Genomic DNA, 57,671 nt, shown 5'->3' with positions numbered 1-57,671 from the left:
TCTTCTCAAGCACAGCCGCAAGCAGCGCATTGCCAAGGGTTCCGGCACCAATGCTGCCGACATCAACAAGCTTCTCAAGATGCACCGCCAGATGGCCGACATGATGAAAGTCATGGGCAAGGGCAAGGGCGGAATGATGAAGCAGATGATGGGCGGCCTTGCCAACAAGATGGGCCTTGGTGGTCTTGGCGGTATGGGCGGTATGCCTGATCTATCCAAAATGGACCCAAAGCAGCTTGAAGCGCTTGCCAAACAGGCAGAAGCAGCTGGTCTCACCAAGGGTGGTGGTCTGCCGGGTCTTCCCGGTGGTGGCCTTCCAGGTTTAGGTGGACCTAAGCTTCCAGGTCTTGGCGGCGGTCTTCCCGGTTTGCCGAAGAAGAAGTGAGTAAGATGGCTGACGAACAGAACACTGTACCTGCTGAACTTCTCGCACTGCGTGCGTCCATCGATAACATCGATGCAGCACTGATCCACATGCTTGCGGAGCGTTTTCGCTGCACCAAGGCTGTGGGTGTCCTGAAAGCTGAGCGCGGCCTTGCTGCTGCTGACCCGGCGCGTGAGAAGCGTCAGGTCGAGCGCCTTCGTGGCCTCGCAGTTGATGCCCATCTCGATCCAGATTTTGCCGAAAAATTCCTGAACTTCATCGTGAAGGAAGTCATTCGGCACCATGAGCATGCCGCTGCCAATCACAGCGGAAACTGAACACCGTAAAAGCGGTTCAACCGATTGCCCGTCAGGGCAGAACTATTGTCTAAAGGAAAGAAAAAATGGCTCTTAAGATCCGTCTCGCCCGCGCTGGCTCCAAGAAGCGTCCTTACTACCACGTTGTTGTTGCTGACGCTCGCAGCCCACGCGACGGCCGTTTCATCGAAACCGTTGGTGCATGGAACCCAATGCTTGCTAAAGACGCTGAACGCGTAAAGCTCGACGCTGACCGCATCCAGCATTGGATTGCACAGGGCGCACAGCCAACCGATCGCGTTCTTCGCTTCCTCGATCAGGCCGGTCTTGCAAAGCGTGAAGAACGCAGCAACCTGACCAAGGGTCTGCCAGGTAAGAAGGCTCAGGAGCGTCTCGCTCTTGCCAAGCAGGCTGAAGAAGATGCAGCTGCAAAGGCTGCAGCTGAAGCCGAAGCCGCTGCTGCCGCAGCAGCTGCTCCAGCTGAAGAAGCTGCAAGCGAATAATCTTTCGCACATTGCGAATGGAAAAAGCGGCGGAGCAATCCGCCGCTTTTTTTATGTTCTGATTAAAGGTCTGTCTGATTTTATTTCAGATCCATTTCCCAGATCTGTCCGATCAGATCAACACCGAACGAATGGTGCGGTGCTTCGTCGACAAGCTGGAATCCAGCCCGCTCATAGAGACGCCGGGCTGTGGTCAAAACGCTGTTCGTCCATAAGGTGAGTTGATCGTCACCGACTGCGCGGGCGCGTTCAATACAAGCATTTACCAGCTTCGCCCCGACACCTGTTCCGCGTGCTTCCTGCTCGACATATAGCAAACGCAGTTTGCCAAGTTTTGGCCGGTCTCCACGCACCAGAAAGACCGAGCCAATGATGCGACCATCGAGTTCAGCCACCCAGGCTCCATCATGTGTTGGGTCAAAGGATTCAATGTAGTCGGCAAGAATGCGGGCGACGAGTGCTTCATATTCGTGGTTCCAGCCATATTCTTTGCTGTAAAGTACAGCTTGCCGGTGGATGATCCAGCCGAGGTCGCCAGCCTGCAAGTCGCGCAACTTCGCTTCTGGACGGTGATCCTCATCGAATATGCGCATGATGGTGCCTGCGGCAGCCACCAGATTGGTGCGCTGGTCCGGATGCAGTTCGTCGAGTAGCCCACCGACAGCCTTGCAGGTGTTGCTTTCGAGTGCGGAATAGGCTTTTCGCCCTGCGTCGGTCAGTTCAATCGGACGGCTACGACCACCATCGGGGTGCTGCGATGTTTCCAGCAAGCCACGTTCAGCAAATCGTTTCAGCGTTCTGCTGAGCTGACCACGATCAAGCCCGAGAACGCGCATGACGTCTGCGGCAGTCGGCATGGCCCGATGTGCGATCTCGTAGAGAATGCGCGCTTCAGTGAGCGTGAACGGACTTTTGTCGAGATGGGCGTTGAGCAGGCCTAAGCGACGCGTATAGACGCGGTTGAAAGCGCGCAGCTTGCTAATATCGTCCTGATTTTGATTGAGTGTCATACCCGCATCTGCCTTTGCACGTCGCCTGTTATGTTGACTCTATCAATATACTGAATGTTGATAGAGTCAACATGATAGAAGAGCGTCAGTTTGTTTCGTCCAGGACGATGCTCCGATCATCTTGGCAAACGGGCTGGACGATGCGAGAAATTGCTTTATCTTATTGATTTGACGGCTCGCATTTTCGTGAACACGTATATGCGGGCAACCATGATTGTCTCTGGCGCTGCGAAGGCGCCTTTTTCAGGAGAACACTATGTCGGCTGTGACCGCTATCCGTTCTTTCTCATTCCCAGCATCGGTTCGCCGTATTTTTATTGCTCTGGGTCTTGCGATGCTTGTGCCGCTGCTTTCGGCTTGCGGTTTCAACACCATTCCCACCAATGAGGAAAAAGCCAAGGCCGCGTGGAGCGAAGTGCAGAACCAGTATCAGCGCCGTGCCGATCTCGTTCCCAACCTGGTTGAGACTGTGAAGGGCTATGCTGCCCACGAAAAAGAAACTCTGCAGGCTGTCATCGATGCGCGTGCCAAGGCAACGCAGGTGCAGATCACGCCGGAGACGCTCAATAATCCAGAGCTCTTCAAGCAGTTTCAGGACAATCAGGCCAACCTCACCAGTGCACTTTCGCGTTTGATGGTGGTTGTGGAGCGCTATCCGGACCTCAAGGCCAACCAGAACTTCCTCGCACTGCAGTCGCAGCTTGAAGGCACGGAAAACCGCATTGCCGTGGCACGCCGCGATTATATCGAAGCGGTCCGCGTCTATAATACGGCGATCCGCACCATGCCGACGATGATCTGGACATGGATCTGGTATCGTGATGCCGTGCCAATGCAGACATTCACTGCAGATGCTGCAAGCCAGTCTGCGCCTCAGGTCAACTTCAGCAACTGATCGGGCGTTCCGTGGCAGCTTTGCTTCCCTTTCGTGAGGCGGTCGTTCGTGGCCTGAATGGGCCACGACTGCTTGTGGCTTTTCTGCTTTTTCTGTTTGCGAGTTTTGTTGCGGTTGGCGCGAATGCGCAGGATGCAGCACAGCCGGCACAGGTGCTGACGGGACGTGTCGTTGATGCGGCGGGGATCATTGATCCGGCTGAGCGGCAGCAACTCACCCAGAAACTCGCGGATTTCGAAGCAAAGTCATCCGATCAGGTGGTTGTGGTGACTGTTCCAAGCCTCAATGGCGAGGATATTGAAAGCTATTCCAATCGCCTGTTTCGAGCATGGGCATTGGGGCAAAAGCAGGAAAACAACGGCATTCTGCTGGTTGTGGCACCCAATGATCGCAAGGTGCGTATCGAGGTCGGTTACGGGCTTGAAGGCACGATGACGGATGCGCTTTCGAGCGTCATCATCAATGGCACGATCATTCCGGAATTCCGCGCCGGCAATTATTCAAACGGTATCGTGCAGGGTGTCGATGGCATTCTGTCCGTGCTGTCCGGCGATGCTGCCGAACTTGAAGCGCGTGCCAAGCGGAATGTTCAGACGAGTTCTGGTTCCGATGACATCGATTGGGTTTTCGTCGTTTTCATTACCTTCTGGGCCCTGATCTTCTTCGGCGGTTTCGGCATGGCAATCCTGACACCGATTTTTGGCCAAAAGATCGGTCCGGGAAAATATCGCTGGCTTGGCATGGTGATGGATTTTAATTCCCGTGGCGGTTCCGGCGGCGGCGGTGGCTTTTCCGGCGGTGGTGGCGGATGGTCATCGGGCAGCAGTGGTGGCGGCGGGTTTTCCGGCGGCGGTGGTTCGTCGGGTGGCGGCGGCGCTTCGGGTAGCTGGTAAGGGAGAATTCTGTGCGAGGCAAAAACCTTATCAGCGATCAGGATCACAAGCGCATTGCCGAGGCGATCCGTGCTGCTGAAACCAATACGAGCGGTGAAATCTACGCGGTTCTGGCACGCACCAGCGATGATTATTTCTTTGCGGCGGGTTTTGTTGCGACCTGCGGCATCCTTATCGCATCGGTGATTGCAGCGTTTCTTGCGCATTGGTACTGGTTTGATATTCGCCTGCCGATGTTCGGTTTGGCCGTGCTGGCTTCATTCATCACAGCGATGCTGGTTCTGCGGTTTTTGCCGTCAATCCGTCTTCTGCTGGTGCCGCGCCGCATTCGCTACAAGCGCGCGCATCTCAATGCGCTACAGCAGTTTCTGGCGCGCAATGTCCACATCACTGAACACCGCACCGGTATTCTGCTGTTTGTTTCCATGGCTGAACATTATGCGGAGGTGATTGCCGATGCAGGCATTCATGCTCGGGTCGAGCAGGAAGAATGGAACGGCATTGTTGCCACACTGACGCATCATGCTTCGCGTGCGGAAGTGGCCGAAGGTTTCGTGCTGGCAATTGGTCAGGCGGGGGCTTTGTTGGAAAATCATTTCCCCGCGGGCGAGCACAATATCAATGAACTGGACGACCATCTGATCGAGCTTTGATCGGTTGAATTGCGCGGCAGATTCGCCGCTCATTTGTGGCGAAATTTAGCTTTTATGACGCTTACGTAAAGCTCCCATGACCATTTCCGGAAAGCCAAACGGCATATTTCGAAATTTCCCGAAGGGTTTTCGAAGTTTTGTTCCAAATTAAATGGATTAGATGCGAGTTTTCTGGCTTTCACGGAAATATTTGGTTGTTTTCAACGATTTGTCATCGAAACGGGTGCCTAATCTGCTAGTTTGGCGCGCATTGCCATCATGACAGGAGTATCCGACGTGACTGCAAAGCAGGATCGGTCGAGCAAAGTTAAAGGTTCCAAGGCAAGCAAGGAGGAGAAGAAGGGAGGACAGTCGAAGGCGCTCATTGCCTTTTCGCAGCTTCTCTTCGAATGGGCACCGCCCGAAGATCTTGCGGCTTACGATGCTGCAGCGCTCGATAAATCTGCCCAGTACGGCTATGAAGCGCTTGAATCTTATCGCAAGGGCAAGAGCATCATCAGCGTCGATAACAGCATCGAACGCCATGGCCGCCCCGTCAGCGTAATTACCATCGTCAACGACAACATGCCGTTCCTGCTCGACTCCATCATGGGTGAGCTGAACGATCATGTCAGCCAGATTTTCATGGTTGTTCACCCGGTTCTCGATATCGAGCGGGAAAAGGACGGCCTTACAATTCTGGGCGAAGCTTCGCAGCTCGCACCCGCCAAGGGCGTTGAGCGCGTCAGCCTTGTGCAGATCCATCTGCCAGCCCTCGACAAGCAGGCCAAAGCCGATCTGACCGCCGCCATCAAACGCGTGCTTGGACAGGTTCGCGCTGCTGTCAGCGACTGGAAACCGATGCTGAAACGTCTTGATGACGCTATCGCCGATTACAAGCGCGTTCAGGAACTGACGCTTGATCCAGCCATGCCGGAGGCAATCGCTTTCCTCGAATGGCTGCGTGATGATCGCTTCATTTTCCTCGGAATGCGCGAGCTGACCTTCAAGGGCAAGGGCGAAAAGCGTGAGCTGGTTCCGGTCAAGGAAACACTCGGAATCCTCAATGACAGCGAAGTCCGCGTTCTGCGCAAGGACGACGATGACACGGTTACGCCGCGCGAGGTTACAGAATTCCTCGATAGCAGCGAACCGCTGATCGTCACCAAGGCCAATTCGCTTTCACTGGTGCATCGCCGGTCTTACCTCGACTATGTTGGCGTGAAGATTTTTGGGCCGAATGGCGACGCGATTGGCGAGCTGCGTCTCGTCGGTCTGTTCACATCCGTTGCCTATATCAGCTCGGTTGCCGGTATTCCGTTCATCCGTTCCAAGGCTGATACGGTTATCAAGCACCTTGGCTTCAATCGTGAAGACCATTCCGGCAAGGCGCTTGTGAATGTGCTGGAAGAATATCCGCGTGATGAACTTTTCCAGATCGATGCGGAAAGCCTCACAGCCAATGCCGAACTGATCCTGGCTCTTGGCGAGCGCCCACGCGTTCGTGCAATCCCGCGTCTTGACCGCTTTGGCCGTTTTGCCACCGTACTGGTCTATATCCCGCGTGACCGTTACGACTCTGTCGTGCGTGAGAAGATTGGTCGCTACCTCGTCGAAATTTATAGCGGCGACAGCTTCGAATTCCATCCAGTCTTCCTGCAAAATGGTCTGACGCGCGTTCAGTTCGTCATCCGTCGTCATGAACGTTCCACGCCGCATGTGGATCGCGATGCGCTGGAAGAAGAAGTGCGTTCAATCGTTCGCACATGGGAAGACGCCGTGCGTGAAAGCTCGGACAGCGCAGATGCAAAGACCATTGCTCTGGCTTCGAGCTTCCCGCCATCCTATCGCGAAATCTTCACTGCTCCGGAAGCGCTGGTCGATGCTGAGCGCATTGCTGGCCTGAGTGCAGAAGCCCCGCTTTTCGTGGACTTCTATCGTTATCGCACCGATGGTCCGGATGCGGTTTCGCTCAAGCTCTATCATCATGGCGCGCCGGTTGTGCTGTCACAGCGCGTGCCGCTTCTTGAAAACATGGGCTTCCGCGTTGTTAGCGAGCAGACCATCGATCTGCCGCAAGCAGGCAAAGATGGTGCTGCAGTTTACGTGCATGACATGCAGCTCGTGAACGCCTATGGCGCGCCGGTTGATCTGTCCGATGATGGCGAGATGCTGGAAGATGTGTTCCGCAATGTCTGGGACGCTCTTGCTGACAATGACGGTTATAACGCTCTGGTGCAGACCGCACGTCTGAGCGCACGCCAGATCATGATCCTGCGTTCTTATGGCCGCTATCTGCAGCAGGCAGGTATTGCCTATTCGCAAGGTTTCATTGCCGCAGCACTCAACCGCTATCCGGAAATCGCCAGCGATCTTTATTCGCTGTTTGATCTGCGCTTCAACCCATCGGCCAAGCGTCGCGACGCTGCTGAAAAGAAGCTGGTCGACGGTATCGAAACGGCACTTCTCGGTGTGCCAAGCATCGATGATGACCAGATTCTGCGTCGTTTCCGCAACCTGATCGAAGCAACGTTGCGTACCAATGCCTATCAGCCGGATGCTGAAGGCAAGCCACGCGTGACATTCGCGTTCAAGCTTAATCCGCGGCTTGTCGAAGGTCTGCCTGATCCGCGTCCGTATCGCGAGATTTTCGTCTATGGCCCGGAAGTGGAAGGCGTACACCTACGCTTTGGTGCTGTAGCGCGTGGCGGTCTGCGCTGGTCGGATCGCGCACAGGATTATCGCACAGAAGTCCTGGGTCTCGTAAAAGCACAGCAGGTCAAGAATGCGGTGATTGTGCCGGTTGGTGCCAAGGGCGGCTTCTATCCGAAGCGTCTGCCGGTCGGCGGCGATCGCAATGCCGTGTTTGAAGCCGGTCGTGATGCCTATAAGGTCTTCATTTCCACGCTTCTGTCGGTCACTGACAATATTCATGACAATGATGTTGTGCCGCCTGCGGAAGTGGTTCGTCACGACAATGACGATCCGTATTTCGTTGTTGCTGCCGATAAGGGCACAGCAACCTTCTCCGATACGGCAAATGCGATCAGCCAGGCACATGATTTCTGGCTCGATGATGCTTTCGCATCGGGTGGTTCTGCCGGTTACGATCACAAAGGTATGGCGATCACCGCGCGTGGTGCATGGGAGGCCGTGAAGCGGCATTTCCGTGAGTTCGACAAGGATATCCAGACCGAGCCGTTCACCGTTGCAGGTGTTGGCGATATGTCGGGCGACGTGTTCGGTAACGGTATGCTCCTGTCGGAGCAGATCAAGCTGGTTGCAGCCTTCGACCACCGCGATATCTTCATTGATCCAAGCCCTGTTCCAGCTGACGGCTTTGCAGAGCGTAAGCGTCTGTTCGAACTGCCGCGTTCGAGCTGGCAGGATTACGATCGTTCGAAGATCTCGTCAGGCGGTGGCGTTTATAGCCGCAGTCAGAAGACGATTACGCTGTCGGCAGAAGCGGCAAAGGCCATTGGCCTTGGCAAAACCACTGCTTCGCCGCAGGAAATCATGACGGCGATCCTCAAGGCGGAAGTTGATCTTCTGTGGTTCGGCGGTATCGGTACCTATATCCGAGCCGGTTCTGAAACGGATGCGCAGGTTGGTGATCGTGCCAATGATGCAATCCGTATCACGGGCTCGGAAGTTCGGGCGAAGGTTGTCGGCGAGGGGGCAAATCTCGGTGTCACGCAGCGCGGACGCATCGAATATGCACTGACTGGTGGCCGCAGCAATACCGATGCTATCGACAACTCTGCAGGCGTCAACTGCTCCGACGTTGAGGTCAACATCAAGATTGCATTGGCTGCTGCCATGCGTTCGGGCAAGCTCAAGCGTCCTGCACGCGACAAGCTGCTGGTGAGCATGACCGATGATGTGTCGGAACTGGTGCTGCGCAACAATTATCTGCAGCCGCTCGCACTTTCATTGAGCGAACGTCAGGGCCTCACGGAGCTGCCTTATCAGGCTCGCTTCATGGCCGAGCTTGAAGCGCGCAAGCTGCTGGATCGCAAGGTCGAGTATCTGCCATCGGACGCAGTGCTTAATGATCGTCAGAAATCAGGACAGCCGCTGACGCGTCCGGAACTCGCGGTTCTGCTCGCCTATGCCAAGCTGTCACTGTCGGATGATCTGGTGGCAAGCAGGCTTCCAGACGAGCCGTATTTCGAGCAGCTGTTGTTTGGTTACTTCCCGAAGCGTATGGTGAAAACCTATGCTGACGAAATTTCCAATCACCGCCTGAAGCGTGAAATCGTCGCTACTTTGCTGGCTAACGATATCATCAATCGTGGCGGCATCACCTTCATCAGCCGTTTGGCCGATACGACAGGCAAGTCGCCTGCCGATATCGTCCGCGCTTATGTGGCGGTGCGCGATGGCTTTGAGATCAATGCGATCTATGACGCTATCGATGCGCTCGATAACAAGGTGGCGGGCGATGTGCAGAACCAGTTCTATCATCTGGTTGGCGAGATGCTGCTTGCGACGACCGCCTGGGTTCTGCGCAACGACACTACGCGTGCAAATCTGACAGAACTGGTGAACACCATCACCACGGCGCGTTCGGCTCTTGAGCCACGCTTCGATAGTCTGATGCCGGACTACTTGATTGATGCAGTGCAGGCCGATAAGGCGACCTTTGTTGAAAAGGGTGCGCCTGAGAAACTTGCTCAGCGTCTGGCCAATCTGCAGCTTGCAGGCATCATGCCGGATATTGCGCTGATCGCACATCTGGCTTCTGCCGATCTGGTTGCAACCGCCAAGGCTTATTTCGGTGTATCGGAAGCCTTCCGCATTGGTCGTATCGAAGAAGCAGCACGCACCATTCCAGTCACCGACTATTATGACGGTCTGGCACTATCGCGTGCGAGCGATACGATCACGCAGGCAGCGCGTGGCATCACGATTGCTGCACTGAAAAAGCACGGCAAGGACAAGGATCCGGCGGCGGCATGGTTTGCGGAAGACGCAGCGCGCATCGACCAGATCAGAAACCGTATGGTTGCTCTGACCGAAGGCGGGGATCTCACCGTATCGCGTCTGGCTGTTGCCGCAGGGTTGATGTCTGATTTAACCCAGTAAGGGTTCGACAACTCTGATTTAAAGGGGCGACTTAGGTCGCCCTTTTTTGTTTATTGTCGGTGGTGATACCGCAGTATAAGGTCTGGCTTATTTATGACCGAATAGCTTTTTAACACCGGGGGCGAGGAGCAATTTGTTGAGCGATCAACCTTTAAGCGCGGGAGGTTATGCCTCGCGACGCGGCGTATGGGGCTGGATATTCTTCGACTGGGCGGCTCAGCCGTTTTTTACAGTTGTGATCACGTTCATCTTTGGTCCTTACTTCATTTCACGCATGGCCGAGACTGCAGAAGCCGGGCAGATTGCCTGGGGTTACGGTTTTGCTGCCGCAGGCTTCGCTATCGCAATTCTTTCTCCCATTCTCGGTTCGATTGCCGATCAGACAGGGTCTCGCAAGCCGTGGATCGGGTTCTTTGCCGTACTGAAGATCGTCAGTCTGATGACGCTCTGGTTAGCAGTTCCTGGCGCTAACCTGTTCTGGGTTCTGCTTGCCTTCAGCATTGCAATGGTTTCGGCAGAGTTTTCCATCGTCTTCAACGATTCGATGATGCCGCGCCTCGTGCCGCGTGAGGAGATTGGGCGCGTTTCCAATCTGGCCTGGGGCCTCGGCTATCTCGGTGGCATGATCGTTTTGATCTTTGTGGTCTTTTGCCTCGCGGCTTCACCTGAAACCGGCAAAACGATTATCGGTATGAAACCCTTGTTCGGGCTTGATCCTGTGCAAGGGGAAGATGCCCGTATAACCGGGCCGATCTCCGCGCTCTGGTATCTGATATTTATTCTGCCGATGTTTCTTTTTACGCCTGATCAGGCGCGCGGAAAGCCCTTGCGACAGGCGCTGGGCAAAGGTCTGTCTGAGCTCAAGGCAACATTAAGCGAGGTTCGTAAACGCCCCGGGATCGCACGATTTCTCATCGCGCGGATGGTCTATCAGGATGGCGTTAATGCAATCATTGCACTGGGTGCAGGCTATGCCGCCTCCATGTTTCAGTGGTCGATCACTGAGATCGGCCTGTTCGGCATGATCACCAATGTCATGGCGATTTTCAGCTGCCTTGTTGCAAGCCGCATGGATACGCGTTTTGGCTCCAAAGTCATCGTTATGATTTCACTGTGGCTTTTGTTGCTGGCGTCCGTTGGGATTGTATCGACAGGGCGCGATTATCTGATGTTCGGCATCATGCCGCTTGAATATTTGCCGGCTCAAGGTTTGTTCGCGACCCCTGCGGAACATGCCTTCCTGGTTTATGGCGTCATGCTGGGCGCTGCCTTCGGCCCTGTGCAGGCGTCCTCCCGGTCGTGGTTTGCCCGCAGCATCAGGCCTGAAGAATCAGGCCGTTATTTCGGTATCTATGCCTTGGCAGGGCGGGCAACGAGCTTTGTCGGCCCCTTCCTCGTGGCAACAGTGACCGCGATCACGCATTCAGCCGCAATAGGGATGTCGGTGCTGGTGCTCTTCTTTGCGATTGGCATTCTGCTTGCCGCAAGAACACCTTATCCAGCGGATCGATAAGGAAAGTCAGCGCGCATCCCGGCGCGCTGATTTCATCGCTCAATCATTACATCATGCCAGCAGCTTTGGCGCATGTGATCGCGAGAAAGCCGCCGATGATCGGCGCTGCTACGGGCACCCAGGCATAGGACCAGTCCGAGCCGCCTTTTCCCGGAATAGGCAGCAATGCGTGGGCGATGCGTGGTCCGAGATCGCGCGCCGGATTGATCGCATAGCCGGTGGGGCCGCCCAGTGAAACACCGAGCGCCCAGACAAGCAGGCCGACCATCAGTGGTCCAAGGACGCCTGTTGCACCAACAGCCTTTGCACCAATGGCAATGACTACAAAGACCAGAACAAATGTGCCGATTATTTCCGTCAGGCAATTGGCTGGTATGTTGCGGATGGCAGGCCCGGTGCAGAAGACGCCGAGCTTGAGGCCTTTGTCTTCCGTTGGCTTCCAGTGAGGCAGGTAGGCGAGATAGACAAGTACCGCACCTGCGAAAGCACCAAGCATCTGAGCCGCAATGTAGGGCGCTATTTCAACCGCAGGAAAAGTACCGGCCGCATAAAAAGCAAGCGTGACGGCAGGGTTCAGATGACCCGCACTGCTAGCCGCAACGGCAACCATCACACCGCAGAGAACCGCAAAGCCCCAGCCTGCGGTAATGACGATCCAGCCGGAATTCTGGCCTTTGGATTTTGCAAGAAGCACGTTTGCAACCACGCCATCGCCCAACAGGATAAGCACCATCGTGCCGAGAAATTCACCGATAAAACCATTACTCATCATCTACTCCGAGGGAATAATTTAGGTACTAAAAAGCCGCCCGGTGAGCGGATGTGCTCACCGGCTGTCGATAATCATTGATCGTTTTCAAGTTCGGTCTGTTACGAGAGCCTTAGAGCGTGTCGCGGTTAATTGTATCCACAACGCTCGCTCTAACTCATTGTTTTTACGCATGTCGTTATCGGAAAACCGGTTCCCACTTTTCCGCGACATGCTTTAGTTTTAATCAACCCAGTTGAGAGACCGCTGCACGGCTTTCTCCCACGCGTTGAACAGACTGGTGCGTTCCTTTGCCGTCATCTTTGGATGCCAGCGCTGGCCGACCTGCCAGTTCTCAATAATGTCGTTTGTCGACTTCCAATAGCCCACGGCAAGCCCAGCCGCATAAGCTGCACCTAGGGCTGTTGTTTCAATGATCTTCGGACGCACGACTGGAACACTCAGAATGTCGGACTGGAACTGCATGAGCAGTTCGTTGATGGTCATGCCACCATCGGCACGCAGTTCAGTAATCTCTACGCCTGAATCCTTGACCATAGCTTCCAGCACTTCGCGCACCTGATAGGCACTTGCTTCAAGGGCGGCGCGGGCAATGTGACCTTTATTGGCAAAGCGCGTCAGACCAGCAATGACGCCGCGTGCGGAATCTTCCCAATGTGGTGCGTAAAGGCCTGAGAAGGCCGGAACGAAATAGACATCGCCATTGTCTTCGACTGTGCGCGCCAGTGTTTCAATGTCAGCGCTGGTTTTGATAATGCCAAGATTATCACGCAGCCATTGCACCAGTGCGCCGGTGATGGCAATCGAGCCTTCCAGCGCATAGACCGGCTTTTGCTCACCAAGCTGATAGGCAACAGTCGTTAGAAGCCCATAGGTGGATGGAACCAGCTTTTCGCCAGTATTCATCAGCATGAAGCAGCCGGTGCCATAGGTGTTCTTGGCTTCGCCCGGCTCAAGGCAGGCCTGACCGAAAAGGGCTGCTTGCTGATCGCCCAGAATGCCTGCAAGCTTCACACTGACAAGCGCGGGCAGGGTAATCTCGCCATAGACTTCGCTGGAAGAACGAATTTCCGGCAGGCAAGCCGCTGGAATACCGAACAGCTGCAGGATTTCCTCGTCCCATTTGAGCGTAGACAAGTCCATCAACTGCGTGCGTGACGCATTGGTTACATCGGTGATGTGAATGCCGCCTTTTGCGCCGCCGGTGAGATTCCAGACAAGCCAGCTATCCATCGTGCCGAACAGCGCATCGCCTGCTTCTGCCTTTTCGCGCGCACCGGGAACATTATCGAGTATCCAGCGCAGTTTAAGGCCCGAGAAGTAAGTCGAAATCGGCAGTCCCGTCTTATCGCGCAGGCGATCCGCGCCACCATCTTTGACAAAATGATCGACCAGCTCGTCCGTGCGTGTGTCCATCCAGACAATGGCATTGTAAAGCGGTGCGCCGGTCTTCCTGTCCCACAGCAGCGTTGTTTCGCGCTGATTGGTGATGCCGACGGATGCAATATCGGAAGCCGTGAGCTTCGCTTTCTTCAGTGTTTCGCCGATAACATGCTGCGTGTTGCGCCAGATTTCATTGGCATTGTGCTCAACCCAGCCAGCCTTGGGATAGATCTGCTCGTGTTCGCGCTGATCCATGGCGACAATATCGCCGTTCCGGTCAAAAATGATAAAACGTGAACTGGTGGTTCCCTGATCGATGGAACCGACGAACTGTGTCATTTACTATGCTCCTCCCGCTCGAATGGCAGAGATCTTGTCAGGATGCGAATATGTATGTCCGTTGCAACCCATTTTCGCTAATCTCGAATGAATATATGCGTCTCTCCAAAAACCACTTTGCTCTTTTTGAGCAGGTGGCCACTTCAACATAATTCAGGCCCGTATTGCAGCACTCCCAATGCTTTTTCGCTGACATCCTTTATTTCATTTATGCGTTAAATGAACTTAATCGAAATAATATGAATATCAAACGAAAGCAATAGGGGTATTTTAGAGCGATTATCCCGCCTCTTTGATAAGATTTGCAGGCTAATTAATAGGGTGCACTTTCGTTTGCGAAAATCCAACCTATTTATCAAGTTCTCAAAGAAAAAGCCCCGGCAACATAGTGTTGCCGGGGCTTTTGGGTTTAATATCGATTGCTGTATTAGAGCGACCTTTGTGCGTCCGGAAGGGCGCACGGCGCTCTAGTGACGGAAGTGACGCATTCCGGTCATCACCATGGCAATGCCATGTTCGTCAGCTGCAGCGATTACTTCATCGTCACGCATCGAGCCGCCTGGCTGGATAACAGCCGTGGCACCTGCCTGCACAGCAGACAGCAGACCGTCAGCAAACGGGAAGAACGCGTCGGACGCTACAACACAGCCCTTGGTCAGCGGCTCGGCAAGACCGGCAGCTTCTGCTGCATCTTCTGCCTTACGCGCTGCGATACGGGCCGAGTCGACGCGGCTCATCTGGCCTGCGCCGATGCCAACCGTTGCGCCATCCTTGACGTAGACGATTGCGTTCGACTTCACATGCTTACCAACGCGGAAAGCGAACTTCATATCGTTGAGTTCGGCTTCGCTTGGGCTCCGCTTGGTGACAACTTTAAGGTCAAGATCATCGACAACGCCGTTGTCGCGCGACTGGACCAGCAGGCCGCCTGCAACGGTTTTCGCTGCAATGCCCTTGGCGCGCGGATCAGGCAGACCGCCCGTTACCAGCAGACGCAGGTTTTTCTTGGCTGCAACGATGGCCTGTGCGCCTTCAGTGGCGTCGGGCGCGATGATGACTTCGGTGAAGATTTTGACGATTTCTTCAGCGGCGGCTTCATCAAGTGTCTTGTTGAGCGCAACAATACCGCCAAAGGCCGAAACAGGATCGCAGGCCAGTGCCTTGAGATAAGCTTCGGTGATAGTTGCAGCTTCGGCGACACCGCAAGGATTGGCGTGCTTGATGATGGCAACGGCTGCGGTGCGGGCTGGGTCAAACTCAGCTACGAGCTCAAAAGCTGCATCGGTGTCGTTGATGTTGTTATAGGAAAGCTGCTTGCCTTGAAGCTGCGTTGCTGTGGCCACACCCGGACGCTGTTCGCCGGTCAGATAAAAACCAGCCGTCTGATGCGGGTTTTCACCATAGCGCATGACAGAGTGCAGCTTGCCTGCAACCGAGCGATAGGTCGGGGTTTCCTCACCGATTGCTTCGGCAAACCAGTTTGAAATGGCTGCATCATAAGCGGCAGTACGTGAGAACGCCTTGGCTGCGAGCTTTTTGCGGAAAGAAATCGGTAGCGAGCCTTCGTTCTTTTCGAGCTCGGCTACAACGTCTGCATAGTCGGCCGGATCGACAACGGTTGCGACATAGGCATGATTCTTTGCCGAAGCGCGGATCATGGCTGGGCCACCAATGTCGATATTCTCAACAGTGGTGTCGTAGTCGCCGCCCTTGAAGCGGACTTCTTCAAATGGGTAGAGATTGATGACGGCCAGATCGATGCCGCCAATGCCGTGGGCTTCCATTGCAGCAACGTGTTCAGGGTCGTTGCGCACTGCAAGCAGGCCGCCGTGAACCGATGGGTGCAGCGTCTTTACGCGTCCGTCCATGATTTCCGGGAAGCCGGTGACTTCCGAAACGTCCTTTACAGGAATGCCTTCTGCGGCAATCGACTTGGCGGTGCCGCCGGTCGAGAGGATTTCAACGCCATGGGCATGGAGTGCCTTGGCGAAATCGATGAGGCCGGTCTTGTCGGACACGGAAAGGAGGGCGCGGCGCACCCGATGAAGATCGGGAGCGGGAATATGCTTGGAGCTGACAGCCATAGGAAACGGTCTCTTCGTTGCTGAAGCGTTTTGCGTTCAGGAAGGGTGGGACGATGGCGAGTTAGCACAGCTGAGACACGAATCATACCCTAAAAGCCAGCAATCGGGGCATTGTTGATTAGGCGTAACTTCCAATCGCAACGCGGCTGAATTGCCAGTTCACTTCCGGCAGTTCAGAAGCCGGGAACGAAAGGACGATCTGCTTTGATGTCACAGGTCCGCGGAAGCCGGCAAAGAAGATGCTGTCTTCCAGTTGCGGAGCAACTTCAAAACAGGAAAAGGCCCATGTGTCGTCATGCGGGGCACTGAGAATAATCAGGCCGTTTTCATCAAACGAGATATCCACCGATGGGTGGATATGAAAGCGCACCGCGACATTGTCGCGACCATTGGCTTTCAAAGCCTTGGCATCGCCACGATAGAAACGGTCGGCACCCTGAATGACGCTACCATTATGCGAGAGCACAACGCGGCGCTCATGGTAAATACCGAAAAGGCGGGCATAGCCATCATGGCTTGCGACAAAGCCTTGACGTCCAAGGTCTTCCACGCGGTCGCGCTGAACTTTTGTCGGGCCTGCAATAATCGGCGTGCCGATCATGTTGGAGAGGCCCGCATTCAGGCTGAAACGGCAGGATGATGTATCATTGATGGTGGCAGTCGAGTGCGCAGCCGTCGAGCGACCCAACGGACGAAATTCCGGTGGGCCGTAACGGTCGACACCGGAATTGACGATATAGCGCTGACGACCCGAAGACATTTCAAAGGCCAGACAGCCCGCATGGGCATCGCGCGATGCCGTTACAGGCGGTGGAAGGCCGGTATCGGCGATAATGGTCGTCGCACCCATCGACAGGCGTTCATAGCCCGAATAAGGCGCGTGGGTCAGTGGTGAGCCTGCAGTTTCATCGTGACGCAAAACAGAAATGATGCGCTCGGACAGCGTTGGTCCAACCCCATTGAAAAGCGCTAGGCTGCCATCCTGATGCCGGAAGAAACGCAGTGCCGGCAACATGCGCTCGACAGCTTCGATCAATGCCTTTGGCGGGGATTCCGTGCCATTGGCATAGGTCTGACGCAGCGGCAGAAGATCGGCCAGCAGTTCAAGAATGGTAACCGGGTTGCGCGAGATATGCCCGCCATCAGGCAAGATCTGGCGCTTCAGCTCATATTCCAGATTGCGACGGGCGGCACGCGCGGTCGGTGGTGAAACCGGCAAGGCGAGTGCTGCAAAGGCAAGCGCAATGCGCGCACGCAGACGTTCTTCACCGTCATCCATGGCGGAGGCGACGGTCCGCAGGTAACGCACCTGCATGGCAAGCGAACGCATGAATTTGCGGTAGGCAGGCAGTTCTGCGCCAGAGAGAATGAGGTTGGAATGCTGCAGCCAGGCGATTATGCGCTGCGCCGTTACTTCCGGCGACCAGGCAAGACCGCCGATGCGTTTGCCATAAAGGCGCATCCAGTCATCAACGAGCGCACGCGCATTGGCGGTGGCAAGCTCGCTATTGGCGCTTTTTAAGTGACGCAGCCAGCCAAAGCCCTGAAGGGCTGCTTCCCATTCAGGAGTAGGCGGCTCTACTGCAAAGGGCGACATGCCGCCGGTTTCGACGAGGCGACCGGCCAGTGCGAAACGGCCGTGATAGAACTCCTGCGCCAGCTGCGGGTCGGCAACGCGAAGATCAGGTGGTGCGATGAGGATGCGCTCCGGTGTGAAGCCGGTGAAACGCCAGCGAAAAAGCGGACCCATGCGCAGACGGCGGCTGAACCTGCGCCAAGCCTGTGCAACGGCCAGTCCCCAAAGATGCGGGGTTTCGCTCAACGCGACTGCCACCCTCTCGTTCTCCGTATTAAAATTCATTCGCAATGGACCCGATAAAGGCAGGTCCGTCCTTTCATGGCATGATGTATCGAAATGCTGGTTTCCAGATTTCGGAATCATGCATTCTTAGAATCGTCGATAATGGTGAATCGAGTGTTAACCATAATGGGCGCAGAGCACCCATTATGCCAAATTCATCGATTTTAATCAGCAGTTGCTAACTGATTAGGCTTTGCGTCTGAAACGGGCAGCGAAAAAGCCGTCCATGCCTGCCATATTCGGATTGCCATCAAAATTTTCAGCGGGCAGATCTGCAGGGGTCGACCGCAGGAAGCCTTCTTTGGTGATCAAACCTTCAAGACCGGGGCATTCTTCAAGCGTAATCGGATAGGCTTCAATGGCCGGATTTTTGAGCGCATTACGGGCCATGTCCTCGCCCTCCTGCGGATGCAGCGAGCAATTGGAGAACAATACTGTGCCGCCGGGTTTCACAAGCGTGATGGCCTTATCAAGCATTTTGGCCTGAAGGGTCGCAAGCTTCTTAATGTCCTGCGGTGTCTTGGTCCATGGCACATCCGGGTGACGGCGTACGGTGCCGGTGGATGAGCAGGGCGCATCCAGCAGTACCGCATCAAACAACGTATCCGGCTTAAAATCCATCATATTGCTAGCAACCGTGCGGGCTTTAAGACCCAAACGTTCCAGATTGCCGTCAAGGCGCTTGAGGCGGTTTTCGGACATATCAAGCGCTGTCACATCGGCACCCTGAAGCACAAGCTGTGCTGTCTTGCCGCCGGGGGCTGCACAAAGATCGGCTACGCGCTTACCCTTGATGTCGCCCATCAGGCGAGCTGGCAAGCTTGCGGCGGCATCCTGTACCCACCAATCGCCCTCGGCAAAACCGGGCAGGTCGGTGAGGTTGCCCACAACCGTTTCAAGACGGACAGAACCGTTAGGCAAGGCTACACCGCCGAGTTTCTCTGCCCATTCCTTCGGATCACCCTTAACGGTGAAATCGATTGGTGGCTCGTAACCATGCATGGTCAAAATGGCCGTGGTTTTTTTCGGGCCATAGGAATCGGTAAGGCTTCTTGAAAACCATTCCGGCACATTTTTTTCAGGCTGCAATGTGTGCTCGAGTGCACGCTCTTTGTTGCGCGACAGACGGCGCAGAAGAGCGTTCACCAGACCTGCATATTTACGATTACGCGGGTCATAATTCGCTGCTTCAACGGCCAGATCAACCGCTGAATGATCAGGCAGGTTGAGGTAGAAAATCTGCGCGACGGCTACATGCAACAGGTGTTTGAGCGCATGCGCGTTTTCTGGCAATGGGCGGTCGAGACGCTTGTTGATTGCTCGATCAATGCTACCGCGATTGCGTAGCGCCGAGCCCAAAATAGCGCGAACGAGCGAACGGTCGCGTGGCTCAAGTGCCAGATACTGTGGATGGCCATGGCTGTTATCGGTCAGACCGTCGAGCGATGTGTTCTTTTCAATCACTGCACCAAGCAGGCGGGCCGCAGTGAGACGTGCGGCAAGACCGGGCCGTTGCTGTTCGGCACGATCTGCGACGTAGTCATGTGTCTGCTGCTTGTTATTTCCACGCTTTGGCGCAGGCTTCTTATCGTTCACGCTGTTCTACTTTATCTAACGCTTGGGATGCGTTTCTACGACCACGGGCCTCGGTAGCCAGAATTGGAACCGGAACCACCACTGTTATTTTTGTCTGCATTACCACTAGTTTGTCCCCAAGGACCACTGTTTTGTGCAGGGGCTGTGTTGCGCTGCGTCATTCCGGCTGAACGAATGCCCATTTCTGCAGCCATCTGTTCAAGCGCTTGAATACGATTATCCGTGTCTGGATGCGTCGAAAACAGGTTGTCAGCACCACGTCCGCTCAGCGGGTTGATGATAAACATATGGGCGGTTGCCGGGTTGTGCTCGGCTTCCTCATTGACAACAGACTTAGCGCCACGGGCGATCTTGCCAAGGGCGGATGAGAGCCAGAGCGGGTTGCCGCAGATTTCAGCACCGCGACGGTCGGCAGCATATTCGCGGGTACGGCTCACCGCCATCTGCACGATCATCGCCGCAAAAGGAGCCACGATCATTGCAAGAATTGTACCGATAACGCCGATAATCCCATTGCCGTTTTCACGGTTTCCACCAAGGAAAAATGCGAAATTGCCGAGCATGGAAATGGCACCGGCAAGTGTGGCCACGATTGTCATGGTCAGCGTATCGCGGTTCTGAACATGCGCCAGCTCATGTGCCATCACGCCCGCAACTTCTTCCGGTGTCAGGCGATTGAGAAGGCCGGTTGTGGCTGCAACGGCAGCATTTTCCGGATTTCGGCCCGTTGCAAAGGCATTGGGCTGGTCTTCGTGGATAATATAGACCTTTGGCATAGGTAGGCCCGCATTGGCAGCAAGCCCCCTGACCATACGATAATAATTGGAGCCGGAACGCTCATCGACTTCCTGCGCATTGTACATGCGCAGCACCATCTTGTCGGAATTCCAGTAACCAAACAGGTTCATCGCAACAGCGACCACCAGCGCGATCATCATGCCGCCGCCGCCGCCCAGCAAATAGCCGATGCTCATGAACATGACTGTCATGAGAGCAATCAGCATGGCAGTTTTCGTCATATTCATGCGTATAGGTCTCCGGTTCAGCAACAGTTTACTTAATCGGGGTTTTGCTTCCCCGTCAGGTTTAACTATATGATGGGTATGAAATGCCTGATCTTCAATAATGGGCTCTAATAACGGATCGCAAACAGATGACCGATAAGTTCAACGAACCCGCAAACGACGATAATGCCGAACCACGCAAGTTTGAAGATTTGCCACCGGCTGCCCAGCGCGCGCTGAAAGAAGCGGAAGAGCGCCGCGCGAGTGAAAATGCCGAAAAGCTACCGCGTGAAATTGGCGGTCGCGGCGGCAAAGATCCTGCGCGCTTTGGCGACTGGGAGATTAAAGGGCGCACGATAGATTTTTGAGCTGTTCGGGGCGTGCATTGTGAAAATCAAGGCAATTTCCATAGTCGCTCCGAGTGGCAGTAAAATCGCTTCAGGCGAGAAGACGCTTGAAGTGAGAAAGTGGGTTCCTGATCTTACTCCCCATGAAGATATTCTAATCGTAGAGAATAAATTCTTCTTGGGCGATATGATCAGCGTTGACCCAGATGGCTATGCGCTGGCGGTTGTGAAAATTGTGCATGTTCGTCCATTTACGCTAGACGACCTAGCGGCTGCCTGCGCTTCGTCTTTTGAAGATGGGTGGTTTGCATGGGAGCTTTCAGATGTGCGGCCGTTGGCAAATCCAATCTCGGCATTGGCTGCGAGAAAAATCTATGAGCTAGATATCGGCAACCTAGTCTTTGGTTGAAATAAAAAGCCCCGGTTTCCCGGGGCTTTTTATTACTTCTTGTTCTGGCGGTTTTCGATCAGATCGTCCACGACGCCCGGATCGGCAAGTGTCGACGTATCGCCCAGTGAGCCGAACTCGTCTTCAGCGATCTTTCGCAGGATACGGCGCATGATCTTGCCGGAGCGGGTCTTTGGCAGGCCGGGCGAGAACTGGATTTTGTCCGGCGTTGCAATCGGGCCGATTTCCTTACGCACATGACTTACCAACTCTTTGCGCAGAGCGTCTTCGTCCTGCACGGCTTCGCCGGTCATCAGTGTGACATAGCAATAGATGCCCTGTCCCTTGATCGGGTGCGGGTAGCCAACAACAGCGGCTTCCGAAACCGAGTGATGCGAGACGAGTGCCGACTCGATTTCGGCTGTGCCAAGACGATGGCCGGAAATATTGAGCACGTCATCGACGCGGCCTGTGATCCAGTAGTAACCGTCTTCATCACGGCGGCAGCCGTCGCCGGTGAAATACTTGCCCTTATAGGTGGAGAAGTATGCTTCGATGAAGCGCTTGTGATCGCCGTAAAGGGTACGCATCTGGCCCGGCCAGCTATCGATGATGCAGAGATTGCCGTCGGTCGCACCTTCGACAATCGCGCCTTCATTGTCCACCAGCTGCGGCTTCACGCCAAAGAATGGACGCGTCGCAGAGCCTGGCTTGAGGTCAGTTGCGCCTGGTAAAGGCGTGATCAGAATACCGCCGGTTTCCGTCTGCCACCATGTATCAACGATTGGCGAATGCTGATCGCCGACCACGTTGTAATACCATTCCCAAGCTTCCGGGTTGATCGGTTCGCCGACCGAGCCGAGAAGGCGCAGCGTTGAACGCGATGAGCGGGTGACGAATTCGTCGCCAGCGCCCATCAATGCGCGGATCGCCGTTGGTGCGGTGTAGAAGATGTTGACGTGGTGCTTGTCCACCACTTCCCAGAAACGACCCTGATCGGGGAAGTTCGGCACACCTTCAAACATCAGTGTGGTGGCGCCGTTGGCCAGCGGTCCGTAGACGATATAGGAATGGCCTGTGACCCAGCCCACATCCGCGGTACACCAGTAGATGTCGCCATCATGATAGTCGAAGACATATTGATGGGTCATCGAAGCGTAGACGAGATAGCCGCCGGTGGTGTGCAGCACACCCTTTGGCTTGCCGGTTGAGCCGGAAGTGTAGAGGATGAACAGCGGATCTTCCGCGTTCATTGGTTCCGGTTCACAGGTCGGTTCGACGCTTGCGACTTCCTGATGATACCAGAGATCGCGGCCCGGTCCCCAGCTGACCTTGCCGCCAGTACGGCGCACGGTCAAAACCTTGTTGACCATAACATATTGCTTGGCAGCGATGTCGATAGCGGTATCGGTGTTTTCTTTCAGTGGAACCGGCTTGCCGCCGCGCACGCCTTCATCCGCAGTGATGACGAAAGTGGATTCGCAGTCAACGATACGACCAGCCAGCGCTTCCGGCGAGAAGCCAGCGAAGACGACGGAATGCACCGCACCAATACGGGCGCAGGCGAGCATTGCGTAAGCTGCTTCCGGGATCATCGGCAGATAGATGGTGACGCGATCACCTTTCTTTACGCCATGCTTCTTCAACACATTGGCAAGGCGGCAGACATTTTCATGCAGCTCGCGATAGGTGATCTTCTTGTCGATATAGGGATTGTCACCTTCCCAGATGATCGCAACCTTATCGCCACGGCTTTTCAGATGACGGTCGATACAGTTGTAGGAGACGTTAGTGACGCCATCCTCATACCACTTGATCGAAACGTCGCCGTTGAAATCGGTGTTCTTGACTTTGGTGAAGGGTTTGAACCAATCAATCCGTCGGCCGTGCTTGGCCCAGAATCCATCCGGGTCGGTCACGCTCTCATTGTACCATTCGAGATACTTCTCGTTGTCTATGAGCGTGTTCTTCTTTGCCCCCGGCAGAACAGGGTAAAGCTTTTCCGACATGTCATCCTCCTTGCTGTACGGCGATCCTCCCGCCGTAATCGATAGCTCGCATCGGGGCGAAGCTATCGCCAGACTCATCTACATTCCGTCTGGCTAAACGTAAATTAGACATTGGGATCGACTATGGTCCAGAGTGACGCAGCACAAAAATATGATCAACGTGGCAGCACTCATCTTGATATGGTGCTAACATATTGTTTTTACTATTTAAAAACTATTTTTGACGAGTATAATTATTGTCGGAGCCTCTCAATGTTCACAATAGGCTCCCTATAAAAAGGGGAAATCGCTATGACGACATCCGCTTTTAATTCAAAGCCAGCCCTCGGTGCGAAGTCGGCATTTGAGCTCCAGCTTGCCGGTTACGGTCTGACAACGGCAAAGCTTTTCTACCACATGCCCGATCATCCGCATCTGTTGCAGCTCTTTGTCTGGCAGGATTATGATATTGCGCCAGATTTTCCCGTGCTGCACCACTTCATCGAGTTCTGGAAGGAGAAGATCGACGGTCCGCTGCATTCAGTGGTCTATGTTCACTGCAAGCTGCTTGGTCCGTCTGACTGGAAACATTTGCAGGGAGAGATGCTTTTGCATTGAACGAAGCTCCTCTATGATCGGCATCATGGTCGGATTTCAGCGAGGATTAAGGCTCATCAAATGGCGTTTGTGCATCTTTCTCACCCGGAAAAAGCGCTGCTCTACGCCTCCAAGACATTGCTTGGCTGTCTGATCTGCTGGTTTGGATTGCAATGGGCGGGGATTGAGCACCCGATATGGGCGGTGATTACCGTTCTCATCATTTCCGATCCCGATGTCCGCACCACGCTTGCGCTTTCGCAAGCACGCGCCATCAATACGGCAGTGGGATGCATGATCGGTATGATCACGATCTGGCTCGTGGGATATTCGCCGGTTGCCAGTCTGTTTGGAGCAGCATTAACCGTCTTCGTGATCCTGATGATCGACCGTTATCCGGTCAATTGGCGTCTGGCGCCCGCAACCGTGGTGATTGTGATGGATGCGGGACGCTTTGCTCAAACGCGCAATGAAGAGCTTCTGCTCGCACTATCGCGGCTCATCGAGATAGCGCTCGGGTGCGTGGTCGCAATCATTCTGGCCTGGATTTACACCAAGCTTATTGAGAAGGTGCGCGCGCACCGTCAGCCTTCACGGCCTCAAGCAGAAGGCGAATAGCTTCTGCTGCCGAAAATCGCCGATCCCACGCGCACTGAAGTTGCGCCGAAACCGATAGCGGTTTCATAATCACCCGACATGCCCATGGAGAGCTTTTCAACGCCTGCGGCGCGGGCAAGCTTTTCAAGCAGTGCAAAATGCGGCCCCGGATTTTCATCTGCAGGCGGGATGCACATCAGGCCTTCGATGGAGAGGCCATGTTCGGTGCGGCAGCGTTCGACAAAGCTGACTGCTTCTTTTGGCGGGATGCCAGCCTTTTGTTCTTCAAGGCCGGTATTGACCTGCACATAGAGCTTCGGGCTTTTGCCCTGCTTTTTGATCTCGGCGGCTAAGGCGGCGGCGATCTTTTCGCGGTCGACGGTTTCGATGACGTCGAAGAGGGCCACGGCGTCTGCTGCCTTGTTGGATTGCAACGGTCCGATCAGATGCAGCTCGATGCCCGAATAGGCTTCGCGTAAGCCGGGCCACTTGGCTTGAGCTTCCTGAACGCGGTTTTCACCAAAGACCCGCTGGCCGAGATCAAGTGCCGGGCGAATTTCATCGGCTTCGAAGGTTTTTGAAACCGCCACCAGTGTTACGGAGCCCTTTTTGCGCAGCGCTTCTTTTTCTGCATTGGCAATCGCGGTCTTGACCGTGTTCAGGTTCGCACCAATATCTGACCCAATATCTGACATGGAATTCTCGCTTTCAGGCTTTTAAGTCCGCAAAAGGTTGACGCTCTCGCCAATACGTGGTGAAGGTCGCCATTAAATATCGACTCTCCTTATTGCATCACCTTCGTACGAGTAAATACGCTCATGGCATCCGAACGTTATAATCCGCGTGTGGCGGAAGCTCATTGGCAGAAAATCTGGGAAGAAAACCAGACTTTCGAAACCGACAACAGCGATCCCCGCGAGAAGTACTACGTCCTAGAAATGTTCCCTTATCCATCAGGGCGCATTCACATGGGTCATGTGCGCAACTATGCGATGGGTGACGTTGTTGCCCGCTACAAGCGCGCCAAGGGTTTCAACGTGCTTCATCCGATGGGCTGGGATGCGTTCGGTATGCCTGCGGAAAACGCGGCGATGCAGAACAAGGTGCATCCGAAGGAATGGACTTACCAGAACATCGACACGATGAAGCGTCAGCTGAAATCCATGGGCCTGTCACTCGACTGGTCGCGTGAATTTGCGACCTGCGATGTCGAGTATTACCATCGTCAGCAGATGCTGTTCATCGATCTGTTTGAAAAAGGTCTGGTGACGCGTAAGACGTCCAAGGTCAACTGGGACCCGGTCGACAACACGGTGCTTGCCAATGAGCAGGTGGTGGATGGTCGCGGCTGGCGCTCTGGTGCGCTGGTCGAACAGCGCGAGCTGACACAGTGGTTCTTCAAAATCACCGATTTCAGCGAAGATCTGCTGGCTGGTCTCGACACGCTTGACCAGTGGCCGGAAAAAGTCCGCGTCATGCAGAAGAACTGGATCGGCAAGTCGGAAGGCTTGCAGGTTCGTTTTGCGCTGAATGCGTCGACCGCACCTGCTGGCTTCTCAGAAGTTGAAGTTTACACGACCCGTCCGGACACACTGTTCGGCGCGGCTTTCGTGGCCATCTCTGCCGATCACCCACTGGCGAAGAAGCTTGCAGAAAACAATGCCTCGCTCACCGGCTTCATCGATGAGTGCCATCAGCATGGCACGTCGCTCGCAGCGCTTGAAACCGCTGAAAAGAAGGGCTTCGATACCGGCATCAAGGTCAAGCACCCGTTCGATGAGAATTGGGAACTGCCGCTCTATGTCGCCAATTTCGTGTTGATGGAATATGGCACAGGCGCTGTCTTCGGCTGTCCTGCACATGATCAGCGCGATCTGGATTTTGCCAATAAATATTCGCTGAAAGTTACGCCGGTTGTTCTGCCGAAGGGCGAGGACGCTGCAAGCTTCAGTGTGGGCGAAACGGCCTTTACCGACGATGGCGTGATGATCAATTCGCGCTTCCTCGACGGCATGACGCCTGAAGCAGCTTTTGCCGAAGTGGCGGAGCGTCTGGAAAAGACCGAGCTTGATGGCCGCCCGCAGGCTGAACGCAAAGTTCAGTTCCGTCTGCGTGACTGGGGTATTTCGCGTCAGCGTTACTGGGGTTGTCCGATCCCGATGATCCATTGCGAAAGCTGTGGCGTCAATCCGGTGCCGCGTGCCGATCTTCCAGTCAAGCTGCCGGATGATGTCGAGTTTGACCGCCCGGGCAATCCGCTCGACCGTCATGCGACTTGGCGTCATGTGAAGTGCCCGAAATGCGGTGGCGAAGCTCGTCGCGAAACGGACACGATGGATACGTTCGTCGATTCGTCCTGGTATTACACGCGCTTCACCGCGCCGTGGGAAAACGAGCCGACAGATCGTGCGATTGCTGATCGCTGGTTGCCTGTCGATCAGTATATCGGTGGTGTTGAGCACGCGATCCTGCATCTGCTCTATTCGCGCTTCTTCACCCGCGCCATGAAAGTGGCAGGCCATGTCGGTATCGATGAACCATTCAAGGGCCTGTTTACGCAGGGCATGGTGGTGCATGAAACCTATAAGGCCGATGGTCAGTGGGTTGCACCTGCCGATATCCGCATCGAAGACGTTGACGGCAAGCGCGTCGCAACGCTCATCGAAGGCGGCGCACCGGTCGAAATCGGTTCGATTGAAAAAATGTCGAAGTCGAAGAAGAATGTGGTCGATCCTGACGACATTATCTCGTCTTACGGCGCAGATACTGCGCGCTGGTTCATGCTGTCAGACAGCCCGCCGGAACGCGACGTCATCTGGACGGAAGCCGGTGCCGAAGGCGCGCATCGTTTCGTACAGCGCGTCTGGCGCCTGGTTTCGGAAGCTGCTGCTGGCTTGAAGGATGTAGCGCCGAAGGCTGGCACACAGGGCGATGCGCTCACCGTATCAAAGGCTGCGCATAAAACTGTACAGGCTGTTGGTGACGACATCGAAAAGCTCGCCTTCAACCGTGCCGTTGCCCGCCTTTACGAGCTGGTCAACACGCTTGCAGCGCCACTGCAGCAGGTTGCAGCCGATAAGGCTGACGACGAGCTGAAAGCTGCATTGCGTGAAGCGACCGAAATGCTGGTTATGATGCTTGCACCAATGATGCCGCATCTGGCTGAACAGTGTGCAATTGAACTGGGTGGCAAGATTGCCGGTCAGGAAACACTGGTCGCCCGCGCAGAATGGCCGAAGTTCGATGCGGCTCTGATCGTGGAAAACGAGATCGTTCTGCCGGTTCAGATCAACGGTAAGAAGCGTGGGGATTTGACAATCGCGCGCGACGCTGATCAAGCTACAATCCAGCAGGCGGTGCTCGAACTTGACTTCGTCAAGGCCGCGCTCGAAGGGGGCTCGCCGAAGAAGATCATCGTGGTTCCGCAAAGGATCGTCAATGTCGTTGCCTGATCGCTTTATTTCAGCATTTAAGGCCTTTCGTGTCGCAATCGCTGCTCTTGGAGCAGCGGTTCTGATTGCAGGCTGTACAGTGCATCCGCTTTATTCGTCAGGTGGTGCTGGTGGCACGATCGGTGGCAGTGCTGCACCCGATATGCGCAGCAAGCTTGCGTCGATTGCCATCGACCCGGCAGGCAATGTGTTCCAGCAACAGGTTCGTAATCGCCTGATCTTCCTTTTGGGAGGTGGTGCTGGCGAACCTGCTACTCCGAGCTATCGTCTCAGCCTTGGTCTCAGCGCAAATACCCTGAATGCCGTGAGTGTCGATATCGGCGATCAGACCGACCGTACCGGCCGTCCATCCGCTGGTATCGTGAAGGCTACGTCGAGCTACGTATTGCGTGACAAGGATGGCAAGCCTCTTGTTTCCGGCACACGTACCGCTGGTGCATCTTTCGACCGTCCGCGTCAGGAATTCGCCAACCTGCGCGCGCAGCGTGATGCGACCAAGCGTGCAGCTGAAGAACTGGCCGAGCAGATCTATCTCGCACTTGCAATACAGATGTCGAAGCTCTGAGCGCGTCAGCTTGATTGAGTTTGAAAAGGCGGCGCATCTTGTGCCGCCTTTCGTTTATCTAGGCTGAGGAAATCATGCGGCTCGTTTCATTTTCGGCAAAAGGCTATCGCTCGCTTCGGTCTGTCCGGTTTGATCTGGGGCAGGTCACGGTCTTTGTCGGTGAAAACGGCGCTGGAAAATCCAATCTCTATCGCGCCCTGCAGCTCGTGAAAGCTGCTGCAGAAGGCACATTCTCAACCGAGATCGTGCGCGAAGGCGGTATGCAATCTGCCATGTGGAGCGGCACTCGGCGCAAACATGAACCGCCGCGAATCATCCTTGAGGCTGAGTTTGAAGATGAACGCCTCGCTTCGCGCCTGTCTTATCGTGTCGAAGCAGGACTCCCGCCGCCGGTATCGGGCGCTTTTCCGTTTGAGCCGCAGATCAAGGAAGAGCAGCTCAATCTTGACACCGGGCGACGTCCGGTTGACCTGATGGATCGCAAAGGGCCAGCAGTTTTTGCGCGTGACGGGGAGGGGCGGCGAACTGAGCACCCGAGCCGCCTTTTAACATCGGAGAGCGGTCTCTCCGTCTTGGGACAGTCAGGGCATTATCCGGAGATCGGTGATCTCGCAGCGCAAATGCGCGGCTGGCGCTTCTATCATGGCTTCAGAAGCGACCGCGATGCACCGGTGCGTCAGCCATCAATTGCCGCAACCGCTGCGATGCTTGATGAAGACGGCAGCAATCTGGCTTCGGTCTTTGCGACGCTTGCCCATATCCGTCAGGATACGGTCGATCTTGATCATCTGATTGCCGATGCGCTGGAAGGTGCCAAGCTGGTCATTCCGTATCCGGAAGAAACCGCAACATTTGGCCTCAATTTTCCGGCCTTTCCGCCACGCGTATTTCGGCCGGGTGAGCTATCTGACGGGCAGATACGGCTGCTCGCGCTTGCAGGCGCGCTTCTGTCCTATCGGCTGCCGCCTTTGATTGCTCTGAACGAGCCGGAGGCCAGCCTGCATCCTGACATGATTCCATCGCTTGCGAAGATGATCGCGCGAGCTTCCGAGCGCAGTCAGATATGGGTGGTCACGCATTCGGCCCGGCTCGCGGAAGCCATTACGGAATATTGCGGCAGCAGGCCGATCCGTGTTGCCAAGCAAGATGGCGAAACTGAACTTGGATAAACAAAAACGGCGGACCAATGATCCGCCGTTTTACATTCTAATCAGTAGACTGATTAAGCAATTTTCTGGCCGGTCTTCGCCCAGTCGGCGAGGAAGGTTTCGAGGCCCTTGTCGGTCAGCGGATGCTTGACGAGTGCCTTGAGTGTTGCCGGAGGTGCGGTAACGACGTCGGCGCCGATGAGAGCTGCTTCCTTGACGTGGTTTACGGTACGAACCGAAGCGGCGAGGATTTCAGTGCGGAAATCGTAGTTGTCGAAAATGGTACGGATTTCAGCAATCAGTTCCATGCCGTTGACGCCCATGTCATCGATGCGGCCGATGAATGGCGATACGAAGGTCGCGCCTGCTTTTGCTGCGAGCAGAGCCTGATTGGCCGAGAAGCAGAGCGTCACGTTGGTCTTGTGACCATCGGAGGTCAGTGCCTTACAAGCCTTGAGGCCATCGAGCGTCAGTGGCAGCTTGATGCAGATATTGTCTGCGATCTTGGCAATGACGGCAGCTTCCTTCATGATCTGCTCATATTCTGTTCCAGCAACTTCAGCCGAAACCGGGCCCTTGACGAAGGAGCAGATTTCTTTTGTTACTTCGAGAATATCGCGGCCAGACTTGAGGATCAGCGACGGGTTGGTGGTCACGCCATCGACCAGTCCGAGGTCGTTGAGTTCGCGGATTTCCTTGACGTCCGCAGTGTCCACGAAAAACTTCATAACAGCGTTCCTCCATAATGAGCGCGGGGTGTTGTGGGAAACTAAATCCATTTAATTCCCGGAAGGTGGCTTTTCTTTAGCGCAAAGCCACGCCAAGGTCACGCAATCATGTCGAAAGATTCGCACGATATTTTGAGCCTTTTCGCGGAACCCACTCCGAGTGTGGTGCCGGTGCTTGTACCCATGCCCGCGGAGCGACCTTATTCTTATATGGTGCCGGAGGGAATGCATGTCCAGCCCGGTTCAATCGTGCGCGTGCCGTTGGGGCCGCGCGAGGTTGCGGGAATCGTTTGTGATGGCGCGACCGATGCTGTTGACGCCAAGAAGTTGCGTGCAATTTCTGAAGTTTTCGATTGCCCGCCTGTGGATGCTCAGATGCTGCGTTTCATGCGCTGGGCCGCCGATTATACGCTTTCGCCGCCCGGAATGGTGGCGCGCATGGTGCTTCGCGCGCCCGCAGCCTTTGATCCTGAGCCGAAAGTACCGGGGCTTCGTTACAATGGTCACGAGCCGGAGCGCATGACGGATGCCCGCGCCCGGGTGATGGAACTGGCACGCGACGGTTTGGCGTGGACCCGCTCTGGGTTGGCCCATGCCGCTGGTGTCTCGCTGACCGTTGTGGATGGTCTGAAAACGCAGGGCGTGTTTGAGGAAGTGATGCTTCCGCCGCCTGCTGTCGTTGCCACGCCGGATACGGATTATTCGCGGGCCACACTGTCGGAGGATCAGCAGGCTGCTGCCGAAATGCTGGCCGAATCGGTTGAGGAAGACTCTTTCTCAGTTTCACTGCTTGATGGTGTGACCGGCTCCGGCAAAACCGAAGTCTATTTTGAGGCCGTCGCCAAGGCGCTCGAGATGGGCAAGCAGGTGCTGATTCTTTTGCCGGAAATTGCGCTGACACAACAGTTTCTCGACCGCTTCCATGATCGCTTCGGGGCAAAGCCTGCCGAGTGGCACTCCGATCTTGCGCCGCGCACACGCGAGCGCGTCTGGCGGCAGATTGCGGAGGGAACCGTGCGTGTGGTCGCCGGTGCTCGTTCGGCATTGTTTTTGCCGTTCAAGGAGCTTGGCCTGATCGTGGTCGATGAAGAACATGATCCGGCTTACAAACAGGAAGACCGCGTTTTCTATAATGCGCGCGATATGGCGGTCGTGCGTGGCCATATTGGCGGTTTTCCAGTGATATTGGCATCGGCAACGCCTTCTATCGAAAGTCAGGTGAATGCCGATCAGGGGCGCTACAAGCGAATCAAGCTCTATGGTCGCTACGCGGAAGCGGCACTTCCGACACTGAAGACTATTGATATGCGGCGCTCTCCGCCTCCGCCGGGACGGTTTTTGTCGCCAGCCTTGACCGAAGCTGTGGGTAAGACTGTTGAGCGCGGCGAACAGGCGCTGCTGTTTCTCAACAGGCGGGGCTACGCGCCGCTCACGCTTTGCCGCGTCTGTGGTCATCGTTTTCAGTGTCTGCAATGTTCAAGCTGGCTGGTTGAGCATCGTTTTCGTGGGCAGTTGATGTGCCATCAGTGCGGCTATCATGAGCCGGTGCCGGAAGCTTGCCCGGAATGCGGTACGCTTGACCATCTGGTTGCTTGTGGACCGGGTGTTGAACGCATTGCCGAGGAAGTGGCTGCAACCTTCCCGGACGCGCGAATCATTGTTCTTTCGTCGGATATGGCGGGTGGCGTTAAGCGTCTTCGGCTTGAACTGGATGCTATTGCCAAGGGTGAGGCGGATATTGTCATAGGCACGCAGCTCGTGGCCAAGGGGCATAACTTCCCAAACATGACGCTTGTGGGCGTTGTGGATGCCGATCTCGGGCTTGCCAATGGTGATCCGCGTGCAGCCGAACGCACTTTCCAGCTGCTCAATCAGGTGACAGGCCGCGCAGGCCGAACAGGCCGCAAGAGCCTTGGTTTGCTTCAGACCTATCAGCCTGACCATCCGGTGATGCGAGCTATCGTCAGCGGTGATTCGGAAGCGTTTTATGCGCGGGAAATCGAAGAGCGCGAACGAAGTGCCCTGCCGCCATTCGGACGACTTGCCGCGCTGATTATATCCGCTGACAACCGGCCTGATGCTGAAAATCATGCGCGCGCGTTAAGGCGTGCAGCACCTCATTCTTCCGAGGTTTCGGTGCTTGGTCCAGCTGAAGCGCCGCTTGCACTGGTGCGTGGCAGACATCGGTTCCGCATCCTCGTTCACGGAACGAAAAGAGCGGATATTCAAGGGTTTATCCGTGCGCTTCTTGCAGCTGCACCCAAAGAGCGTGGCTCTATCCGGGTGCAGGTGGATATTGATCCGCAGAGCTTCCTGTAGCGTCCAAAGCTATGGAAACGCGTCGGGTTTTTCGCTATAGCGCTTGAAACCAAGAGGTGAAACGCAATGGAATTTTATCTCCCCATGACCACCGGCGAGTGGCTTGCCTGGAGTGCTGCGGTCGTAACGGCGCTAGCGGGACTGATCATGCTTTTTGCGCCGGGCATCACCATGAAGCTGCTGCGTTTTCAGCCAATCAACGCGCGTCCGGAAGCTTATAGCTCCATCCGCGCTGTTCTGGCCGGTCCTTATCTTGGGGTCGGGCTCGGTTGTCTCATCTTCGCACAACCTTTTCTCTGGGTTGTGCTGGGTGCCGTATGGGGATTTGCGCTCTTCGGCCGCTTCATTTCAATGATGTCGGATAAAAGCGCAACTTTTTACAACATCGTTGCTGCCATCATCGAATTTTTGCTTGCCGCCGGACCTTTGCTTTACGCTTTTGGTTTCGTCAGCTGAGAAGCCAGGTAAGGGCAGGGCGGAGGCGAGAGTCGAGGCCAAGTTGCCGTGCTAAAAAGCATCCTGCTTCATTAGTGGGCTTGGTTAGTAGTTTTCTAACCTAAAATTGCGGCAAAACTTACACAAAAGTGCGGGATTCGCGTGTTGCGAGTCCGGTTCGTCTATGCTAGACGGCAATCACATTTCGGTGTTGTCGCGCTCGCGCGTCAGGGGTTCCCCGGAAACATTCAATAAAATCATCTGCTTGGGCCTTTTGGTCCTGCTGAACTCCCAAAAAGATGGTTTCAACGTAGAGAGCAGGTTGTTCGTGGCAGAAACGTCTTCGCTCATTTCAGGTGTCGCACAGCGTTACGCCGGATCGTTGTTTGAGCTCGCGCTCGATGCAAAATCCGTTGCTGCTGTGGAAAAAGATCTTGGCCGTTTCGAGGCGCTTCTGAGCGGAAGCGAAGACCTGAAGCGTCTGATTTCCAGCCCGGTCTTCAATGCTGAAGACCAGCTTCACGCCATTGGCGCGATTGCTGACAAAGCTGGCATCAAAGGTCTGGTCGGCAATTTCCTGCGCGTCGTGGCGTCTAATCGTCGCCTGTTTGCGCTGCCGGGCATCATCGCCGCTTTCCGTGAGATTGCAGCTGAACATCGCGGCGAAGTTTCCGCAGATGTTATTTCTGCGCATGAGCTGACGAGCGCTCAGCAGAACGAATTGAAGGCAACGCTGAAGAGCGTGGCCGGCAAGGACGTGACGATCAATGTCACCGTAGATCCTTCGATCCTCGGCGGGCTTGTCGTCAAAATGGGTTCGCGTCAGATCGACACGTCCCTTCGCACTAAACTTTCTTCTCTCAAGCTTGCACTGAAAGAGGTCGGCTGATGGACATCCGCGCCGCGGAAATTTCCGCTATCCTGAAAGAGCAAATCAAGAACTTCGGCAAGGAGGCTGAGGTCTCCGAAGTCGGTCAGGTTCTGTCCGTCGGCGACGGTATCGCCCGCGTTTACGGTCTGGACAATGTTCAGGCTGGCGAAATGGTCGAATTCCCTGGTGGTATTCGCGGCATGGCGCTTAACCTTGAAACCGACAATGTCGGTGTGGTTATTTTCGGTGCCGACCGTGACATCAAGGAAGGCGACGTCGTCAAGCGTACCGGCGCGATCGTTGACGTTCCAGTCGGTCCAGGCCTGCTCGGCCGCGTTGTCGATGCTCTCGGCAATCCAATCGACGGCAAGGGCCCAATCGTTGCTACTGAGCGTCGCCGCGTCGACGTCAAGGCACCGGGCATCATTCCGCGTAAGTCGGTTCATGAGCCAATGTCGACCGGCCTCAAGGCTGTTGACGCTCTGATCCCTGTTGGTCGTGGTCAGCGCGAGCTGGTCATCGGTGACCGTCAGACCGGCAAGACCGCTATCATTCTCGATACCTTCCTTAACCAGAAGCCAATCCACGACAACGGCCCAGACAGCGAAAAGCTTTATTGCGTTTACGTTGCTATCGGCCAGAAGCGTTCGACTGTTGCTCAGTTCGTTAAGGTTCTCGAAGAACGCGGCGCTCTCGAATATTCCGTCGTGATCGCGGCTACCGCTTCCGATCCGGCTCCGATGCAGTACCTTGCACCATTTGCAGGCTGCGCTATCGGCGAATATTTCCGTGACAATGGCCAGCACGCTCTGATCGGCTATGACGATCTTTCCAAGCAGGCTGTTGCTTATCGTCAGATGTCGCTTCTGCTTCGTCGTCCTCCGGGCCGTGAAGCTTACCCAGGCGACGTATTCTATCTGCACTCACGTCTTCTTGAGCGCGCTGCAAAGCTTAACGACGAAAACGGCGCTGGTTCGCTGACGGCTCTGCCAGTCATCGAAACGCAGGGCAACGACGTTTCCGCGTTTATTCCGACCAACGTGATCTCGATCACCGACGGCCAGATCTTCCTCGAAACCAACCTGTTCTATCAGGGTATCCGTCCGGCTGTTAACGTCGGTCTGTCGGTTTCCCGCGTTGGTTCGTCCGCTCAGATCAAGGCCATGAAGCAGGTTGCCGGTTCGATTAAGGGTGAACTCGCCCAGTATCGTGAAATGGCAGCATTTGCTCAGTTCGGTTCGGATCTTGATGCTTCGACTCAGCGTCTGCTTAACCGCGGTGCACGTCTGACCGAACTTCTCAAGCAGCCACAGTTCTCGCCGCTTAAGACGGAAGAACAGGTTGCCGTGATTTACGCTGGCGTGAATGGCTATCTCGATAAGATCGCCGTCAACCAGGTTGGCAAGTTCGAAGCAGGTCTTCTTTCTTCGCTGCGCACCGAGCACAAGGATGTTCTCGACGCGATCCGCGACGAAAAGGCACTCACCGACAACATCAAAGCAAAGCTCAAGGCAGCGGTCGACGCGTTCGCCAAGTCTTTTGCTTGAACTTTGTGACGGGATGAACGGATGCCTTCACTAAAGGATCTGAGAAACCGTATCGCCTCGGTCAAGGCGACGCAGAAAATCACCAAGGCGATGCAGATGGTCGCCGCGGCGAAGCTGCGCCGTGCCCAGGAAGCTGCGGAGGCTGCACGGCCTTATTCGCAGCGCATGGGCGCCGTTCTCGCTAACATCGCGCAGAACGTGAGCGGTGAAGATGCACCGGCTTTGATGGCTGGTACAGGTAAGGACGACGTGCATCTGCTCGTCGTCGCTACTGCAGAACGTGGCCTTTGCGGCGGTTTCAACTCGCAGATTGCGCGTTATGCGCGTGATCATGCCCGCAAGCTCCTCGCTGAAGGCAAGACAGTCAAGATTCTGACGATCGGTAAAAAAGGTGCAGACATTCTGCGTCGTGAATTTGCTTCGTTGATCATTGACCATGTCAATCTGCGTGAAGTCAAACAGCTTGCTTTTGTGCATGCCGACCAGATCGGCCACAAGATCATTGAACTGTTTGAACAGGGCGCATTTGATGTCTGCACGCTGTTCTATTCCGAGTTCAAGTCGGTGATCGCACAGATTCCGACCGCACAGCAGATCATTCCGGCTTCGGCTGGAAATGCTGAGCAGGCGGATACTGCAGGCGATGCGATTTATGAGTACGAACCTGATCCTGCGGCGATCCTGAGCACGCTGATCCCGCGCAATATTTCGGTCCAGATTTTCCGCGCTCTGCTGGAAAATGTGGCGGGCGAAATGGGCGCGAAGATGAGCGCAATGGACAATGCGACGCGTAACGCCGGTGACATGATCAACAAGTTGTCGATCACGTATAACCGTCAGCGTCAGGCTCAGATCACCAAGGAACTGATCGAAATCATTTCGGGCGCGGAAGCGCTCTAATCGGAAGGTAAAAGGATCGATGGCAAAAGCAGCGACCCCGAAAACTACCGCCGCGGCCGAAGCGAAGCCAGCTGCGGCCAAGGCTCCAGCCAAGAAGGCTCCAGCCAAGACTGCTCCAGCTAAGGCGGCCGCCGCTAAGGCTGACGCAGCTCCTAAGGCAGCAACGACCGGTGCAGTAGGCAAGATCACTCAGGTCATCGGCGCTGTTGTCGACGTACAGTTCGAAGACGGTCAGCTCCCGCTGATCCTCAACGCTCTGGAAACCGACAACCTCGGCAACCGTCTGGTTCTTGAAGTTGCACAGCACCTGGGCGAAAACACCGTTCGCACGATTGCTATGGACTCGACCGAAGGTCTCGTCCGTGGTCACGAAGTACGCGACACAGGCAACCCGATCATGGTTCCGGTTGGCGAAGAAACGCTTGGCCGTATCATGAACGTTATTGGTGAGCCAGTTGACGAAGCAGGTCCGATCAAGACCACTGCACGTCGCGCGATTCACCAGGAAGCTCCTGAGTACATCGAACAGTCGACCGAAGCTGAAATCCTCGTAACGGGCATCAAGGTTGTTGACCTTCTCGCTCCTTACGCAAAGGGTGGTAAGATTGGTCTGTTCGGCGGTGCAGGCGTTGGCAAGACCGTTCTCATCATGGAACTGATCAACAACGTTGCTAAGGCGCACGGTGGTTACTCCGTATTCGCAGGCGTTGGTGAACGTACCCGTGAAGGTAACGACCTTTACCACGAAATGATCGAATCGGGCGTTAATAAGCTCGGTGGCGGTGAAGGCTCGAAGGCCGCACTTGTTTACGGTCAGATGAACGAGCCTCCGGGTGCGCGCGCTCGCGTTGCTCTGTCGGGTCTGACGGTTGCTGAAAACTTCCGTGACAAGGGCCAGGACGTTCTGTTCTTCGTGGACAACATCTTCCGCTTCACGCAGGCTGGTTCGGAACTTTCGGCACTTCTGGGCCGTATTCCTTCCGCTGTGGGTTATCAGCCAACGCTGGCAACCGACATGGGCGCGATGCAGGAACGCATCACCACGACGACCAAGGGTTCGATTACTTCGGTTCAGGCAATTTACGTTCCTGCCGACGATTTGACCGACCCTGCACCGGCAACGTCGTTCGCTCACTTGGATGCGACCACCACGCTGAACCGTTCGATCGCTGAAAAGGGTATTTACCCTGCTGTGGATCCTCTGGAATCCACTTCGCGTATGCTCGATCCAATGATCGTCGGTGAAGAACACTACAATGTTGCCCGTCAGGTTCAGTCGATCCTGCAGCGCTACAAGTCGCTTCAGGACATCATCGCCATCCTCGGCATGGACGAACTGTCGGAAGAAGATAAGCTGACCGTTGCGCGCGCTCGTAAGATCGAACGCTTCCTGTCGCAGCCGTTCTTCGTTGCTGAAGTGTTCACCGGTTCGCCAGGCAAGCTGGTTGACCTCGCCGACACCATCAAGGGCTTCAAGGGCCTTTGCGCAGGTGAATACGATCATCTTCCAGAACCAGCCTTCTACATGGTTGGATCGATTGAAGAAGCGATCGAAAAGGCGAAGAAGCTGGCTGCTGAAGCCGCTTAATGAATTGAGTTTTCGGCGGGCTCTCATGCCCGCCGAAAATGCCTGTTCATTTGTTTGAGTATGATCTTTTCCGGAAGCCGGTTTGCATTCGGGATCAAGCTCTAGAAATTTAAGTGAGAACCATGGCTCAAGCTTTCCAATTCGAACTCGTGTCGCCAGAACGCCTCCTGCTTTCCGCACAGGTGACGGAAGTCGTCATTCCGGGCAGTGAAGGCTACCTGACGGCTCTCGCAGGTCATTCGCCGCTGATGACGACGATCATGCCGGGTGTCGTTTCGGTGAAGCTGGGCGACGGCAAGTCTGACGCCTATGTGGTTTTTGGCGGCTTTGCCGACATTACCCCGCAGGGCTGCACCATTCTCGCGGAATCCGCCACGCATGTTGATGACGTCGATCCCGCTGATATTCAGAAGCGCATCGAAATTGCTCGCAAGCATCTTGAAGATGCTTCGACGAACGAACATCGCACGAAGGCAGAGATTTTCCTGCACCAGCTGATGACGCTGCAGGGTACGGTCCTTCCGGCCTGAAAAGGTTAGGCTTCGGCTACCCCAAGCGAATGTATAAGAAAGCGGGCTTCGGCCCGCTTTTCTTTTTTGAACTCTACTGTGAGCGGGAAATTATCGGTCAACTGGGCGACTGACCGTGCTTATACCATCACGCTTGCGTGAGTTTGGTATGATCGCTTGAAAACCGTGTGTTGGCCATTTATCTCATTAGTTAATTGTTAGGTCACTAATATAAGGCTTTCATTATGAGCAGAGCAGATCTCAGCGCGGAAATGATCGATGCCATGGCGAAGGTCAATCGTAGACTGCGGACACTATTTGATGCTCGGGTTAAAGAACGCGGCCTGACGCTGGCGCGTGCGCGCACCCTTCTCACATTGATTGAGCAGGAAGGCCTCTATCAGAAAGAACTAGCGGAAGTGCTCGAGATCGAGAACGCGACCATGGTTCGCCTGATCGACGGTCTGGAACGCCAGTCTTTTGTCGAACGTCAGGCGGTCGAAGGCGATCGTCGTGCCAAGCGTATTGTGATGACAGAAGAAGGCAAGTCTCTGGCAGAGCAGGTGGTGAAGCTTGCTGGCGATGTGCGTGCTGATCTGCTTGAAGGTGTTAGCGACGAAGAGCTAACTGTGGCTCTAAAAGTTATGCGCAAAATGTCCGACTCGATGAACAAAGCGCATTAACGCAGTTGTCGCTCTCAGTTTTGTGAATTGCCGTCACCTCTAAAGCTGAACTTTGCCATCATTCGAACATCAGCTAGCGCTTAATTTCATCCGTCAAATTTCAAGGCGGAGCGTTGGAGATGCGTTATTCGTCGCAGGCAGTTTTGGGCCTTTTGGCCATTCTTTCTATCGCTTCAGTTCAGACACTCGATATGAGTCACGGCTCCCGGCATTTTTATGCGAGAGCCGTAAATGATATCGGTACGGATGATGGTCTTATTTTCGATACAAGATCAACCACAACAGTGGACATGGACGCAGTGGCCCATGCGCGAAACGCCTTGGGCGCTGCCTGAGAACTATAGGCTTATGGTGCCAGCGTTCGCAGATAGGACATTAGCTCGCTAGCCGTGTCGCTCGCCCGGTCTGGTTCGCGGGAAATGATTGCTTCGATCAGCGTAGCATGGGCATTGGCAGAACCGGTGATGCCGGTTGATGGGCGTAGTCTGAACCAGAATCGACGGCTGTGGGTTTGCAGCGGTGCCGCAAGACGTGTGGCATAGGGATTACTGGCAGCTGAGCCGAGCACGATGTCGAAGGCCTTATCCGCATCTAAAAACAGCGAAACATCTTCTGACGGAATAGCCTCGCGCATTGCGTCGGCTGCCGCTTGTAAGCGTTCGTAGTCGCGCGGAGTGCCAAAGCGTGCGGCATCACGCGCCAAAACACGCTCGACACCTTCCCGGGCATCGAGCACTTTTGAGAAATCCTTGGGATCGATCTGCGTGATGGCGATGCCGGAACGCGGGCGGACTTCGACAAGCCCTTCCCAGGCGAGCCGTTGTATGGCTTCGCGGATCGGCGTGCGGCCCATTCCTGTCAGTTCAATCAATGTGCGCTCATTGACGACTGAGCCAGGTTCCAGTTCAAGCGTTACGATCGAGCGCTCCAGCAAACGATAAGCTTGCTCGGCAAGGCTTTCACTGCCCCAGCTATCTGTCAGCGCTGCGCTGCCTTTTGCAACTTTCTCGTGGACCCTTGCATGTTCCATGCAGATTGAAGCCTCATACTATGCGATTGACATCTTTTGACCCTACAGATATATCTCTGATATATCAATGATGGGCGGTGCGCCGTTAAAAAATAATAACAATGCAGGCGTTGTGCGAATATCATCGATAACGGGCTTTTTGCATGGTGTCATTCCAAAAAATGGATGGACAAAACCAGTGCAGCTGGCGTGAACTTACGTCAGCCTTATAAGCTAAGGCGAATATACAAGACCGGTCGGGAGCCGCGCATAAATGAAATTTGATCCCAGTAGGCAGCGCGACATCGTCATTATTGGTGGCGGCATTGTCGGCGTGGCTACGGCAGCACTTCTTGCCGAATCAGGGCGCGAAGTTCTTGTGATTGATCGAAGCGGGATTTGCGAAGAAACGAGTTCAGGGAATGCGGCGGCACTCGCCTTCTCCGACATACTGCCAATGGCTTCCAAAGGTGTTATGGGCAAGGTTCCGGGCTGGCTTATGGACCCGCTCGGACCTTTCACGATCCGCCCCTCTTACTTTCCAAAGATGATTCCTTGGCTTTATCGCTTCTGGCGCGCAAGCAGCGCGGAAGCTCTCGAGAAGACCACGGTTGCCCAGGGCAATATGATGCAGCTTGCGCAACGCGAGATGCTGGGACTGATCGATAGAGCGGGCTTACGCGACCGTTTGCAGGAAGATGGCAATCTGGAGCTTTATGAAAGTGAAGCCGAACTTGCTGCGTCGCAACCCGGTTGGGATGCAAAGGCAAAGGCCGGTATCGCTTATGAGCATGTGCGTGGAAGCCGCTTGAAGGAACTGCAGCCCGGGCTTGACCCTCGCTTTGTGGCTGGCACGTTTGTTCCGGGCTGGAAGAATGTCAGTGATCCGAAGCTCTTCGGTCAGGCTATCTGGGCATATGCTGAAAGCAAAGGTGCGCGTTTCCTTCATGCGAAAGTGAAACATGCCGCCAGCCAACATGGCGGTGCGACGGTTCATCTGGAGGACGGCACCGAGATAAGGGCTGCGCATCTGGTGCTGATGGCTGGAGCCTGGTCAAAGAATCTTGCGCAAGGATTTGGCGATGCAGTGCCGCTCGATACGGAGCGTGGCTATAACACGACGCTTCCGGTTGGCAGTTTTGATGTTAAGCGCCAGCTGACTTTCCCAGGCCATGGTTTTGTAATCACGCCGATGGCGACTGGCTTGCGTGTAGGTGGTGCGGTGGAGTTTGGTGGCCTTCAGTTGCCGCCCAATTATGCCCGTTCAGCTGCAATGCTGAAAAAGGCCTCCATGTTCCTGCCGGGATTGAAGATTGAGGGTGGGCGGCAATGGATGGGGTATCGACCGTCTATGCCAGACTCTATGCCCGTTATCGGTCGTGCCTCTGCAGGCGGAAATATCTATTACGGCTTCGGCCATGGCCATCTTGGCCTCACACAATCAGCGGCGACAGGCAGGATTATCTGTGACCTGATCACGGGTTCTGCGCCGGCTGTCGATATCGAACCTTTCAAGCCACAACGTTTTCGGAACTGACCATCATGGCAAGACATTCATTTTTCTGCGTCGACGGACATACCTGCGGCAATCCAGTGCGTCTGGTTGCTGGCGGTGGCCCGAACCTTGAAGGTTCGAACATGATGGAAAAGCGCGCACATTTCTTGCGTGAGTATGACTGGATCCGCACGGGTCTGATGTTCGAACCGCGTGGTCATGACATGATGTCCGGCTCCATTCTTTATCCACCGACACGTCCGGATTGCGATGTAGCTGTGTTGTTTATTGAAACATCCGGCTGTCTGCCAATGTGCGGTCATGGCACAATCGGCACTGTGACAATGGCTATCGAGCAAGGGCTTGTAACGCCAAAGACACCCGGAAAGCTCAACCTCGATACGCCTGCCGGTCTGGTGGCAATCGAATATGAGCAGAATGGTCAATATGTCGACCGCGTGCGGCTGACCAACGTTCCAGCCTTCCTTTATGCCGAAGGATTGGAAGTGGAATGCCCTGATCTCGGACCAATTAAAGTCGATGTTGCATATGGCGGAAACTTCTACGCAATCGTAGAGCCGCAAGAAAATTACAGCGACATGAAAGATTATTCCGCGCTGCAGCTAATTGCCTGGAGTCCGGTGCTTCGTCAACGCCTGAATGAGAAATATAAATTCCAGCATCCAGACCTTCCAGACATTAATCGTCTGACGCATATTCTCTGGACCGGCGAGCCGACACATCCTGAAGCTCATGCGCGCAATGCCGTTTTCTATGGCGACAAGGCAATCGACCGTTCGCCTTGTGGAACCGGCACTTCTGCCCGTATGGCGCAGCTTGCGGCCAAAGGAAAGCTGAAACCGGGTGATGATTTCGTGCATGAATCCATCATTGGTTCGCTGTTTCATGGCCGTGTTGAACGCGCCGTGGAGGTCGCTGGCGGCACCGGAATTATCCCTTCAATTGCCGGTTGGGCACGCATGACGGGCTACAATACGATCTTCATTGATGACCGTGATCCGTTTGCACACGGATTCACTGTTGCGTAAAACGGGTACGGTAGGCAAAAATAGGGAGACGCTCCCTATTTTTTGTCTGTGACGCGTTGGGGAAATTATGGAATAACGGGCCCGAATTAGGAGAAAAGTATATATACAGGGCCCTTTTTAGGGGACATAACTAGTTTGTGGAGGAATGAAGTCATTAGTCTTTTGTCTGAGACAAAAGGGGCTTGCATTCCTTTATACAGCCGTTAGGTGTAATTATCCGGGAATAAACAGAAGTCGCACGAAATAATGATGCGGCAATAATACCGGGTAGAGTTAAATGGGTGGCTTCTCGATGGAATATTTCTTCCAGCAGGTGATCAACGGGCTCGCGCTCGGATCGATCTATGGCCTGATCGCCATCGGCTATACGATGGTCTACGGCATTATCGGCATGATCAACTTTGCACATGGCGATGTCTTTATGCTCGGCGCCTTTATGGCGCTGATTGTTTTTCTAATCATCACAACATTCATCGGAGCGCTGCCAATTGCGCTCATGCTTCTGCTGATGATGGTTGTTGCAATGCTTCTGACGGGGCTCTGGAGCTGGACGATTGAGCGGGCTGCTTATCGGCCGCTGCGTGGATCGTTCCGTCTCGCGCCGCTGATCACAGCGATCGGTATGTCGATTGCATTGTCGAACTTCGTTCAGGTTACGCAGGGTCCGCGCAACAAGCCGGTGCCTCAGCTCCTGACTGGCTCCTACAATATCTTCGGAACCAACGTGACGATCTCGCTCAAGCAGATCGTGGTCATCGTGGTGACGGCGGTGCTGCTGACGATATTCTGGTATATCGTCAATCGAACATCGCTTGGTCGTGCGCAGCGTGCCTGCGAGCAGGACCGCAAGATGGCCGCGCTTCTTGGCATCAATGTCGACCGCGTTATTTCGCTGACCTTCGTGATGGGTGCCATGTTGGCGGCCGTTGCCGGTACGCTTTACCTCTCCTTCTACGGCGTTATTTCCTTTGCTGACGGGTTCATCCCTGGCGTCAAGGCGTTTACGGCGGCCGTTCTGGGTGGGATTGGCTCGCTGCCGGGTGCAGTGGTTGGTGGCTTGCTCATCGGTCTCATTGAAGCATTGTGGTCGGCTTATTTCTCGATCGATTACAAGGATGTTGCCGCGTTCTCGATCCTTGCCATCGTACTCATCTTCATGCCGTCCGGCATTCTTGGCCGTCCTGAAGTCGAAAAGGTGTAATCATGGCCGTACAAACAGGTTCACGCCCGGATTCCCTTTTTGCCCGGGCTATTCGTGAAGGGTTCATTGCCGGTCTTCTGGCTTTGGGACTTTTCATTCTGATCGTCGGTTTCAAGACCGATCAGAACATCAATAACGAGCTGGTGTTGCAGCAGCGCTGGGGGGCGCTGGCAATCCTGGTGGCTTTGGCGGCTTTTGGTCGCTTTGCCTTTATCGCGTTCCTGCAGCCCACGCTTGAGGCCCGCAAATTCGCAAAAGCAAGCCGCCCTGTGGTGGCTGCTGAAGCGCCGTCTTTCTTCCGCGCTCATTTCTCAAAAATTGGTGTGGTGTTTCTTTTCGTCTACCCGGTTCTGATCGTTACCATGCTTGGTTGGCAGGGATCGTTGAAGTGGGTCGACAATTTCGGCGTCCAGATCCTCATCTATGTGATGCTGGCCTGGGGCCTTAATATCGTGGTTGGCCTCGCTGGCCTTCTCGATCTCGGCTATGTCGCTTTCTACGCTGTGGGTGCATATTCCTACGCGCTTCTTTCGGCTTATTTCGGTTTGTCCTTCTGGATGCTGCTGCCGATTGCAGGCATTCTGGCTGCGACCTGGGGTGTTATTCTCGGCTTCCCGGTCTTGCGTCTGCGTGGTGACTATCTCGCCATCGTGACGCTGGCTTTTGGTGAAATTATCCGACTTGTCCTTATCAACTGGACGGATCTCACTAAGGGTACGTTCGGTATTTCCGGTATCGCCAAGGCAACCTTCTTCGGTCTGCCTTTCAATGCCAGCAAAGACGGCTTTGCCGCCTATTTCGGCCTGACATTCTCGGCTGCTCACTACAAGTTCTTCCTCTATTATGTGATCCTCATACTCGCGCTGATTACGGCTCTCGTTACGATCCGTTTGCGCCGTATGCCTGTGGGTCGCGCATGGGAAGCGCTGCGCGAAGATGAAATCGCCTGCCGTTCACTCGGCATCAATACCACCACAACCAAGCTCACCGCTTTTGCGACGGGTGCGATGTTCGGTGGTTTTGCGGGTTCCTTCTTCGCTGCCCGTCAAGGTTTCGTCAGCCCGGAATCCTTCGTGTTCCTTGAATCCGCAGTCATTCTCGCCATCGTCGTTCTTGGCGGTATGGGGTCGCTCGTCGGTATTGCGATTGCTGCAATCGTTATGATCGGCGGCACGGAAATCCTGCGTGAAATGGGCTTCCTGAAAGCTATTTTCGGCGCCAACTTCACACCTGAACTCTACCGTATGCTGATCTTCGGTCTTGCCATGGTGGTCGTCATGGTCTGGAAACCGCGCGGATTTGTCGGAAGCCGAGAACCGAGCGCGTTCCTCAATCAGAAGAAGTTGGTGTCGGGTGCCTTTACCAAGGAAGGGCACGGCTGATGGCGGAGACAAAAATTATGGCTGGCAATGGTTCGAAAGACACCATTCTTACAGTTGAGCATCTGTCGATGCGCTTTGGTGGTCTCGTCGCGATCAATGATCTGAGCTTCGATGTGAAGCGCGGCGACATCACAGCCATCATCGGTCCTAACGGTGCGGGCAAGACGACGGTCTTTAACTGCATCACCGGCTTCTACAAGCCAACAGGCGGTATGCTGACCATGAACCGGAATACGGGCGAAAAGTTCCTTTTGGAACGCCTGCCCGATTTCAAGATTACGCAGGATGCCCGCGTTGCACGTACGTTCCAGAACATTCGTCTGTTCTCGGGGCTGACCGTGCTGGAAAACCTGCTTGTCGCACAGCACAACGTGCTGATGCGTTCGTCAGGTTACACGATCCTCGGTCTTCTGGGTCTGCCGGGCTATAAGAAAGCCGCCAAGGCAGCGGTCGAAAAAGCGCGCCACTGGCTTGAGAAGATCAATCTCATTGATCGTGCGGACGACCCGGCTGGCGATCTGCCTTATGGCGATCAACGCCGTCTGGAAATTGCGCGCGCCATGTGCACTGAGCCAGAAATTCTCTGCCTCGATGAGCCGGCCGCGGGTCTTAACCCTCGTGAATCGGCAGAGCTCAACAAGCTGCTGCTCGATATTCGCAAGGAAACCGGCACGTCGATCCTGTTGATCGAACACGATATGTCAGTGGTTATGGAAATTTCCGACCATGTGATCGTGCTTGAATACGGCACAAAGATCTCTGACGGCTCACCGGAAGCAGTGCGCAACGATCCGCGCGTTATCGCCGCCTATCTCGGCGTTGATGACGATGAGATCGCAGAATTGATCGAGGAAGCGGACAAGCCGGGCACTGGCGATCCTGCAGACTTTATCGCAACTCAGCTTGCTGTAGAGGCAATCGAGGAAGAAAAGGCTGAAGAGGCCGTTCGTTTTGCAGGCGGATTGGCTGCAGCGCGTGATGGCAAGCCTGATAATCTGACGCTCATCAAGGGCATCGGTGAAGTCAACGAGAAGAAGCTCAACGAGCACGGCATCTATCATTTTGATCAGATTGCCGCCTGGACTGAAGCTGACATCGTTCAGGCTGAAACCTATCTGGAATTCGACGGTCGCATTGCCCGCGAAGACTGGGTGGGGCAGGCAGTACAACTTGCTTCTGGTCAGGCAACCGAGTTTTCAACCCGTGTTGAAGCCGGTGATGTCCCTACGAGCCATAAGACTGCTCCCGCAAAGGCAGCCAGAGCCCCTAAAGGCACGAAGAGCGCCAAAGCTCCGGCAAAGCCCAAGAAGGGAGCTGAATAATGACGGCTGACACTATGCAACCAAAGCAACCGCTTCTGGCCGTCGAAAAGGTCGAGACCTATTACGGCAACATCCGCGCACTCAAGGGCATCGACCTGACAGTCAACGAGGGTGAAATCGTAGCGCTGATCGGCGCCAACGGTGCTGGCAAGTCCACACTCATGATGACCATCTTCGGTTCGCCGCGCGCTCGTACAGGCCGCATTCTTTTCGGCGGCAAGGACATTACGTCAATGCCGCCGCATGAGATTGCGAAGCTACGAATTGCACAATCGCCGGAAGGTCGCCGCATTTTCCCGCGCATGACAGTGCTTGAAAACCTGCAGATGGGTGCGAGCCTCGATCATCAGCAATATTTCGAGGAAGATGTTGCTCTGATGTTCGAACTCTTCCCGCGTCTGAAGGAGCGTATCAATCAGCGTGGCGGCACACTTTCGGGTGGTGAACAGCAGATGCTGGCGATTGCGCGCGCGCTGATGGCCCGTCCGAAGCTCCTGCTTCTTGACGAGCCGTCACTGGGTCTTGCTCCTCTGATCGTCAAGCAGATCTTCGAGGCTATCAAGGAACTCAACCGCACGCAGGGTCTCACAGTGTTTCTCGTCGAGCAGAATGCTTTCGGTGCGCTGAAGCTTGCTGATCGCGGCTATGTTATGGTCAATGGATCAATCACAATGAGCGGCGCTGGCCGCGAACTGCTGGCTGACCCGGAAGTGCGTGCCGCCTATCTCGAAGGCGGAAGGCATTAAGGAGAAAAATCATGCAGGGAATTCTCTACGAAGAACCGTCATTCTGGCTGTTTTTTCTCATCACCTGCCTTCTGGGTGGCTGGGCTGCCTGGATGACAGGCCGTGCCTGCGCACAGACATGGCGGACCTATCCGCAGCTTTTGCTCTATCTGATCCCTTTGGGCGCAGCCGTGCGGTTTATCCACTATGCGCTGTTTGAGGGCACGCTGCTTTCGCTGCACTACTATCTGGTTGATGTGATCGTGCTGATGGTCATCGGTACGATCGGCTATCGTTATACGCGCACCAAACAAATGGTGCGCCAGTATAACTGGCTCTATGAAAAAGCTTCACCACTTAGCTGGAAGGCAAAATAATTCGAAGCTTCGCCGTGAGAGCATGTCCCCCAGAAGTGGAAACCGGTTTTGGGGGACGGCTTAAAAACAATAATTCAGAGCATTTTCTCTGATAAAATAGAAAACTCAAAATGCTCTGGCGGCGGAGCTTTTTTAAAAAGATCACGCTGAAAAACAGGTTCAGCGTAGATATTGCTGGCAAATCAGCAAGATAATAAAGCGATGCAAAAACATCGTTCGGGGTAACTATAATCGGGAGTTCAAGTAATGAAGAAATCGCTTTTCTCAGGCGTTGCTCTTGCAGCGGTGATGGCTTTCAGTGGCTCGGCTTGGGCAGATGTACTTTTGGGCATCGGCGCACCGCTGACTGGTCCAAACGCTGTGTATGGCGCGCAGATCCAGAAGGGTGCGGAAGCAGCCATCAAGGAAATCAATGATGCTGGTGGCATCAACGGCGAAAAGATCTCGATTACGCTCGGTGACGACGTGTCGGATCCAAAGCAGGGTATTTCGGTTGCAAACAAGTTTGCCGCTGATGGCGTGAAATACGTGATCGGCCACTTCAACTCCGGTGTTTCGATCCCGGCGTCTGAAGTCTATGCCGAAAACGGTATTCTCGAAATTTCGCCAGCAGCGACCAACCCGGTCTATACCGAGCGCGACCTGTGGAACACGTTCCGTACCTGCGGCCGTGACGATCAGCAGGGCATCGTTGCCGGTCAGTATATCTTCGACAACTTCAAGGACGCGAAGATTGCTGTGATCCACGATAAGACCCCTTATGGTCAGGGTCTTGCAGATGAAACCAAGAAGAAGCTCAACGAGCTCGGCGCCAAGGAAGCCCTTTATGAAGGCGTGAACGTCGGTGAGAAGGACTTCTCTGCACTCATCGCCAAGATGAAGCAGGCAGGCGTCACCGTCGTTTATTGGGGTGGTCTGCATCCGGAAGCGGGTCTCATCATTCGTCAGATGGCTGATCAGGGTCTGAAGGCTCAGTTCATTTCGGGTGACGGTATCGTTTCCAACGAGCTGGCTTCGATTGCAGGTCCAGCTGTTGAAGGCACGTTGAACACATTTGGCCCAGATCCACGCAACAACCCAGCCAATGCTGATCTCGTCAAGAAGTTCCGCGACGCAGGCTTTGAACCAGAAGCCTACACGCTCTACTCCTATGCGGCTGTTCAGTCTCTGGCAGGTGCTGCAAAGGCAGCTGGCAGCAACGACCCACAGGAAATTGCTAAGGCGTTGAAGGAAAAAGGTCCGTTCCCAACTGTGCTTGGTGATCTTTCCTATGATGCCAAGGGCGACCCGAAACTCCCAGGTTACGTAATGTATAAGTGGGAAAAGGGTGCAGACGGGAAATATAATTACATTCAGCAGTAAGTCTCTGTCTGTATTATTACGTCTCTAAGAAAAGTGCCCGGCTATATGCCGGGCATTTTTATTTTACGAAAACTTTAAATTCATGACATCATGCGGAAAAAGCATCAAATTTAGATATTAATGAGGATGGACAATACTGATCAAAGCCATTTTACCTAATGCAACGACATTGTTTGGCGTAAAGCACGGTTGGCAATTCGTTCCCTGGAGGAGGGGCGAGGGTGTCGGGAAGCGTTGGGTGCGTGGATTGTCAATTCATAGCATCAGGCCTGTCTCTCGCACGGGGTAAGAAAAACTCTCTTCCAGTGGAATTGGCGGCTCCGGAATTCAGTCCGGAGATCGTGGTTCAATGGGAGAATTGAAATGAAAAAGTCCTTATTCTGTGGTGTGTGCCTTTCCGCTCTGGTTGCGATGGGCGGCGTGTCGTTTGCTGATGTGCTACTTGGCGTTGGTGCACCATTGACCGGTGGTCAGGCGGCTTATGGCGACCAGATCAAGCGCGGCGTTGAAGCGGCTGTGGCAGAAGCCAATGCCAAGGGCGGCATGAACGGCGAGCAGATCACGATCGTTTATGGCGATGATGCTGCCGATCCACGTCAGGGGATTTCGGTTGCCAATAAGTTCGTCGGTGACGGCGTGCAATTCGTGATCGGCCATTTCAATTCGGGCGTCAGCATTCCAACCTCCGATATTTACGCTGAAAACGGCGTGTTGATGATTGCGCCGGGCACGACCAACCCAACCTTCACTGAACGCGAATTGTGGAACACCTTCCGTACCTGCCGTCGTGATGATCAGCAGGGCATCGTTGCGGGCAAATACATTGCCGATACCTACAAGGACGGCAAAGTCGCGATCCTGCATGACAAGACCCCTTACGGTCAGGGTCTTGCAGATGAAACCAAGAAGTCGCTCAATGCCAATGGCAAGGAAGAGACGCTGTATGAAGGCGTTAATCAGGGCGATAAGGATTTCTCAGCGCTGATTTCCAAGATGAAAGCTGCAGGCATTACTGCCGTCTATTGGGGCGGGATGCATCCGGAAGCAGGCCTTATCATTCGTCAGATGGCCGATCAGGGTCTGAAGGCACAGTTCATCTCCGGTGACGGCATTGTTTCCAACGAGCTGGCTTCGATTGCTGGCGATGCGGTTGCGGGTGTTCTGAATACGTTCGGCCCGGATCCGCGTGACGATGCAGCCAATGCTGATCTGATCAAGGCGTTCCGCGACAAGGGTTTTGAGCCGGAAGCCTATACCTTCTACGCCTATGCAGGTGTGCAGTCGCTGGTTGATGCAGCCAATGCTGCCGGAAACAACGATCCGCAGTCGGTTGCCGAAGCCATGAAGGCCAAGGGTCCGTTCAAGACGGTGCTCGGTGACGTCTCTTATGATGCAAAGGGTGATCCAAGCCTTTCACCTTATGTCATGTTCGAATGGCGCAAGGGCGACGATGGAAAATATAACTACTTCCAGAAGAAATAAGACTGAAAGAGGCAGACTCACTTTTCAAAGTGAGTTCTGAACAATGTTCAATTGGCTGAATGTACTATTTAGCCAGTAATACTGTGCAGATTGCCTCATATATTAGCAAAATTTGCTTCAAATTTTGGCAGGATGCCCGACTTTTGGTCGGGCATTTTGTTTTTGTATCGCAGTTGCACAGTTTGTTTGCGCTTGCTTAGATTGCAGGCTAATCAAAGCCATACCGATCATTGCAGTGTGGGAGTTCTGCCTTGTCCATCCGTAAAATTCTGGTCGCCAACCGTTCCGAAATCGCTATCCGCGTGTTCCGTGCAGCCAATGAGCTTGGCATAAAAACGGTGGCCATATGGGCAGAGGAAGATAAACTCTCACTGCATCGCTTTAAAGCAGATGAAAGCTATCAGGTCGGTCGTGGACCGCATCTCGCGCGTGATCTCGGACCGATTGAAAGCTATCTGTCGATTGATGAAGTCATCCGCGTTGCCAAGCTTTCAGGTGCTGATGCCATTCATCCGGGCTATGGCCTTTTGTCGGAAAGCCCCGAATTTGCCGATGCTTGTGCTGAGAACGGCATCATTTTCATCGGCCCAAAGCCAGAAACCATGCGCCGTCTCGGTAACAAGGTAGCTGCGCGTAATCTCGCAATTGAGATTGGCGTTCCGGTTGTGCCTGCGACCGATCCGCTGCCGGACGATATAGCGGAAGTGAAGAAGCTCGCGGCCAAAATCGGCTATCCGTTGATGCTGAAAGCATCATGGGGTGGCGGTGGTCGCGGTATGCGCGCCATTCGTGCCGAGGAAGATCTTGATCGTGAAGTGACGGAAGCCAAGCGCGAAGCCAAAGCAGCTTTCGGCAAGGATGAAGTCTATCTCGAAAAGCTCGTCGAGCGTGCGCGTCACGTTGAAGTGCAGATTCTGGGCGATACGCATGGCAATGCGGTTCATCTTTATGAGCGCGATTGCTCGATCCAGCGCCGTAACCAGAAGGTTGTGGAGCGTGCGCCAGCACCTTACCTGAATGATGCGCAGCGTCAGGAACTGGCAGGCTATGGCCTGAAGATCGCCCATGCCACCGATTATATTGGTGCGGGTACGGTCGAGTTCCTTATGGATGCCGATACCGGTGCGTTTTACTTCATCGAAGTTAATCCGCGCATTCAGGTGGAGCATACTGTCACGGAAGAAGTGACGGGTATCGATATCGTCAAGGCGCAGATTCATATTCTGGAAGGCTATGCTATCGGAACGCCGGAATCAGGGGTGCCGGAGCAGAAGGATATTCGCCTGAACGGTCATGCGCTGCAGTGCCGTATCACCACCGAAGACCCTGAGCAGAATTTCGTCCCGGATTATGGACGCATTCAGGCCTATCGCTCGGCTTCGGGCTTTGGCATTCGTCTCGACGGTGGCACTGCCTATTCGGGCGCGGTCATCACACGCTATTATGATCCACTGTTGGTGAAGGTCACGGCGTCCGGTTCGACGCCGATTGAAGCCATCCGTCGTATGGACCGCGCATTGCGCGAGTTCCGTATTCGCGGTGTCGCGACGAACCTGACCTTCGTTGAAGCGATCATCAATCATCCGCGTTTTCAGTCGAATGACTATACGACGCGCTTCATCGATACGACGCCTGAGCTTTTCACGCATATGAAGCGTCAGGATCGTGCGACCAAGCTTCTGACCTATGTGGCTGATGTTACCGTCAATGGTCATCCGGAAACCAAGGGCCGTGCTGAGCCATCGCAGGATGCGGCGAAGCCAATTGTGCCGTGGTTTGGTGATCGTCCGGTGGTCGATGGCACCAAACAGTTGCTGGACAAGCTTGGACCGCAGAAGTTTGCCGAATGGATGCGCAATGAGAAGCGCGTTCTGTTGACCGATACGACCATGCGTGATGGCCACCAGTCATTGCTGGCAACCCGCGTGCGTACCTATGATATTGCGCGTGTGGCCAATGCCTATGCGCAGGCGCTGCCGAACCTCTTCTCGCTTGAATGCTGGGGCGGTGCGACCTTTGATGTGTCGATGCGCTTTTTGACGGAAGATCCGTGGGAACGTCTGGCAATGGTGCGCGAAGGCGCGCCAAACATCCTGCTGCAAATGCTGCTGCGCGGTGCGAATGGCGTTGGCTACAAGTCCTACCCGGACAATGTGGTGAAGTATTTCGTGCGTGAAGCAGCGCGCGGCGGCATGGACCTGTTCCGCGTGTTCGACAGCCTCAACTGGGTTGAGAACATGCGCGTATCGATGGATGCGGTGCTGGAAGAGAACAAGCTTTGTGAAGCGGCCATTTGCTATACGGGCGATATTCTCAATCCGGAACGCGCCAAATACGACCTTAAATATTATGTCGATCTGGCCAAGCAGGTTGAAAAGGCTGGTGCGCATATCATCGCTCTCAAGGATATGGCGGGTCTGTTGAAGCCTGCGGCGGCACGCGTGCTATTTAAGGCACTACGCGAAGAAACCGATCTGCCGATCCACTTCCACACCCATGATACGTCGGGCATTTCGGCAGCAACGGTGCTTGCAGCGGTTGATGCCGGTGTCGATGCGGTTGATGCGGCAATGGATGCCTTCTCCGGCAATACATCGCAGCCATGCCTTGGTTCGATTGTCGAGGCGCTGCATGGTTCGGAACGTGATCCGGGTCTGGACACGGAAACGATCCGCCGCATTTCCTTCTATTGGGAAGCAGTGCGCAATCAGTATGCGGCCTTTGAAAGCGATCTTAAGGGACCGGCTTCGGAAGTGTACTTGCATGAAATGCCGGGCGGTCAGTTCACGAACCTGAAAGAGCAGGCCCGTTCGCTGGGTCTTGAAACCCGCTGGCATGAAGTGGCACAGGCCTATGCCGATGTGAACCGCATGTTTGGCGATATCGTCAAGGTCACGCCGTCCTCTAAGGTGGTGGGTGACATGGCGCTAATGATGGTCTCTCAGGACCTGACCGTTGCCGATGTTGAAAACCCGGACAAGGACATTGCCTTCCCGGATTCGGTTGTGTCGATGATGCGCGGCGATCTCGGTCAGCCGCCATCGGGCTGGCCTGCATCGTTGCAGAAGAAAGTGCTGAAAGACGAAAAGCCTTTCACGGTACGTCCCGGTTCGCTGCTTCCAGCCGCTGACCTTGAAGCCGAGCGCAAGTCGATTGAGGAAACGCTTGGTCGCGAGATCACGGATCAGGAATTTGCTTCCTACCTGATGTATCCAAAGGTCTTCACCGACTATGCGGCGGCACAGGAAAACTATGGTCCGACCAGTGTTCTGCCAACTCCGGTTTACTTCTATGGCTTGAAGCCGGAAGAAGAAGTTTTCGTTGACCTCGAACGCGGCAAGACGCTTGTGATCGTCAATCAGGCGATGTCAGAGACCGACGAGAAGGGTATGGTCACTGTGTTCTTCGAGCTCAATGGTCAGCCGCGCCGCGTGAAGGTGCCAAACCGTGCCAAGGGCGCGTCGGGTGGCGTAAAGCGCAAAGCGGAACTGGGCAATGACAAGCATGTCGGCGCGCCGATGCCGGGTGTTGTGTCCACGGTTGCTGTCGCACAAGGCCAGAACGTGAAGGCAGGTGATGTGCTGCTTTCCATTGAAGCCATGAAAATGGAAACGGCTCTGCGTGCAGAACGCGATGGCTCGATTGCCGAAGTGCTTGTGCGCCCCGGCGAACAGATCGACGCAAAGGATTTGCTTGTCGTTTACGCCGACTGATCCAGCTTTCACATCATAGAATGATTGACGCCGTCCCCTGTAAAGGGTGCGGCGTTTTCTTTTGCTTGCATGGTCATAAAAATCTGCTATGCACGTTTCTACCGATTCATGCATGTTTGTGCATGGTAACAGGAACGATCGATGACAGAGCTATTACTGGACGAAAGACAGGCGCGCATTCGAGCACTGCTTGAGCAGTCCGGACGCGTATTGGCGAGCGAGCTTGCGGGGTCATTCGGAGTTTCGGAAGACACGATCCGCCGTGACCTCCGCGAGATGGCGGCGGCGGGGCTTTGCAAGCGCGTCTATGGCGGTGCTTTGAAGGCAGCTCCTTCTTACGCGCCGCTCGCAGAGCGCGATACGGAAAGACCGGAGGCCAAGACGACTCTTGCCGCCGCGCTGGCTGCTCTCATTGAGCCGAACATGACGGTGTTTCTGGATTCCTCCTCAACCAATCTGGCGCTTGCGCGTCTTTTGGCTGATCGGGGTGATGTGATCACCGTTGTCACCAACACGCCCTCCATTGCTGCTATTGTTCTGCAGTCAGACAAGATCGACGTCGTGATGATCGGTGGCCCTATTGATCGTCGCGTGAGTGCGGCGGTTGGTGCGCGCGCTTTGCGCGATGCGGAACTGGTGCGGCCTGATCTTTGTATGCTTGGTGTCTGCGGCTTTTCAGCGGAAACGGGCATCACAGCGCTTCATCTGGAAGATGCAGAATTCAAGCGGGTTATTGCCGGGCGCAGCCGCAAGGTGGTTCTGGCAATCACCAGTGACAAGCTCGGCACAGTTGCTGCGCACGATGTCATACCCATTGAGGCGGTCAATGTTATGGCTGTCGAGCAGGATGCGAATGAAGATGTGCTTGCGCCCTATCGGGCATCGGGCATGACGATTATACACGCCGTAGAAGGGCGTGACTGAGGACATGATGGAACAGACGGCCGGACGAAACGATGCGCTGAATGACCGTGCGCCAATTGTAACCAGAGAGCGTATCGCTGTGGCGCTGCTCTTTCTGATGAATGGTTATATCTTTGGCGGCTGGGCGCCGAAAATTCCCGAATTTGCAGGGCGTCTCGGGCTCGATACCAGTGGCATGGGATTGATGATCCTCGTCTTCGGTGTCGGCTCTCTGTCGATGATGCCGGTGGCCGGTGCATTGTCCGCACATCGCGGTTCGGGCGCCGTCGTCAAGCTGTTTGCAATCGGACTTATCCCCGCTTTGCTGATTATTGCGCTTGTGCCGAATATCGTCACAGCTGTGATTGTCATGTTCTATTTTGGCGGCATGATAGGTGCGATGGATGTCGCAATGAACGCCAATGCGGTCGCCGTTGAGAAGAACATGCGCCGGGCTATCATGTCGTCCTGTCATGCTTTCTGGAGCCTTGGCGGACTGATTGGTGCCGCGACCGGTGGCTTTCTCATCGCGCATGTCGGCTCGACTATTCATGCGCTGATTGCGACCGTTGTGGCAGCAGGATTGCTGATTTTTGCATGGCCTTCGATTGTCGCGGACAAGTTTCATCATCCAAGCGGCGAGAAGCAGAAGCTGGTGCTGCCGCGCAATGCGCTGCCATGGCTTGTCGGCATTATCGCATTGTTCTCGATGATCCCGGAGGGCGCGATACTTGATTGGGGCGCATATTATCTGCGCGATGAAATGGGTGCGTCAGTTACGGTCGCTGGTTTTGGCTTCGCAGCTTTCTCCATGACCATGGCGATCATGCGCTTTGCAGGCGATATTGTCCGCGACCGTTTCGGCGCGATCAACACGCTGCGCTTCTGCACATCGATTGCTATTATCGGCATGGTGATTGTCGGCCTGTCGAGCCACCCTTACGCGGTGATCTTTGGCTTTGCCATTTGCGGTATCGGCATTTCCAACATGGTGCCGATAGCCTTCTCGATTGGCGGCAATCTGCCAGGCATCAATCCAAGTGTTGGCCTGTCGATTGCCACCACCATGGGCTATTCCGGAATGCTGGTTGCGCCTTCGCTGATCGGCTTTGTCGCCAAGCATAGCGGCTTCAGCGTCGTGTTCCTGTCATTGCCTGTGCTGTTGTTAGTCGTGCTCGCTTTCTCAGGACTGGCAAAATATGCGGATAGTTCGCATTAAAGCATTTCCAGCAAAAGTGCGTAGCGGTTTTGCGTAGGATAATGCGTGGAAAAAATACATCGAGCGATTATTGCTCGATGTTTATTCAGCGGTCCAGCCGCCCTCGACCGGGAGGGCGGCACCATTGATCTGCGCTGCGGCATCCGTTGCAAGGAAGGCCGCAAGCGCACCGATCTGAGCAGTGGTCACGAATTCCTTCGTCGGCTGTTTATCGAGCATGACTTCGCGGATTACTGTTTCGCGATCCATGTTATGAGCTTTCATCTGATCGGGTATCTGCGCTTCGACAAGCGGGGTCAGCACATAGCCGGGGCAGATGGAATTGGCCGTGATCCTGGCAAGGGCAAGTTCAAGTGCCAGCGTTTTTGTGAAGCCGACAATGCCGTGCTTTGCTGCCACATAGGCCGACTTGAATGGCGAAGCGACAAGTCCATGCGCTGATGCGATGTTAATGATCCGGCCCCAGCCAGCTTTTTTCATATGTGGTATTGCAGCCGCTGACGTGTGGAACGCCGAGGTCAGGTTGATTGCAATGATCCGATCCCATTGCTCGGTCGGAAACTTTTCGACCGGTGCCACATGCTGGATGCCGGCATTGTTGACGAGGATATCGGCACTGCCCAAGGCTTCCACGCTCTTTTCAATCAGCGCGCGGCAGTCATCAGCTTTGGACATATCGGCGCTGACATAGATCACGCTTACGCCATGTTCTGCGGCGATTGTTTTTGCCAAATCGTGGTCTTCGCTACGGTCCGTGAAGGAGTTGATCACAACATTGTGCCCAGAACCCGCAAGCGCGTGGGCAATGCCAAGTCCGATGCCTGAATTGGAACCGGTGATAATCGCGGTTTTGCGGGCATTCGCATTTGGCATTTTTTATCTCCTCCTCTGGAATCATCCCATAATGAGGAGGCGACAAGGCGTCGGCAAGTGATTATATAACAACAAAGCGAGGCGGTCAGGCGTTGACAATTGCGCCTTGCTACGCCACCTGAAAGCAGGCCCGTACCAAGAGCAGTTCCCGATGCGTGAAATATGGTTTCCATCGGCAATTGCGGCAGGACAAAAGAACAGAGCACAATGTCTTCCGAGACCGTCAGCTATTTTTCGCATCCATTTCCCCGTCGCCAATCCGTTGGCGTGAGCGTTGGCGGAGTTATCGTTGGCGGCAGTGAACCTGTTGTTGTCCAGTCGATGACCAATACCGATACGGCTGATATCGATGGCACTGTAGCGCAGGTTGCAGCTTTGCATCGCGCGGGTTCCGAGATTGTGCGCATCACGGTGGATCGTGATGAATCCGCTGCTGCCGTTCCAAAAATTCGTGAGCGTCTTGAACGCCTCGGCATGAATGTGCCGCTGGTCGGAGACTTCCATTATATCGGCCACAAGCTGCTCGCTGATCATCCGGCCTGTGCGGAAGCGCTCGCAAAATATCGCATCAATCCAGGCAATGTCGGCTTCAAGGACAAGAAAGACAAGCAGTTCGCCGATATCGTTGAAATGGCGATCCGTTATG

Annotated in this window: 49 protein-coding genes (1 of these 49 running past the window's edge); 37 read left to right on the top strand and 12 right to left on the bottom strand. The window is 54.7% G+C overall.

Features of this window, described 5'->3' with window-relative positions; all coding sequences use genetic code 11:
• The 3 genes from ffh to rpsP form a co-directional block, all read left to right on the top strand.
• On the top strand, window positions 1-385 hold the final stretch of the coding sequence (gene ffh, locus RT142_RS19500; protein WP_007876890.1) for a signal recognition particle protein. 1,175 nt of this gene lie to the left of the window's left edge; only the last 385 of its 1,560 coding nucleotides appear in the window; its start codon lies off the left edge, out of view; the stop codon is at window positions 383-385.
• 5 nt (window positions 386-390) lie between these two features.
• Window positions 391-702, top strand: coding sequence for a chorismate mutase (locus RT142_RS19495; RefSeq protein WP_007876888.1), 312 nt, complete (start codon window positions 391-393; stop codon window positions 700-702).
• A 65-nt stretch (window positions 703-767) separates the two neighbouring features.
• Complete coding sequence (gene rpsP, locus RT142_RS19490; RefSeq protein WP_064321108.1) at window positions 768-1,184, top strand: 30S ribosomal protein S16; 417 nt, start codon at window positions 768-770, stop codon at window positions 1,182-1,184.
• A gap of 80 nt (window positions 1,185-1,264) precedes the next feature.
• Here the strand turns inward: rpsP and RT142_RS19485 are convergent, their stop codons facing one another.
• Window positions 1,265-2,194 carry a helix-turn-helix domain-containing GNAT family N-acetyltransferase gene (locus RT142_RS19485; RefSeq protein ID WP_313030841.1) on the bottom strand — a complete coding sequence of 310 codons (930 nt, stop codon included), beginning with the start codon at window positions 2,192-2,194 and terminating at the stop codon, window positions 1,265-1,267.
• 256 nt (window positions 2,195-2,450) lie between these two features.
• On the opposite strand from RT142_RS19485, the gene RT142_RS19480 reads away from it, so the two are divergent.
• The 5 genes from RT142_RS19480 to RT142_RS19460 all read left to right on the top strand — a co-directional run bounded on the left by RT142_RS19480 (window position 2,451) and on the right by RT142_RS19460 (window position 11,215).
• A complete protein-coding gene (locus RT142_RS19480; RefSeq protein WP_313030839.1) occupies window positions 2,451-3,089 on the top strand; it encodes a LemA family protein in 639 nt (212 codons plus the stop codon).
• An 83-nt stretch (window positions 3,090-3,172) separates the two neighbouring features.
• Entirely contained in the window at window positions 3,173-3,982 is an 810-nt protein-coding gene (locus RT142_RS19475; protein WP_313030885.1) for a YgcG family protein, read from the top strand.
• 11 nt (window positions 3,983-3,993) lie between these two features.
• Entirely contained in the window at window positions 3,994-4,635 is a 642-nt protein-coding gene (locus RT142_RS19470; RefSeq protein WP_079212324.1) for a TPM domain-containing protein, read from the top strand.
• A gap of 276 nt (window positions 4,636-4,911) precedes the next feature.
• Window positions 4,912-9,702 carry an NAD-glutamate dehydrogenase gene (locus RT142_RS19465; RefSeq protein WP_313030882.1) on the top strand — a complete coding sequence of 1,597 codons (4,791 nt, stop codon included), beginning with the start codon at window positions 4,912-4,914 and terminating at the stop codon, window positions 9,700-9,702.
• Between the two features lie 136 nt (window positions 9,703-9,838).
• Entirely contained in the window at window positions 9,839-11,215 is a 1,377-nt protein-coding gene (locus RT142_RS19460; RefSeq protein WP_007876863.1) for an MFS transporter, read from the top strand.
• Between the two features lie 46 nt (window positions 11,216-11,261).
• Here RT142_RS19460 and RT142_RS19455 read toward each other — a convergent pair whose 3' ends face one another.
• The 6 genes from RT142_RS19455 to htpX form a co-directional block, all read right to left on the bottom strand.
• Window positions 11,262-11,984, bottom strand: coding sequence for an MIP/aquaporin family protein (locus tag RT142_RS19455; RefSeq protein ID WP_409558593.1), 723 nt, complete (start codon window positions 11,982-11,984; stop codon window positions 11,262-11,264).
• Window positions 11,985-12,206: 222 nt separating this feature from the next.
• A complete protein-coding gene (gene glpK / locus RT142_RS19450) occupies window positions 12,207-13,706 on the bottom strand; it encodes a glycerol kinase GlpK (RefSeq protein ID WP_231195322.1) in 1,500 nt (499 codons plus the stop codon).
• Between the two features lie 467 nt (window positions 13,707-14,173).
• Window positions 14,174-15,790: a bifunctional phosphoribosylaminoimidazolecarboxamide formyltransferase/IMP cyclohydrolase gene (gene purH, locus RT142_RS19445; RefSeq protein ID WP_112808214.1), complete on the bottom strand. Its 1,617-nt coding sequence runs from the start codon at window positions 15,788-15,790 to the stop codon at window positions 14,174-14,176.
• Between the two features lie 118 nt (window positions 15,791-15,908).
• The gene (locus RT142_RS19440; RefSeq protein WP_167377099.1) at window positions 15,909-17,624 is read right to left on the bottom strand and encodes a heparinase II/III family protein; all 1,716 of its coding nucleotides are present in this window, start codon (window positions 17,622-17,624) and stop codon (window positions 15,909-15,911) included.
• Window positions 17,625-17,837: 213 nt separating this feature from the next.
• Window positions 17,838-19,247, bottom strand: coding sequence for an RsmB/NOP family class I SAM-dependent RNA methyltransferase (locus tag RT142_RS19435; RefSeq protein WP_313030829.1), 1,410 nt, complete (start codon window positions 19,245-19,247; stop codon window positions 17,838-17,840).
• A 35-nt stretch (window positions 19,248-19,282) separates the two neighbouring features.
• Complete coding sequence (gene htpX, locus RT142_RS19430) at window positions 19,283-20,272, bottom strand: zinc metalloprotease HtpX (protein ID WP_313030826.1); 990 nt, start codon at window positions 20,270-20,272, stop codon at window positions 19,283-19,285.
• Between the two features lie 128 nt (window positions 20,273-20,400).
• On the opposite strand from htpX, the gene RT142_RS19425 reads away from it, so the two are divergent.
• Both RT142_RS19425 and RT142_RS19420 read left to right on the top strand, forming a co-directional pair.
• A complete protein-coding gene (locus RT142_RS19425; RefSeq protein ID WP_007876846.1) occupies window positions 20,401-20,619 on the top strand; it encodes a DUF1674 domain-containing protein in 219 nt (72 codons plus the stop codon).
• 19 nt (window positions 20,620-20,638) lie between these two features.
• Window positions 20,639-21,007: an ASCH domain-containing protein gene (locus tag RT142_RS19420; RefSeq protein WP_064321096.1), complete on the top strand. Its 369-nt coding sequence runs from the start codon at window positions 20,639-20,641 to the stop codon at window positions 21,005-21,007.
• Between the two features lie 32 nt (window positions 21,008-21,039).
• Here RT142_RS19420 and acs read toward each other — a convergent pair whose 3' ends face one another.
• Window positions 21,040-22,995 (bottom strand): acetate--CoA ligase, encoded by a 1,956-nt coding sequence (acs, locus tag RT142_RS19415; RefSeq protein ID WP_064321095.1) that lies wholly within the window; start codon window positions 22,993-22,995, stop codon window positions 21,040-21,042.
• Window positions 22,996-23,286: 291 nt separating this feature from the next.
• Here acs and RT142_RS19410 point away from each other — a divergent pair, with 291 nt between their 5' ends.
• Window positions 23,287-23,592, top strand: coding sequence for an usg protein (locus RT142_RS19410; protein ID WP_007876843.1), 306 nt, complete (start codon window positions 23,287-23,289; stop codon window positions 23,590-23,592).
• 60 nt (window positions 23,593-23,652) lie between these two features.
• A complete protein-coding gene (locus RT142_RS19405) occupies window positions 23,653-24,189 on the top strand; it encodes an FUSC family protein (protein ID WP_112808206.1) in 537 nt (178 codons plus the stop codon).
• Here the strand turns inward: RT142_RS19405 and RT142_RS19400 are convergent.
• The gene (locus tag RT142_RS19400; RefSeq protein WP_112808204.1) at window positions 24,171-24,863 is read right to left on the bottom strand and encodes a YggS family pyridoxal phosphate-dependent enzyme; all 693 of its coding nucleotides are present in this window, start codon (window positions 24,861-24,863) and stop codon (window positions 24,171-24,173) included. The two genes, RT142_RS19405 and RT142_RS19400, sit on opposite strands and share 19 nt — an antisense overlap.
• Before the next feature lie 123 nt (window positions 24,864-24,986).
• Between RT142_RS19400 and leuS the strand changes: the two genes are divergently transcribed.
• The 3 genes from leuS to RT142_RS19385 all read left to right on the top strand — a co-directional run bounded on the left by leuS (window position 24,987) and on the right by RT142_RS19385 (window position 29,354).
• Window positions 24,987-27,620 carry a leucine--tRNA ligase gene (gene leuS / locus RT142_RS19395; protein ID WP_105518952.1) on the top strand — a complete coding sequence of 878 codons (2,634 nt, stop codon included), beginning with the start codon at window positions 24,987-24,989 and terminating at the stop codon, window positions 27,618-27,620.
• Entirely contained in the window at window positions 27,607-28,185 is a 579-nt protein-coding gene (lptE, locus tag RT142_RS19390; protein ID WP_313030819.1) for an LPS assembly lipoprotein LptE, read from the top strand. Before leuS ends, lptE begins: the two co-directional genes overlap by 14 nt.
• Window positions 28,186-28,259: 74 nt before the next feature.
• Window positions 28,260-29,354, top strand: a complete 1,095-nt coding sequence (locus RT142_RS19385) for an AAA family ATPase (protein ID WP_112808200.1) — start codon at window positions 28,260-28,262, stop codon at window positions 29,352-29,354.
• A 53-nt stretch (window positions 29,355-29,407) separates the two neighbouring features.
• Here the strand turns inward: RT142_RS19385 and fsa are convergent, their stop codons facing one another.
• Entirely contained in the window at window positions 29,408-30,061 is a 654-nt protein-coding gene (gene fsa / locus RT142_RS19380) for a fructose-6-phosphate aldolase (RefSeq protein WP_007876832.1), read from the bottom strand.
• Window positions 30,062-30,169: 108 nt separating this feature from the next.
• Between fsa and RT142_RS19375 the strand changes: the two genes are divergently transcribed.
• The 9 genes from RT142_RS19375 to RT142_RS19335 all read left to right on the top strand — a co-directional run bounded on the left by RT142_RS19375 (window position 30,170) and on the right by RT142_RS19335 (window position 39,248).
• Entirely contained in the window at window positions 30,170-32,380 is a 2,211-nt protein-coding gene (locus RT142_RS19375) for a primosomal protein N' (RefSeq protein ID WP_112808198.1), read from the top strand.
• A 66-nt stretch (window positions 32,381-32,446) separates the two neighbouring features.
• The gene (locus tag RT142_RS19370; RefSeq protein WP_112808196.1) at window positions 32,447-32,836 is read left to right on the top strand and encodes a DUF4345 family protein; all 390 of its coding nucleotides are present in this window, start codon (window positions 32,447-32,449) and stop codon (window positions 32,834-32,836) included.
• A gap of 307 nt (window positions 32,837-33,143) precedes the next feature.
• Window positions 33,144-33,704 (top strand): F0F1 ATP synthase subunit delta, encoded by a 561-nt coding sequence (locus tag RT142_RS19365; RefSeq protein WP_007876824.1) that lies wholly within the window; start codon window positions 33,144-33,146, stop codon window positions 33,702-33,704.
• Window positions 33,704-35,233: a F0F1 ATP synthase subunit alpha gene (gene atpA, locus RT142_RS19360; protein WP_007876822.1), complete on the top strand. Its 1,530-nt coding sequence runs from the start codon at window positions 33,704-33,706 to the stop codon at window positions 35,231-35,233. Before RT142_RS19365 ends, atpA begins: the two co-directional genes overlap by 1 nt.
• 21 nt (window positions 35,234-35,254) lie before the next feature.
• Entirely contained in the window at window positions 35,255-36,133 is an 879-nt protein-coding gene (locus RT142_RS19355) for a F0F1 ATP synthase subunit gamma (RefSeq protein WP_007876818.1), read from the top strand.
• A gap of 19 nt (window positions 36,134-36,152) precedes the next feature.
• Window positions 36,153-37,721 carry a F0F1 ATP synthase subunit beta gene (gene atpD, locus RT142_RS19350; RefSeq protein ID WP_007876816.1) on the top strand — a complete coding sequence of 523 codons (1,569 nt, stop codon included), beginning with the start codon at window positions 36,153-36,155 and terminating at the stop codon, window positions 37,719-37,721.
• 122 nt (window positions 37,722-37,843) lie between these two features.
• Window positions 37,844-38,251, top strand: a complete 408-nt coding sequence (locus tag RT142_RS19345) for a F0F1 ATP synthase subunit epsilon (RefSeq protein WP_007876815.1) — start codon at window positions 37,844-37,846, stop codon at window positions 38,249-38,251.
• Window positions 38,252-38,475: 224 nt separating this feature from the next.
• The gene (locus RT142_RS19340) at window positions 38,476-38,913 is read left to right on the top strand and encodes a MarR family winged helix-turn-helix transcriptional regulator (protein WP_007876813.1); all 438 of its coding nucleotides are present in this window, start codon (window positions 38,476-38,478) and stop codon (window positions 38,911-38,913) included.
• Window positions 38,914-39,032: 119 nt separating this feature from the next.
• Window positions 39,033-39,248: a hypothetical protein gene (locus RT142_RS19335; protein WP_007876811.1), complete on the top strand. Its 216-nt coding sequence runs from the start codon at window positions 39,033-39,035 to the stop codon at window positions 39,246-39,248.
• 11 nt (window positions 39,249-39,259) lie between these two features.
• On the opposite strand, the gene RT142_RS19330 is transcribed toward RT142_RS19335, so the two are convergent.
• Window positions 39,260-39,943: a GntR family transcriptional regulator gene (locus tag RT142_RS19330; protein WP_007876810.1), complete on the bottom strand. Its 684-nt coding sequence runs from the start codon at window positions 39,941-39,943 to the stop codon at window positions 39,260-39,262.
• Between the two features lie 253 nt (window positions 39,944-40,196).
• Between RT142_RS19330 and RT142_RS19325 the strand changes: the two genes are divergently transcribed.
• The 12 genes from RT142_RS19325 (at window position 40,197) to RT142_RS19270 (ending at window position 56,152) form a co-directional block, all read left to right on the top strand.
• On the top strand, window positions 40,197-41,459 hold the full coding sequence (locus RT142_RS19325; protein ID WP_313030806.1) for an FAD-binding oxidoreductase: 1,263 nt from the start codon (window positions 40,197-40,199) through the stop codon (window positions 41,457-41,459).
• Between the two features lie 5 nt (window positions 41,460-41,464).
• Window positions 41,465-42,466, top strand: a complete 1,002-nt coding sequence (locus RT142_RS19320) for a 4-hydroxyproline epimerase (RefSeq protein WP_105518947.1) — start codon at window positions 41,465-41,467, stop codon at window positions 42,464-42,466.
• Window positions 42,467-42,758: 292 nt separating this feature from the next.
• Window positions 42,759-43,667 carry a branched-chain amino acid ABC transporter permease gene (locus tag RT142_RS19315; RefSeq protein WP_007876804.1) on the top strand — a complete coding sequence of 303 codons (909 nt, stop codon included), beginning with the start codon at window positions 42,759-42,761 and terminating at the stop codon, window positions 43,665-43,667.
• Between the two features lie 2 nt (window positions 43,668-43,669).
• On the top strand, window positions 43,670-45,049 hold the full coding sequence (gene livM, locus RT142_RS19310; protein WP_007876803.1) for a high-affinity branched-chain amino acid ABC transporter permease LivM: 1,380 nt from the start codon (window positions 43,670-43,672) through the stop codon (window positions 45,047-45,049).
• Between the two features lie 17 nt (window positions 45,050-45,066).
• A complete protein-coding gene (locus tag RT142_RS19305) occupies window positions 45,067-46,371 on the top strand; it encodes an ATP-binding cassette domain-containing protein (RefSeq protein WP_313030880.1) in 1,305 nt (434 codons plus the stop codon).
• The gene (locus RT142_RS19300; RefSeq protein ID WP_313030801.1) at window positions 46,371-47,117 is read left to right on the top strand and encodes an ABC transporter ATP-binding protein; all 747 of its coding nucleotides are present in this window, start codon (window positions 46,371-46,373) and stop codon (window positions 47,115-47,117) included. The genes RT142_RS19305 and RT142_RS19300 overlap by 1 nt, the downstream gene beginning before the upstream one ends.
• 11 nt (window positions 47,118-47,128) lie before the next feature.
• The gene (locus tag RT142_RS19295) at window positions 47,129-47,473 is read left to right on the top strand and encodes a DUF6867 family protein (protein ID WP_007876800.1); all 345 of its coding nucleotides are present in this window, start codon (window positions 47,129-47,131) and stop codon (window positions 47,471-47,473) included.
• Window positions 47,474-47,719: 246 nt separating this feature from the next.
• Window positions 47,720-48,835 (top strand): branched-chain amino acid ABC transporter substrate-binding protein, encoded by a 1,116-nt coding sequence (locus tag RT142_RS19290; protein WP_007876799.1) that lies wholly within the window; start codon window positions 47,720-47,722, stop codon window positions 48,833-48,835.
• A 363-nt stretch (window positions 48,836-49,198) separates the two neighbouring features.
• Entirely contained in the window at window positions 49,199-50,317 is a 1,119-nt protein-coding gene (locus RT142_RS19285; RefSeq protein ID WP_112808188.1) for a branched-chain amino acid ABC transporter substrate-binding protein, read from the top strand.
• 251 nt (window positions 50,318-50,568) lie between these two features.
• The gene (gene pyc / locus RT142_RS19280) at window positions 50,569-54,030 is read left to right on the top strand and encodes a pyruvate carboxylase (RefSeq protein ID WP_207442001.1); all 3,462 of its coding nucleotides are present in this window, start codon (window positions 50,569-50,571) and stop codon (window positions 54,028-54,030) included.
• Between the two features lie 141 nt (window positions 54,031-54,171).
• Window positions 54,172-54,954, top strand: coding sequence for a DeoR/GlpR family DNA-binding transcription regulator (locus RT142_RS19275; protein WP_079212303.1), 783 nt, complete (start codon window positions 54,172-54,174; stop codon window positions 54,952-54,954).
• Between the two features lie 7 nt (window positions 54,955-54,961).
• A complete protein-coding gene (locus RT142_RS19270) occupies window positions 54,962-56,152 on the top strand; it encodes an MFS transporter (protein WP_112808184.1) in 1,191 nt (396 codons plus the stop codon).
• Window positions 56,153-56,233: 81 nt separating this feature from the next.
• Here RT142_RS19270 and RT142_RS19265 read toward each other — a convergent pair whose 3' ends face one another.
• A complete protein-coding gene (locus RT142_RS19265) occupies window positions 56,234-57,025 on the bottom strand; it encodes a 3-hydroxybutyrate dehydrogenase (protein WP_313030798.1) in 792 nt (263 codons plus the stop codon).
• Window positions 57,026-57,232: 207 nt separating this feature from the next.
• On the opposite strand from RT142_RS19265, the gene RT142_RS19260 reads away from it, so the two are divergent.
• The coding region (locus tag RT142_RS19260; protein WP_313030796.1) for a flavodoxin-dependent (E)-4-hydroxy-3-methylbut-2-enyl-diphosphate synthase at window positions 57,233-57,671 on the top strand (439 nt) is incomplete at its 3' end.

Origin of the sequence: Brucella sp. (genome assembly GCF_032066345.1) — a bacterium.
In the GTDB taxonomy this organism is placed as follows: domain Bacteria; phylum Pseudomonadota; class Alphaproteobacteria; order Rhizobiales; family Rhizobiaceae; genus Brucella; species Brucella pseudogrignonensis.
Note: the sequence above shows the minus strand (reverse complement) of the source record. Positions and strands in the feature narration are given on the sequence as shown.

Coding starts and splice junctions, on each gene's coding strand:
- RT142_RS19495 (WP_007876888.1), top strand. CDS start 391: ATGGCTGACGAACAGAACACTGTACCTGCTGAACTTCTCGCACTGCGT.
- rpsP (WP_064321108.1), top strand. CDS start 768: ATGGCTCTTAAGATCCGTCTCGCCCGCGCTGGCTCCAAGAAGCGTCCT.
- RT142_RS19485 (WP_313030841.1), bottom strand. CDS start 2,194: ATGACACTCAATCAAAATCAGGACGATATTAGCAAGCTGCGCGCTTTC.
- RT142_RS19480 (WP_313030839.1), top strand. CDS start 2,451: ATGTCGGCTGTGACCGCTATCCGTTCTTTCTCATTCCCAGCATCGGTT.
- RT142_RS19455 (WP_409558593.1), bottom strand. CDS start 11,984: ATGAGTAATGGTTTTATCGGTGAATTTCTCGGCACGATGGTGCTTATC.
- glpK (WP_231195322.1), bottom strand. CDS start 13,706: ATGACACAGTTCGTCGGTTCCATCGATCAGGGAACCACCAGTTCACGT.
- purH (WP_112808214.1), bottom strand. CDS start 15,790: ATGGCTGTCAGCTCCAAGCATATTCCCGCTCCCGATCTTCATCGGGTG.
- htpX (WP_313030826.1), bottom strand. CDS start 20,272: ATGAATATGACGAAAACTGCCATGCTGATTGCTCTCATGACAGTCATG.
- RT142_RS19425 (WP_007876846.1), top strand. CDS start 20,401: ATGACCGATAAGTTCAACGAACCCGCAAACGACGATAATGCCGAACCA.
- acs (WP_064321095.1), bottom strand. CDS start 22,995: ATGTCGGAAAAGCTTTACCCTGTTCTGCCGGGGGCAAAGAAGAACACG.
- RT142_RS19410 (WP_007876843.1), top strand. CDS start 23,287: ATGACGACATCCGCTTTTAATTCAAAGCCAGCCCTCGGTGCGAAGTCG.
- RT142_RS19405 (WP_112808206.1), top strand. CDS start 23,653: ATGGCGTTTGTGCATCTTTCTCACCCGGAAAAAGCGCTGCTCTACGCC.
- RT142_RS19400 (WP_112808204.1), bottom strand. CDS start 24,863: ATGTCAGATATTGGGTCAGATATTGGTGCGAACCTGAACACGGTCAAG.
- leuS (WP_105518952.1), top strand. CDS start 24,987: ATGGCATCCGAACGTTATAATCCGCGTGTGGCGGAAGCTCATTGGCAG.
- lptE (WP_313030819.1), top strand. CDS start 27,607: ATGTCGTTGCCTGATCGCTTTATTTCAGCATTTAAGGCCTTTCGTGTC.
- RT142_RS19385 (WP_112808200.1), top strand. CDS start 28,260: ATGCGGCTCGTTTCATTTTCGGCAAAAGGCTATCGCTCGCTTCGGTCT.
- fsa (WP_007876832.1), bottom strand. CDS start 30,061: ATGAAGTTTTTCGTGGACACTGCGGACGTCAAGGAAATCCGCGAACTC.
- RT142_RS19375 (WP_112808198.1), top strand. CDS start 30,170: ATGTCGAAAGATTCGCACGATATTTTGAGCCTTTTCGCGGAACCCACT.
- RT142_RS19370 (WP_112808196.1), top strand. CDS start 32,447: ATGGAATTTTATCTCCCCATGACCACCGGCGAGTGGCTTGCCTGGAGT.
- atpA (WP_007876822.1), top strand. CDS start 33,704: ATGGACATCCGCGCCGCGGAAATTTCCGCTATCCTGAAAGAGCAAATC.
- RT142_RS19355 (WP_007876818.1), top strand. CDS start 35,255: ATGCCTTCACTAAAGGATCTGAGAAACCGTATCGCCTCGGTCAAGGCG.
- atpD (WP_007876816.1), top strand. CDS start 36,153: ATGGCAAAAGCAGCGACCCCGAAAACTACCGCCGCGGCCGAAGCGAAG.
- RT142_RS19345 (WP_007876815.1), top strand. CDS start 37,844: ATGGCTCAAGCTTTCCAATTCGAACTCGTGTCGCCAGAACGCCTCCTG.
- RT142_RS19340 (WP_007876813.1), top strand. CDS start 38,476: ATGAGCAGAGCAGATCTCAGCGCGGAAATGATCGATGCCATGGCGAAG.
- RT142_RS19335 (WP_007876811.1), top strand. CDS start 39,033: ATGCGTTATTCGTCGCAGGCAGTTTTGGGCCTTTTGGCCATTCTTTCT.
- RT142_RS19330 (WP_007876810.1), bottom strand. CDS start 39,943: ATGGAACATGCAAGGGTCCACGAGAAAGTTGCAAAAGGCAGCGCAGCG.
- RT142_RS19325 (WP_313030806.1), top strand. CDS start 40,197: ATGAAATTTGATCCCAGTAGGCAGCGCGACATCGTCATTATTGGTGGC.
- RT142_RS19320 (WP_105518947.1), top strand. CDS start 41,465: ATGGCAAGACATTCATTTTTCTGCGTCGACGGACATACCTGCGGCAAT.
- RT142_RS19315 (WP_007876804.1), top strand. CDS start 42,759: ATGGAATATTTCTTCCAGCAGGTGATCAACGGGCTCGCGCTCGGATCG.
- livM (WP_007876803.1), top strand. CDS start 43,670: ATGGCCGTACAAACAGGTTCACGCCCGGATTCCCTTTTTGCCCGGGCT.
- RT142_RS19305 (WP_313030880.1), top strand. CDS start 45,067: ATGGCTGGCAATGGTTCGAAAGACACCATTCTTACAGTTGAGCATCTG.
- RT142_RS19300 (WP_313030801.1), top strand. CDS start 46,371: ATGACGGCTGACACTATGCAACCAAAGCAACCGCTTCTGGCCGTCGAA.
- RT142_RS19295 (WP_007876800.1), top strand. CDS start 47,129: ATGCAGGGAATTCTCTACGAAGAACCGTCATTCTGGCTGTTTTTTCTC.
- RT142_RS19290 (WP_007876799.1), top strand. CDS start 47,720: ATGAAGAAATCGCTTTTCTCAGGCGTTGCTCTTGCAGCGGTGATGGCT.
- RT142_RS19285 (WP_112808188.1), top strand. CDS start 49,199: ATGAAAAAGTCCTTATTCTGTGGTGTGTGCCTTTCCGCTCTGGTTGCG.
- RT142_RS19275 (WP_079212303.1), top strand. CDS start 54,172: ATGACAGAGCTATTACTGGACGAAAGACAGGCGCGCATTCGAGCACTG.
- RT142_RS19270 (WP_112808184.1), top strand. CDS start 54,962: ATGGAACAGACGGCCGGACGAAACGATGCGCTGAATGACCGTGCGCCA.
- RT142_RS19265 (WP_313030798.1), bottom strand. CDS start 57,025: ATGCCAAATGCGAATGCCCGCAAAACCGCGATTATCACCGGTTCCAAT.